This is a genomic window from Streptomyces ambofaciens ATCC 23877 (genome assembly GCF_001267885.1).
In the GTDB taxonomy this organism is placed as follows: Bacteria; Actinomycetota; Actinomycetes; order Streptomycetales; family Streptomycetaceae; genus Streptomyces; species Streptomyces ambofaciens.
Genome location: NZ_CP012382.1, coordinates 1,135,450 through 1,190,796 on the forward strand (window position 1 = coordinate 1,135,450; position 55,347 = coordinate 1,190,796).

Below are 55,347 nucleotides of genomic sequence, written 5' to 3' on the forward strand. Positions count from 1 at the left end.
GATGAGATCGGCGTCCGGTCGCAGGCGCCGTACCGCGGCGGTGGCCGCCAGCAGACCGATTCCGGAGTCCATGAGCGCGATCTTCACCCGGCCACCATAGACGATGGTCCGCTCCGGGCCCCTGTCGTGGGGCAGACTGCGCACGTGAGCGCCGATGTGTGGACCTCCGCCGTGACCGTCGTTCCCGCCCTCTCCCTCGCCGTCTGGCTGTGGCTGCTGTTCGCCCGGGGCTTCTTCTGGCGTACGGACGTCAGACTGCCTGAGCTGCGCGAGCCCGCCGACTGGCCCGCGGTGTGCGTCGTCGTCCCGGCGCGCGACGAGGCGGCCGTACTGGGTGCGGGCCTGCCGTCGCTGCTCGGCCAGGACTACCCCGGGCGGGCGGAGGTCTTCCTGATCGACGACGGCAGCACGGACGGGACGGGCGGGCTGGCGTGCGAGCTGGCCCGCGGGCACGGAGGGCTGCCGCTCACGGTGGCCTCGCCGGGGGAACCGCCGGCCGGCTGGACGGGCAAGCTGTGGGCGGTGCGGCACGGCATCGGCCTGGCCCGTGGGCGCGAGCCCGAGTACCTGCTGTTGACGGACGCCGACATCGCGCACGCCCCGGACAGTCTGCGTCGGCTGGTGGCGGCGGCCCGCACGGGCGGCTTCGACGTCGTCTCGCAGATGGCCCGGCTGCGCGTGGACAGCGGGTGGGAGCGGCTCGTGGTGCCGGCCTTCGTGTACTTCTTCGCGCAGCTGTACCCGTTCCGGTGGATCTCCAGGGAGCGCGCGCAGCGGGGCGGGAGGGCGGGCGGGGAGAAGAGCGGCGGGAGGCGGGGAACGGGGACGGCCGCCGCGGCGGGCGGCTGCGTGCTGCTGCGCGCCGAGGCGGCCGAGCGGGCGCGGATCCCGGACGCCATCCGGCACGCCGTGATCGACGACGTGGCCCTCGCCCGGGCCGTCAAGGGCTGCGGCGGCCGCGTCTGGCTGGGGCTGGCGGACCGGGTGGACAGCGTGCGCCCCTATCCGCGCCTGCACGACCTGTGGCGGATGGTCTCGCGCAGCGCGTACGCGCAACTGCGGCACAGCCCGCCGCTCCTGGCCGGGACGGTGGCCGGCCTGGCGCTCGTGTACCTGGTGCCGCCCGTGTCCGTGGTGGTGGGCGCGGTGACGGGGGCCGCGGCGGGGGTCCTCCTCGGCGCCGCGGCGTGGCTGGTGATGGCGGGCACCTACGTACCGATGCTGCGCTACTACCGGCAGCCCGGGTGGCTCGCTCCCCTGCTGCCGTTCACGGCGCTCCTGTACCTGCTGATGACGGTCGACTCGGCGGTGCAGCACTACAGGGGGCGCGGCGCGGCCTGGAAGGGCCGCACCTACGCACGTCCTGAGGCCGTGCCGGACGAGGGCTGACACGCCGCGGGCCGCGGCTCACTTCCGGCCGGGGGTCCAGTTCATGCCCCACCCGTAGGCGTGGTCGACCGTGCGTTGCGGGCTCACGCCGCGTTCGGGCACCAGGTAGCGGGCCTCGCGCTGGACGACCAGGTCGCTGCCGGTGCTGGTGATCAGGGCGAGGGCGCAGACGGTCGAGGGGACCGTGCACTCGTCGAGCGAGAAGTCGATCGGGGCGCCGTACTGCGGCTGGAGGGTGACCGTGGCATGCAGGTCCGCGAAGGAGCGGGCCCCCTCGTAGATGGTCACGAAGACGAGGACGCGCCGGAAGTACTGCTTGTGGTCGAGGTTGACCGTGAGGTTCTCGCCGCTCGCCACGGCGCCGGTGCGGTCGTCGCCGTCGAGGTGGATGAACGGCGGCTGGTGCAGGGCGCCGAAGGCGTTGCCGAGGGCCTGCACGACGCCCTTGCTGCCGTCGGTGAGTTCGTACAGGCAGCACAGGTCGAGGTCGAGGTCGTCGTGGAGGGCGACCGGGCGGCCCAGTTTGCGGGCCCAGCCGGAGAACTGCTTGCGCACCTGCCAGTTGAGGTTGACCCGCAGGGCGCCGGAGGTGCCGCCCTGCTTGGTCAGGGAGACGGAGGGTGCCGCCTTGGTGAGTGTGACCTTGGTCAGCCGGACCGGCTCGGCGGGGGGTGCGGCCGGCGGGGACGGCGGGGCGGCGGCCGGCCGCGCCACGGGAGGGGCCGGGGGTGCCGGGGGCGGCGCGGTGACCGCCGGGGCCGGCGGGGCGGCCGGCGGTGCCTGCTGCGGTTCGTCCACCGAGATGCCGTAGTCCGTGGCCAGGCCCTCCAGCCCGCTGTCGTACCCCTGGCCGACGGCCCGGAACTTCCAGGCGCCCTGGCGCCGGTAGAACTCGCCGAGCACGAAGGCGGTCTCCACGGTCGCGCCCGGGTTGTCGAAGCGGGCCGCCACGGTGTTCCGCGTGGCGTCGCGGACCTCGATGTACAGCTCGGGGACCCGCCCGAACGATCCGCCGTCGGAGGAGGCCGCGAGGATGACGGTCTCGATCGCGGGCTCCACGCGCGCGAGGTCGACGAGCAGGCTGTCGGTCACCTTGCCGCCGGCCTCCCGCTTGCCCTCGTGACGGACCGCGCCGGAGGAGTGCGACGGCTGGTTGTAGAAGACGAAGTCCGCGTCGGAGCGGACCTTCCCGCCCACCAGGAGCAGGGCCGAGGCGTCCGCGTCGGGTACTCCGGGGCCGGATCGCCAGCCCAGCTCCACCCGCAGCGCCGTCGTCGGCACCGGGGTGTTCGATCCCTTCGGCATGGACATGTCCGCCCCCATCACGTTCCACCGAGCCGGGCCGTATCCCGGCGGGTCCGCCAGTTTTCCGCGTCAACCCGCTCCCCCGCCACCCACCCCTCGCGAGGAGTGTGCGAAGACGTGGGGACAACCGCCGGTAACCCGCCCGGAACTCGGCCTTTACCCCTGGAACGCGTGGCGTGACGCCCCTTTTCGGCGAGTTCGCTCGCATTGGGGGTACCGGGGCACCGCGGACACGGAAAACAACCCTCTTATCGGTCTCCCCAACCAGCACATCGTGGGCTTAACTTATGTGCCATGACCTCCCCCCGCTCCACTTATGGCGGCGGCTATTACTCCGCCTCCTTCCCGGACACCCCGATCTACGACTCCCTCGTCGCCGAGCGGGGCACCCCGCAGATCGCCCCGATCCGGGTGCCCGCCGCGTACGACGCGCCGGGCAGCCACCTGCCGGCCCTCCCGTCGGCCCTGCCCGCCCTCCCGGCGGCCCCGTCGCAACCCTCCTACGGCTACCCCCAGCAGGCCCCGCAGCCCGCCCCGCTGCAGCAGGCCCCCGCCGCCTACATCCCGCAGCAGGCGACCGCGCCCCGCGGGTACCCCGGCCCCCAGTACCAGCAGCAGCCCCGGCCGGCCGCGCCCGGCCCGGCGGGGTACGAGGCGATGCGTCCCGCGGCACCCCGGCCCGCGCCGGCGCCGTACCAGGACCCGTACAACCAGCAGCAGTACCGGGGCTACTGAGCCGTCCCCGGGGTTGTCGGTGCCACCTGGCACGATGGCGTCATGGGGAACGCGCGACTGCACTCGATCCACGTCCATCCGGTCAAGTCGTCCCGGAGCCTGTCGCTCCGGGAGGCCGCCGTGGAGCCCTGGGGGCTGGCCGGAGACCGCCGCTGGATGCTGATCGACGACGGGGGAAAGGTCGTCACGCAACGCCAGCAGCCGCGCCTCGCCCTGGCCGCCGCCGAGCTTCTGCCCGGCGGCGGCGTCCGGCTGTCCGCACCCGGCCGGGAACCACTGACGGTGCCGGTCCCGCGTGCCACCACCACCGTCGTCACCCAGGTCTTCCGCGACAAGGTCGAGGCGGTTCCCGCCGAGGACGAGTCCGCGCACGCCTGGTACAGCGCCTTCCTCCGCACCGACGTGCGCCTGGTGTACCTGGACGATCCCGCCGCGCGCCGGCCCGTGGACCCGCAGTTCGGTCTCCCGGGGGAGACCGTCACCTTCGCCGACGGGTATCCGCTGCTCCTGACGACGACGGCCTCCCTGGACGCCCTCAACTCCCTGATCGCCGCGGGGGAGCACGCGGACGAGGGTCCGCTGCCCATGGAGCGCTTCCGGCCGAACGTGGTCGTCTCCGGCACCGCCGCCTGGGCCGAGGACGAGTGGTCCCTCGTCACCGTCGGAGAGGTCGCCTTCCGGGTCGCCAAGCCGTGCGGGCGGTGCGTCGTCACCACCACCGACCAGGGCACCGCCGGGCGCGGCAGGGAGCCCCTGCACAGCCTCGGCCGGCACCGCCGCGTCGACGGCAAGCTGGTTTTCGGGCAGAACCTGGTCCCGGTCGGCCGCGGCACGGTCCGGGTCGGCGACCCGGTGCGGATCGTCGAATGACCCGCCGCTTCCCCACGGGCGGATTCCGGTCACGGGCCGAAGCGCGGGAACCCGCTCCACGGCTCCGGGCGTTGGGGTTCGTGAGAGATTCATGAGAAGCGCGGTGGGGGGACCGTCCGAGGAGGACGGCGCCCACCCTGACGGCCCGCGTGTGCGCGGCTCGACCGGAGGCGAGCGGGAAGGGGGAGCTGATCGTGCGGGCGATCGGAGGGCTCTGGCGCTGGCGACACAATCCGCTGTGCCGCGGGACCGACCTGGCCGAGGCCTGGGTGGCCCTGGCCGGACTGCTGTCGGTCCTTCTCGTGGCGCCCCTGGTCGGCGTGGTCGTGGGCGGCGCGGCACAGGACGCCCTGCTGCGTTCGGTGCGTGAACAGCACGCGTCCCGGCACCGGGTGACGGCCACCGTGATACGCACCCTCGAGCGTCCGCCGCTGACCCTCGACCCGGAAGGCGCCGCCGGCGGGGACCTGCGCAGCCGTGTCCTCGCCCGCTGGACCGCGCCGGACGGCTCGCGGCACGAGGGCTCCGTCACGGCCGGCCTGGACGACCCCGGCACCGGCGACCGCTTCGCGCTGTGGACGGACGGGCAGGGCAGAACGGTGGCCCGGCCGCTCGACTCCGCGACCGCGGCGACGCACGCCGCGCTCGCCGGGCTCGGCGCCGCCGTGGGGACCGCGGCCCTGGTCGAGGCCGGTCGGCGGTTCGTCGTCTGGCGCATGGTCCGCCGCCGGTACGCGCGCTGGGACCAGGAGTGGGAACGGGCGGGCCCGGACTGGGGCAGGACCGGCACGGGCAGCTGACGGGCTCCTGCCTCCGGTCAACTCACCACCTGCGCGCACGCTACGGTGGACCGGCCGAACCGAATCGGCGACGACCCGCGTACGACGAGGTGGGGGCACAGCAACGCCATGGCACAGGGCACGGTCCAGGTGACGCACACCGGCACCTCGCGGTGGCGGCGCCGCACAGGTGAGTACGCATCGCTCGCCGCCGCCCTGGAGGCCGCGGCCGACGGGGACGTCCTCACCGTCGCCCCCGGGACCTACCGGGAGAACCTCGTCGTCCAGCGGGCGGTGACCCTGCGCGGGCCCGAGGGCGGACAGGGCTCGGTGCGGATCGCGCCCGTCGACGGTGTCCCGCTGACCGTGCGGGCCGCGGCGGTGATCCAGGACCTGCACGTGGAGGGCCAGGACGCGGCGGCGCCCGCGGTCCTCGTCGAGGACGGTACGCCGGAGCTGCTGGGCCTGAGGGTGGTCGCGCGGTCGGCCTCCGGGATAGAGGTGCGCGGAGGCGCGCGTCCCACGGTGCGCCGCTGCACCGTCGACAACCCGGCCGGCGTCGGCATCGCCGTCCTCGACGGCGGGGGCGGCGTCTTCGAGGAGTGCGAGGTCGTCTCGGCCGGTCAGGCGGGCGTCGCGGTGCGCTCCGGCGCACACCCCCGGCTGGAGCGCTGCCGGATCCATCACGCGGCGGGCTCGGGCCTCACGGCGACGGGCGAGGGTTCCGCGCTGGAGGCCGTGGGCTGCGAGATCTACGAAGTACGGGGCAGCGGCGTTCAGGTCACCGGCCGGGCCACCGCGCACCTGACCGACTGCGACGTGCACCGCACCACCGGCGACGGCGTCACGCTCGACACGGACGCGGTGCTCACCCTCGCCGACTGCCGTATCCACGACATCCCGGAGAACGCGGTCGACCTGCGTTCCCGCTCCGTCCTCACCCTGACCCGCACCACCGTCCGCCAGTTCGGCCGCAACGGCCTGTCGGTGTGGGACCCGGGCACGCGGGTGGACGCCAACCAGTGCGAGATCTTCGACAGCACCGGCGACTATCCGGCGGTCTGGGTGAGCGACGGCGCCACCGCGGTGCTCGACTCCTGCCGGGTGCACGACGTGCCGGACGCGCTGTTCGTCCTGGACCGCGGTTCCCGCGTGGACGTCGTCGACAGCGACCTGTCCCAGGTCCGCAACACCGCCGTGTCGGTGAGCGACGGCGCCATCGCGCAGCTCGACGACTGCCGCATCCGGGACGCGGCGACCGGCGCCTGGTTCCGCGACCACGGCAGCGGCGGCACCCTCAGCAACTGCACCCTGGACGGCAACCGCACCGGCGTGATCGTCACCAAGGGCGCCGACCCGACCATCGAGCGCTGCACGGTCGACTCCCCTTCCGAGGCGGGTGTCTACGTGTCGGCCGGGGGCCGCGGCAGCTTCCTCGGCTGCCGCGTCACCGGCAGCGCCGGCTACGGCTTCCACGTGATCGACGGCTGCCGTACGACGCTGCGCAAGTGCCGCACGGAGCGGTGCACGCGCGGCGGGTACGAGTTCGCGGACGCCGGACCGGACGCGGCGTCCGACTCGGGTCCGCTGGTCGAGGACTGCACCAGCGACGAGAGCGGCGGTCCGGCGGCTCCCCCGGCACCGGAGCCGGCCGTGCAGACCACGGGCCCGTCCACCGGGCTCCTCGGCTCGATCCCGGGGCAGCGCAGCACCGAGCAGGAGTCCCTGATCGCGGACGCCGGGCCGCAGGAGCCGGCGCGCACGTCGAAGGCCGTCCTGGGTGAGCTGGACGCGCTGGTGGGACTGGACAGCGTCAAGCGCGAGGTGCGGGCCCTGACCGACATGATCGAGGTGGGCCGGCGCCGGCAGCAGGCAGGCCTGAAGGCCGCGTCGGTCAAGCGCCACCTGGTCTTCACCGGTTCCCCGGGCACCGGCAAGACCACCGTCGCCCGGCTGTACGGCGAGATCCTCGCCTCCCTCGGCGTCCTGGACAAGGGGCACCTCGTCGAGGTGTCGCGGGTGGACCTGGTCGGCGAGCACATCGGCTCCACGGCGATCCGCACCCAGGAGGCGTTCCAGCGGGCGCACGGAGGCGTGCTGTTCATCGACGAGGCGTACGCGCTCTCCCCCGAGGACGCGGGCCGCGACTTCGGCAAGGAGGCCATCGACACGCTGGTGAAGCTGATGGAGGACCAACGGGACGCGGTCGTCGTGATCGTCGCGGGGTACACGGCGGAGATGGAGCGGTTCCTGTCCGTCAACCCGGGTGTGGCGTCCCGTTTCTCACGGACCATCACCTTCGGCGACTACGGGCCCGAGGAGCTGCTGCGGATCGTGCAGCAGCAGGCCGACGAGCACGAGTACCGGCTGGCTCCGGGTACGGCCGAGGCGCTGACGAAGTACTTCACGGCGATCCCGAAGGGCCCCGCCTTCGGCAACGGCCGCACCGCACGCCAGACCTTCGAGGCGATGGTGGAACGGCACGCGAGCCGGGTCGCCCAGCTGACCGACCCCAGCACGGACGACCTGACGCTGCTCTACGCCGAGGACTTGCCCGAGCTGCCCTAGAGCGCCGGCGGTCACCGCGACGCCGGGCGCCTCAGCAGGATCCGGGCCCGTCGTCCGCCGCCGGGACGGATTCCGGCCGGCCGGTGTGGCGCGGAGCGGGCACCTCCGGGCGCAGCCGGGCCAGCAGGCGCCGTCGTTCCTCGGCGAAGGCCGGATCGGCCTGGTAGTCGGAGTGGCCGAGGATCGGTGCCGGCAGCGGGTGCAGTTCGGTACGGCCGTAGGTGAGCGGGTCCTGGAGGGGGGCGCGGTCCACCGCGGGGCCCGAGTCGCCGGGCAGCCGCATCGGGCCGCCGATCGGGTCGGTGCGCCGGTAGAGGTTGCGCCAGCAGTCGACCTCCTCGTGCAGGGAGCCGAGCGCGGCCGGTCCGAAGTGGGCGGGGAACCAGCGGCCGTACAGCCGCTCCAGCGGGGAACCGTACGTGAGCAGGGCGACCCGTCTGCGGGCGGACGGCTCCAGCTGCCAGGCCGCCGAGGCGGCGAGGACGCTGCCCTGGGAGTGCCCCGAGATGACCAGTCGTCCGCCGGTCGCCCGGGTCCAGGTCGCCATCCGCCAGGTCAGGTCGGGCACCGCGCGCTCGGCGTAGCAGGGCGGAGCGAAGGGGTGGGCGGCGCGCGGCCAGAAGGTGCCGACGTCCCACAGGATGCCGATCGTGCGCCGCGCGGAGGCGTCCTTGTAGGCGCGCCTGCCCCAGGTGACGAAGAGTATGAAGCCGAGGCCGATGAGCCAGGAGCCCAGGGCCTGCGCGGTCTGGGCGGCGCCGTGCACGGCGGCGTGCGTCCCCCGCGCGGCGTCGGCGGGCGCACGGTCGGTCGTCATCGCGCCGACCAGGGCCCCGGCGCCCAGCAGCAGGGTGGCGGCGGAGGTGATGGCGACGAGGAGGGGCGCCCGGTCGGTGAGGCCGGCCGTGGCGCGGGCGAACGCGATGCGCCGGGTGCGTCCCGGGTCTCCGGGCTCGCCGGCGTGGTCGTCCTCCACGGCGGCCCGCTCCGTGCGGACGCGTCGCCAGGTGTGGCGGGCGAGGACGGCGCACATCAGCAGCACGACGACGAGCAGCGGCGGGATGACGGACGCCTGCCAGGTCAGCAGGACGGGCGGACCGTCGAGGGAGGTGCCGGTGCCGTCCAGCCAGTCCGACACGCGCTGGGAGACCCCGCCGGACATCACGCCGCCCAGCGCGCAGGCCAGCATGGCGACGGCGGGGCCGCCGAGGCCGCGGATCGCGGCGCGGGCGTCGGGGAGGCTGCGGTGCAGCAGGTGCGCGACCACGGCGAGCGCGATGACCAGCAGGCCCTGCGCCAGGGCGAGCCCGCCGAAGGTCATGTCGCCCGGCAGCCGCCCCGCCGACGTCCACCCCGGGCGGGCCCAGCCGCCGTACAGCAGGGCGCCGACGAACAGGAGAAGGGCCGCGAGCGGCAGGCGCCGTACGAGGCGCTCGTCGAGTGCCCGGTCGAGGCGCCCCTCGCTGCGGCCCCGGCGGCAGACCACCGCGACCACGGCGACCGCCCCGGCGGCCAGCGCGGCCGTCAGGATCCGGCCCAGCGTGTCGAGCGGCACGGATCCGCCGGCCCGGCGGTCGAACCGGGCCGCCGGTGCGCCGACCGCCGCGGCGACCGTGAGCAGGGCGGCGGCGGTGTGCGCGGCACGCAGCCGGGCCACCAGGCGGCGCCCGTACCAGAACCCGGGCCTGCTCAGGGCGTTGCGGGCGGGGTCCTCCTCGGGACCGTCCGCGCGGTCGATCGGCTGCTGGGACTCGTACGCCCGCCAGGTGCGCAGCGACAGGTACCACAGCAGGCCGGTGAGCGCGGCGGGCACCGCGGCGGCGAGGGCGAGTCTGCGGCCGGGCGCGCTCCACCAGCCGCCGTCCGACATCACCGGCGACAGGAAACCCAGCCAGGAGTGCCGCTCGGCGCAGGCGTGCGTGCCCGCGCACTGCCAGGCGACGAGGTCGAGCGCGACCTCGCAGGCCGCGGCGACCAGCAGCACCGTCAGGGTCAGTCCCGTGAGCCGCACCAGCAGCCCGTACAGGCGGACCGTCCTCGTCCTGCCCTCGGCGGTGGGCCGCATCCAGTGGGCGAGGTTGACCACCATGAAGGGAAGGAGCAGCAGCCACAGGGCGCGGGTGCCGTTCCCGGAGGTGAGGTTGCACCAGACGTAGGCCTCGGGCACCGGCCTGCCCCGGTAGTCCTCCGGCCGGGACTCGGCGTCGGCGTCCTCGCTGCGCCGGAAGACGGCCGCGATGTCGTCGCCCGTGACGCGTACGGTCCGCGGGTCGTCCAGCATGTCCGCCGGGGTCGTGCCGCCCACTCCGTGGACCAGGAGTTCCAGGGCGGTGCCGCTTCTCCCGTCTCCCCCGGCACGCGGCCCGGGAGCGTCCGGCGTACCCGTCCCGTCCCGTTCCTGCGCCTGTTCCACTGTCCGCACTCCCCCGTGACGCGCCGTCGGCTCTGTCCGTGCGGGCACAAGGATCTCCGCTGCGGGGACGCCCCGCACCCCTCGGCACGGAATCTCCCCGAACCGTGTGACAGGTGACACCGGAACGGGACAGAAATGACATGTGCGCGGCAGGCGGGCGGTGGCGCGGCCCGTGGCACGGCGTGCGAGGATGGGACGTCCGCGCACCGGAGCGGGGAGAACTCCTCGTCGGAGCCCGTGCGCCGGGCGTGTCGGACGGTTTGCGGCGAAAGGACCGAGGCGTACGTGAGTGAGAATCCGAACCTCCTCGCGGAGCAGCGGCGCGCCCTGATCCTCGACGAGGTGCGCCGCCGGGGCGGGGTCCGTGTCAACGAGCTGACCCGCAAGCTCGGCGTGTCGGACATGACGGTCCGCCGCGACCTCGACTCACTGGCCCGGCAGGGCGTGCTGGAGAAGGTGCACGGCGGTGCGGTCCCGGTGGTCGAGGCCAGCACGCACGAGCCGGGGTTCGAGGCGAAGTCGGGTCTGGAGCCGACCGCCAAGGAGGACATCGCGCGGGCCGCGGCGGAGCTGGTCGCGCCGGGCGCGGCCATCGCCCTGTCGGGCGGTACGACGACGTACGCGCTGGCGCACCGGCTGGTGGACGTGCCGGATCTGACGGTGGTCACCAACTCCGTGCGGGTGGCCGACGTGTTCCACGTGGCGCAGCGCACCTCGGGGGCGAGGCAGGGTGCGGCCACGGTGGTGCTCACGGGCGGTGTACGCACTCCCTCCGACTCCCTGGTGGGGCCGGTCGCGGACCAGGCGATCGCGACGCTCCACTTCGACGTGCTGTTCCTCGGTGTGCACGGGATATCGGCCGAGGCCGGTCTGTCGACGCCGAACCTGGCGGAGGCCGAGACCAACCGGCGGCTGGTGCAGTCCGCGCGGCGTGTCGTGGTGGTCGCCGACCACACCAAGTGGGGTGTCGTGGGCCTGAGTTCCTTCGCGGGCCTGGACCAGATGGACACGCTGGTGACCGACGCCGGGCTGCCGTCGGACGCCCGCGCGGAGATCTCGGAGCACCTGGGCCTGGTCGTGGCCGGGGAGGACGCGGCCGGCGCACCGGAGACGGCCGGCTGAAGCCGGCCCGGTCCGGACCGGCCCCGCTGACACCGGGCGTGTCCACGGCTATCGTGACGCCACCCGTCCGGTCGCCGCGTCCGCGGCTCTGCTCAAGGGGGTTGCGCCCATGGCTCGCCGTCTGCGTCCGGTGGGTCTCGACTTCGTCGGGACGGCTCCGGTACGCCTGGTCTTCGCCAGGGACGTCTCCGCCGCTCCGGACGCGGTCTTCCGGGCGCTCGCCGAGGACGTGCCGGGCTGGCCCGCCTGGTTCTCGGCGGTGACGCTGGCCCGGCCCATCGGCGACGGCGCGGGGCGCGAGGTCCGGCTCAGGGGCGGGGCGCGCTTCGTGGAGACCGTCCTGGCGGCCCGGCGGCCCGAGGTGTACGCCTACCGCGTCGACGTCACCAACACGCCCGGCGCCCGGGCCATGGCCGAGGAGTGGCGGCTGACGCCGGCCGGGACCGGCACGCGGGTGCGGTGGACGTTCGCCGCGGACGGTACGGCTCCGTTCCGTTTCGTCCTCGACCGCGCGCGACCGGGACTGGGACGGGCTTTCCGGGACGCGGTCACCTCCCTGGACCGGCGGCTCTCCCACCCGTAGCGCGCTGTCCGGGCCCCTGCGGCGGGGTCAGAGCGGCCAGTCGCCGGTGCGCAGCAGGGACTCGATCGCCGCCGTGTACGGCCCGATCTCGAGGCCCTGGCCGGCGAGCCAGGCGTCCGAGTAGTACTTGTCGAGGTACCGGTCCCCCGGGTCGCAGAGCAGCGTCACCACGCTGCCCCGGCGCCCCTCGGCCACCATCTCGGCGACGATCTTCAGCGCGCTCCACAGTCCGGTGCCCGTGGAACCGCCCGCCTTGCGGCCGATGGCCTGTTCCAGGGCCCGGACGGCGGCCACGCTCGCCGCGTCCGGCACCTTCATCATGCGGTCGACGGCGCCGGGCACGAAGCTCGGCTCCATCCGGGGTCGGCCGATGCCCTCGATGCGGGAACCGCAGTCGCAGGTGACGTCCGGATCGCCGGTCGTCCAGCCCTCGAAGAAGCAGGAGTTCTCGGGATCGGCGACGCAGATGCGGGTGTCGTACTGCATGTAGTGCACGTAGCGCGCGAGGGTCGCCGAGGTGCCGCCGGTGCCGGCCGTGGCGACGATCCACGCGGGCTCGGGGAACCGTTCGAGCCGCAGCTGCCGGAAGATCGACTCGGCGATGTTGTTGTTGCCGCGCCAGTCCGTGGCGCGTTCGGCGTAGGTGAACTGGTCCATGTAGTGGCCGCCGGTCTCGGCCGCGAGGCGGGCGGACTCCTCGTACATCCGCCGGGAGTCGTCCACGAAGTGGCACCGCCCGCCGTGGAACTCGATCAGGCGGATCTTCTCGGCGCTGGTCGTGCGCGGCATGACGGCGATGAAGGGCACGCCGATCAGGTTCGCGAAGTACGCCTCGGAGACGGCCGTCGAACCGCTGGACGCCTCGATCACCGGGCGGTCGGGCCGGATCCAGCCGTTGCACAGGCCGTAGAGGAAGAGCGAGCGGGCGAGCCGGTGCTTGAGACTGCCGGTGGGGTGGGTCGACTCGTCCTTCAGGTACAGGTCGATGCCCCACCGCTCGGGCAGCGGGAAGAGAAGCAGGTGGGTGTCGGCCGAGCGGTTGGCATCGGCCTGGACCTTGCGCACGGCTTCCTTCAGCCAGGCACGGTAGGCGGTGTCGCTGCGGTCGACGTCGAGGGTGGCGCCGGTGCGGGTGTGCTGGGGGGTGCTCACGTCGAGGCTCCTTACGCTGCGCGCCGACGGCGCCTCGCGCGGCCGACCCCTCGATCATAGGCACCTTCCGCACGCTTCTCACCTGCATAAACACACCTTTGACGGCCCCAAAGGCACGCCTGGGGCGTCAGGCCCGGCCCGGTGGGGGCGCATTCGCGCGAATGCTCCGGCCGCCTTCGGAAAGGGCTGGTGCGTACTGGTGCTCGGCGCGTGGTGCGGGCAGACTGCCAGCGGGCGGGGCCGGGTTCCGCCGCGGACGCACAAGGGAGCACGACACGAGCCGGCCGGTACCTGGCCCAGCGGGGTACGCGGTCCGGCGATCGAGGGGCGAGGGGGCGACGTCATGGCGGAGCCGGAGTTCAGGGCCACGGGGGTGCGGATCGGCAAGCGGCTGCGCTCACTCACCCGGGCCGGGACGGTCCGGATCAGCGGTGGCAGGGTGGAGTTGCTCACCAGCTACGGCAGTGAGATCGACAGCGCTCCGGTGCAGGCCGTGCGCGCCTCCCGGCCCTGGTTCGCCCCGGAGGACCGGGCCTTCGCCGACCTCGACGGCAAGCGCTACCTGCTGACCCTCGGTGAGCGGGACCCCGCGCCGGGTGAGCCGGGTCCGCCCGCGGCTCACCGTTTCATCGAAGCGGTGCGCAGGGCGGGCGGGCATCGCGGTTGAGATGTCCGTAAGTTGCGGTGCCTCAGCCCTTGCGTCACGCTGGTCTCACGTCACTCTGGGTTTACCGGCGATAACGCTGCGAACCAGCCCGCCGGCCACGACAGCAGGCGGCGGCGTGCCGCGTGCGCCCTGCTGGATCCGAACTCCGTGTTCTTCCGGACCTCTATGTCGGGGAGTCGCAGCCGTGATCAGTCACCCAAGCAGACACTGCACGGTGGAGCTCCAAGCCCTGCCGTCGCGGATCGGCCAGGTCCGCAGAATCGTATCTGCGCAATTGCGCTACTGGCATATGGATTCCCTGATCGACCGGGCCGCGCTCGGCGTGACGGAGTTGTTGACCAACGTCCATCTGCACGCCCAGCCCGACAAGACGTGCACCGTGGAGATAGAGCTGCTGTTGGACCGGCTCACCGTCTCCGTGCGCGACCACGATCCACGCCTGCCCGTGGTGGACGACGCCGCGCCGCTCGCGACGTGCGGGCGCGGGTTGTCCATGGTGGCCTCGCTGAGCGAGAGCTGGGGTGCCCGGCCGGACGGCGAGTCCGGCAAGGTCGTCTGGTTCACGCTCCCGACGGCCACCGGCGCGCCGGTCACCGCGCCACCCGTCTCCGCCCGCCCGCCGCGGCGCCTGGTCGAGGAGGTGCCGGCCGCCGCCTTCGCTGCGGAGGTCGAGCACTCGGTCGACCTCCGCGGGTCCCAACCCGCTCCCGCCCGGTCGGCCGTTGCAGGCTGACCGGGCGGTGACCCCCCGCTGCCGCGGGCCGTGCGGTGGGTTTCCGGCGGATGGCGTGCCGACCGCAAGCGGTCCAGGTCCGGCGCCGTGCGCTGAGCGGCTGTGCGGCTGAGCGGCTGAGCGGCTGTGCGGCTGAGCGGCTGTGCGGCTGTGCGGCTGTGCGCTGAGCATCTGTGCGCCGCGTGCGGTGCCGGGTGCCAGGTGCCGGGTGCCGGCAAGGGGTCGGGCGGCGCGCCGACGGCCCGGGCGGTCGCGTCGACGTGGACGGCCGGGGTCGCCGGGTCAGGCGGCGCCGCCCTTCCCCGCCCGACCGAACTGCTCGTCCAGCACGGACAGGCGGCGCCAGTACTCGTCCTCGTCGATCTCGCCGGAGGCGAAGCGGTGACCGAGTACGGTGACGGGCGAGTTGTCCTCGACGGTGGACGGCCGCCCGGGCCCGCGGCGCCCGCGCCACACGGTGCGTCGCAGCAGGGCGACGCCGCCGACGACGACCAGCGCCCAGATCACCGGGAAGAGCAGGATCCACGGGCCGGGCCCGCCGTCGGCGAAGTGTGCCAGGGTCTGCATGTCGTCCAACTCCTCGGTGGCGATGTCCTACGTGTCGCTTCCGAGCGTCCCTCCGCCGGGGGTCCCGGTCGTCGTACGGCCGGCGTCAGTGCGCGTACCTCGCGGGGAGTACTCCACCCCCGGTTCTCCTGCTTCCCGCGCCTCGCCGGCCCTGAGCGGGTCCTGCGGGGCAACGCCGTAGGCTCGGGCGCATGTTGAGACTCGGTATCCCTGTCATCGGTGTCACGGACGTGCCCCGCGCCGTGGAGTTCTGGACCGCTGCGCTGGACCTGGTCGTCTCGGAGGAGTGGACGAGCGAGACCTGGCGGACGCTCGATCACGCCGACGGCTCGGGACGCGCTCTCGGTCTGATGCGCAGCGCCTCGCCGGCCGAGCCGCGTCCCCGCCTCCATCTGGACCTTTTCACGGACACGGAGGAGGAACAGCGGGCGGAGGTGCGGCGGCTGATCGGTCTCGGTGCCCGGACCGTCGACTGGGACCTGTACCCGCCCGACCCCGACTTCGTCGTCCTCGCCGATCCGGACGACAACATCTTCTGCGTCGTCGACCTGAGCCGCGCCCCCAGCGGCGGCAGCCGGCCGACGCCCTGACCGGACGGTCCGTCCCGCTCCCGGTCCCGGACGCCACCCGCTAGGCCGACGCGCCCAGCGGGTCGTCCAGGACCGGCTGCCAGGCCAGTTCGGCCGCGCCGACCAGGCTGTTGTGGTCCAGGCCGCAGGGCAGGATGGGCACTCCGCCGCTCTGCCCCCACAGGCTGCGGTCGGCGACGACGGCCCGCAGGCGCTCGGCGTCGGCGTCGAGCAGTGAGCGGTGGAGCCCGCCGAGGATGATGCGGTCCGGGTTGAGGATGTTCACCAGACCGGCGAGGCCCAGACCGAGGCGGTCGATGAGGGTCTCGGTGGCGGTGCGGACGGCCGGGTCGGTGTAGTGGTCGCGGATCAGGTCGTTGGACTGCTGGAGGAGGGACACCTCGGGTCCCGGCTCCCGGCCGGCCGCGGTCAGGAAGGCCAGGGGGTCGGTCTCCACGTCCAGACAGCCCCGGCTGCCGCAGTGGCAGGGGCCGCCCTCGGGGTTGACGGTGAGGTGTCCGACCTCCAGGGCGAGACCGGAACTGCCGCTGTGCAGACGGCCGTCGAGGACGAGCGCACCGCCGACGCCCCGGTGGCCGGTGGCCACGCACAGCAGGTCGCGCGCGCCGCGACCGGCACCGTGCCGGTGCTCGGCGAGTGCCGCGAGATTGACGTCGTTCGCGGCGAACGCCGGTCCCTCGATGCCGGCGGCGCGCACCTGCTCGGCGAAGATCCGCCGCACGGGTGCGCCGGCCGGCCAGGCCAGGTGGAGCGGGTTCAGGGCCAGGCCCTCCGGCTCCGCGACGGCGGACGGTACGGCGAGTCCGGCACCGACGCAGCGCCGTCCGGTCTCCCGGAGGAGTTCCGCACCCGTCTCGACGACGGAACCGAGCACCTTCGCCGGATCGGCGTCGACGACCTCGCAGCCGGGCGCGGTGGCGACGATACGGCCCCCGAGGCCGACCAGGGCGGCGCGGAACCCGTCGGAGTGGACCTGGGCGGCGAGGGCGACGGGGCCGTCCTCGGCGACCGTGAGACGGTGCGAGGGGCGGCCCTGCGAACCGGCCGCCGCGCCGGGCCTGGCGTCGACCCGGATCAGGCCCAGTGCCTCCAGTTCGGCGGCGACCGCGCCGGCGGTGGCGCGGGTGACGCCGAGTTCCGCGGTGAGGACGGCCCGGGTGGGGGCGCGTCCGGTGTGCACGAGCTCCAGCGCGGGACCGAGCGCGCCGCGCCCCCGGTCCAACCGCGTCCTGGAGGTGGTCCCTTCCCCCGCCCGGGGGTCCGCCTTGCCGGTCATGGGGGCGAGTCTAGGCTTTGGAAGCCGCTGACCCGCAGCGTGAGGTTCAGACGCCCGGTGAGTCCCAACGCGGGCGGTGCGGTGCCCGCGTGCACCCGCGGCACCCCGTGGTACGCCTGCCGGGACGGCCCGCCGAAGACGAACAGGTCGCCGCTGCGCAGTTCGACGTCGGTGTAGGGGCGGGTCCGGGTCTCGGGGTTGCCGAAGCGGAACACGCAGGTGTCGCCGAGGCTCAGGGAGACCACCGGCGCGTCGGACCTCTCGTCGGCGTCGCGGTGCATGCCCATGCGGGCGTCGGCGTCGTAGAAGTTGATCAGCGCGATGTCGTAGGGCGCCTCCGCCACCGCGTCGGCGCCCAGTGCGTCCGTCACCGCCCGGCGGCCCAGCTCGCCCAGCCGGTCGGGGAAGGGCTTCACGGGCGCGCCGTCGCCGTCGACGACGGTGCGCGCGTAGGCGTACGGGTACCAGTGCCAGCCGAGGCACACCTGCCGGGCGGTCATGGTGCCGCCGCCGGGAGTGCGGACCGTGCGCAGTCCGGCCGGTGGGCGGGCCCACTCGCGGCAGGCGCGCAGCAGGTCGCGCTGCCGCCCGGGGTCCAGCCAGTCGGGCAGGTGGACGGCGCCGGGCGCGATCTCGGTACGGGCCCTGGGGAACAGCTCGGCGTCCATGCCTCCCATCCTGCCCGGCCCGGCCCCGCTCCGCCCGACCCGGCCTGAGCTGCGGCTCGGCTAGCCTGGACGCACGATGAACGACCGCAGCGACCGTATGACGACACCGTGGGGCGAGTTCGCGCTCGCTCGTTTCCCCGAGGACCCGCGTGACCGGCTCCGCGCCTGGGACGCCTCCGACGCGTACCTGCTCCGGCACCTCGCGGAGCGGGAGGTCCCGCTGTCCGGCACCGTCGTGGTGGTCGGCGACCGCTGGGGCGCGCTGGTGACGGCGCTGGCGGCACACCGGCCGGTGCAGGTCACCGACTCCCACCTCACGCGGGAGGCCACCCGCGCCAACCTGGAGCGGGCCGGCGTCGAGCCGGGTGCCGTGCGCCTGCTGACCACGCAGGACCCGCCGCCGGACCGCGTCGACGTGCTGCTGGTGCGGGTGCCGAAGAGTCTGGCGCTGCTGGAGGACCAGTTGCTGCGGCTGGCGCCCGCCCTGCACGAGGGCACGGTCGTCGTCGGCACCGGGATGGTCAAGGAGATCCACACCTCGACGCTCAGGCTCTTCGAGCGGATCGTCGGGCCGACCCGGACCTCGCTGGCCGAGAAGAAGGCCCGGCTCGTCTTCTGCACGCCCGACCTCTCGCTGAAGCGGCCCGCCAACCCCTGGCCGCTCACCCACCGGCTCCCCGACGACGTCGGTCCGCTCTCCGGCCTGGAGGTCGTCAACCACGCGGGTGTCTTCTGCGCCGACCGCCTCGACATCGGCACCCGCTTCTTCCTCGGGCACCTGCCGGACGCCGGCGCCCGGCACGTGGTGGACCTGGGCTGTGGCAACGGTGTGGTGGGTACGGCGGTGGCGCTGGCCGACCCCGGGGCCGAGGTGCTGTTCACCGACGAGTCCTTCCAGGCCGTGGCCTCGGCGCGGGCGACGTACCGGGCGAGCGGGGCCGCGGGGAAGGCCGAGTTCCGGGTCGGCGACGGGCTGGAGGGGGTGCCGGACGGCAGTGTCGACCTGGTGCTCAACAACCCGCCCTTCCACTCCCACCAGGCGACGACCGACGCCACCGCCCGGCGGATGTTCGCCGGGGCGCGGCGGGCGCTGCGCCCCGGCGGTGAGCTGTGGGTGGTCGGCAACCGTCACCTGGGCTACCACGTCACGTTGCGGCGGCTGTTCGGCAACAGCCACCTGGTGGCGAGCGACCCGAAGTTCGTGGTGCTGAAGGCCGTCAGGAAGTAGCCGGGGCGACCACCCGGATGATCGAGGCCACCGTCCGCACCATGGCCTCCCGGCCCGCCGTGAGATAGCCGCGCGAGTCGGCCGCGTCGGGGCGGGCGGCCAGGTACTCCCTGATCGCGCCGGTCATGGCGAGGTTGAGGGCGGTGCCGACGTTGACCTTGGCGATGCCGCCCTCGACCGCCGCCGTGAGCTCGTCGTCCGGGACCCCGGAGGAGCCGTGCAGGACGAGCGGCACCTCCAGCGTGCCGGAGAGTTCCTTGAGCAGGTCGTGGTCGAGGGCGGCGGTGCGGGTCGTCATGGCGTGGGAGCTGCCGATGGCGACGGCCAGGGCGTCCACGGAGGAGTCGGCGACGAAGGCCCGCGCGTCGGCGGGCCGGGTGCGGGCCCCCGGCGCGTGGGCGTCGAGCGGCGGTGCACCGTTCTTGCCGCCGACCTCCCCCAACTCGGCCTCGATCCACAGTCCCTGGGCGTGTGCCCAGTCGGCGGCGGCGCGGGTCGCCGCGAGGTTCTCGGCGTACGGCAGCCCGGAGGCGTCGTACATCACGGAACTGAACCCGGCGTCCGGGGCCTGGCGCAGCAGCCCGTCGCTCTGGACGTGGTCGAGGTGCAGGGCGACGGGCACGGCGGCGCCCTCGGCGGCGGCGACGGCCGCGCGGGCCAGCGGCAGCAGGCGGCCGTAGCGGTACTTCACGGCGTTCTCGCTGACCTGGAGCACGACGGGGCTGTGCACGGACTCGGCGCCGGCCACGACTGCCTCGATGTGCTCCAGGGTGATGACGTTGAAGGCGGTGACGGCGGAGCGCGCGGTGGCGGCGCGGCCGACCAGGTCGCCGGTGGTGGCGAGGGGCACGGTCTCTCCCTTCCCGGGCGTCGGGGCGCGGGTGTCGGGGCGGGCGTCAGGGGGCGAGGATCACCGAGCGGGTGAGGTGCCGGGGCCGGTCCGGGTCGAGACCCCGGGCGGCGGCGACGGCCACGGCGAGCCGCTGGGCGCGGACCAGTTCGGCGAGCGGGTCGAGGTCGCCGGGCACCCACAGCGCGCCGGTGTCCCGGACCTGGCCGGCCAGCCCCTCCGGCGCCTCGCCGAGCATCCAGGTCGCCGTGCCGGCGGTACTGATGCTGATGGGGCCGTGTCGGTACTCCATCGCCGGGTATGCCTCGGTCCAGGACAGAGAGGCCTCCCGCATCTTCAGGCCGGCCTCGTTGGCCAGTCCGACGGTCCAGCCCCGGCCGAGGAAGGTGAACTGGGTGCACTCGACGAGCCCTTCGGGCAGCTCGGCAGCGAGGGCGGTGCGGGCGTCGGTGACGACCGCGTCGGTGTGCAGCCCCAGGTGGGCCCGGAGCAGGGTGAGGGCGGTGGTCGCGAACCGGGTCTGCACGACCGAGCGTTCGTCCGCGAAGTCGAGGACCACCACGTCGTCGGCGGCTGTCATGACGGGGGTGTCCGGGTCCGCGGTGAGCGCGACGGTGCGGGTGCGGCCCCGGAGCGCGGAGAGCAGCTCCAGCACTTCGGTGGTGGTGCCGGAGCGGGTCAGGGCCACGACACGGTCGTACGCGCGGCCCCGCGGGAACTCGGAGGCGGCGAAGGCGTCCGTCTCGCCCGCCCCCGCGGCCTCGCGCAGCGCGGCGACCGACTGCGCCATGAAGTACGAGGTGCCGCAGCCGACGACCGCCACCCGCTCCCCCGCCGCGGGGAGCACCGCCGTGTGCCGTGCCGCCTGTTCGGCGGCGCGTGTCCAGCACTCGGGCTGGCTGTTGAGCTCGTCCTCGACAAACGTCATGCCGCACACTCCCCATCGGGCAGGCTGATTGTTCCTGCAAGATATAGCGGTTTTTCAAGCACAATCAAGCATTCTGGGGGAAGAGTGCGGTGCGCTAGGGTCGCGGGAGATCGAGGAACGGAGGCGCGGATGTCGCGCGACGCCCGCTGGAAGGCGCTGCTGGAGCTGCTCGTCGAGCGCGGCCGGCTGGACGTCGAGGAGGCGGCGACCGAGCTGGAGGTCTCGGCCGCGACCATCCGCCGCGACTTCGACCGGCTGGCCGAGCAGCAGATGCTGGTGCGCACGCGCGGGGGCGCGGTCGTGCACGGGGTGTCGTACGAACTGCCGCTGCGCTACAAGACCGCCCGCCGGGTCTCGGAGAAGCAGCGCGTCGCGCAGGCGGTCGCCGCCCTGGTGGCACCCGGCGAAGCGGTCGGGCTCACCGGGGGCACGACCACCACCGAGGTGGCGCGCGCCCTGGCCGTGCGCGCCGACCTGGCCTCCGGTACGCCCGCGTTGACCGTGGTCACCAACGCGCTCAACATCGCCAACGAGCTCGCCGTCCGGCCCCAGTTCAAGATCGTGGTGACCGGCGGGGTGGCCCGGGCGCAGTCGTACGAGCTGATCGGGCCGCTGGCGGACGGGGTGCTGGGGCAGATCACCGTCGACGTGGCGATCCTCGGCGTCGTCGCCTTCGACGTGGCCCACGGCGCCGCGGCCCACGACGAGGCGGAGGCGGCGATCAACCGGCTGCTGTGCGAGCGCGCCGAGCGCGTGGTCGTGGCCGCCGACTCCAGCAAGCTGGGCCGGCGGGCCTTCGCCAGGATCTGCGCGGCCGAGTCGGTGGACACGCTGGTCACGGACGATGCGGCCGACCGGGACCTGGTGCGGGACTTCGAGGAGGCGGGGGTCCGGGTCGTCCTGGCCTAGGGGCGTGTGCCCCTGGTCCCTCACGGCCGCGCGGCGCGTACCCCCGGTCCGTCACGGCCGCGGCGTGCACCCCTGGTCCGTCACCGCCGCGCGGTCGTGACGGGCCGTCACCCTCCGGGCGGCTCCAGGGAGCGCCGGGCCGTCCCGGGGGCCGGACGGTGCCGACGTCCGCCGGCGTCAGTGCCCGTGCTCCTCGGAGTGCTCCGTCGGAGCGGACGGGGCGGGATCCTGCGCGCCCGGTGCCGTGCCGGCCCGCACGGTGAAGGCCGCGGTGTGGACCCTGCCCTGGTGCTGGAAGTCCAGGAAGAGGCGGTAGGTGCCGGGACTGGGCGCGGTGGCCGTGAAGGAGATCTCCGGGCCGGGCTTCGTGGTGCCGTCGCCGGGCTCGCCGTTCGGGTGGACGTGGAGGTACGCGAGGTCGCCGGAACGCAGGGCGACCAGGTGGCCGTAGGCACCGAGGTAGGGCTGCAGGTCGGTGACGGGCTCACCGTCGCGGGACACCTTCAGCTTCAGCTCGCTCGCCCTGCCGGGGCGCAGTGATCCGTCGAGCCGGACCTGGTAGTCGCCGGTCCGGACCGTGCGGTTCGGGGCCGGCACGCGCGCGGGGTCGTACCGGCCGGAGGCGGCGAGGTCGGCGCCGAGGGTGAGGCCTTCGGCACCCTTCCCCGCCGGGGTGAAGTCGGCGAAGACACGGTAGCCGCCCGCCCGGGGCAGGTCGACGGGGGTGCTCCAGGTGCCGTCGGCGGCGCGGGTGGGGTGCAGGTGGCGGTAGGTGACCAGGTCGCGCGAGGCGAGGATGAGGTGCAGCTCCTTGTCGTGCTCGCGCTGGTAGGCGGTGACCGCCTTGCCGCTGCCGTCCCGGACGGTGAAGCGCAGCTCGGTGCGCTGACCGGCGGTGACGCGCGCAGTCGCGAGGTCGAGGGTGTAGCCGTTCTCCGAGATCTGCAGTCCGCCGGGCGGGGTGCTCTCGTGCCCGTCGTGGCCGCCGCCCTCCTCCCGTCCGGGCTGTTCCGCCGAGGGCCGGCCGTGCGTCTCGTGGGGTGCGGACGCGTTGTCGGCGACGAGCGGGTCCACCCCCTTGCCGACGCCGTAGGCGGTGCCGAAGGTGGCGGCCAGCGCGGCGGCGAACGCGGTGATCCTCAGTCCGGTGTGCATGGCGGTCGTCTCCCTCTGATGCCGGGCCTGGCGCTCGCACGAGGCCTCTTCATGCACTTCACCATACCCCTGGGGGGTAATGAGTCAAGCGACTCGGAAGACTTGCCCTAGGTACCCCCTAGGGGTATACATGAAGGCGGCCGGGGATACCCCCCGGCCGTACCCGCACCGCCTCACGGAGGAAGTCATGACCTCGACCGTCACCACCCCGGTCACCCCGCCCGTCAGCGCCACCTACGCCGTCGCCGGTATGAGCTGCGGTCACTGCGAGGCCACGCTCACCCGGGTGATCGGCGCGCTGGACGGCGTCACCGGTGTCGACGTCCGGCTCGCCACCGGCCACGTCACCGTCACCGGCACGGCCGAGCCGGACGACGCCGCGATCGCCGAGGTCGTCGACGCCGCCGGCTACGAACTGACCGGCCGCGTCTGACCGGCCCGCCCTCCCCCGCCGCACCGCCGGGAACCGCCCACCGGGTCCCGGCCGACGCCCCCGCATCAGGAGCAGCCATGACCACCAGTACGACCAGCGCACCGGCCGAGGTGGAACTCGCCATCGGCGGCATGACCTGCGCCTCGTGCGCGGCCCGGATCGAGAAGAAGCTCAACCGGATGGACGGGGTCACCGCCACCGTCAACTACGCGACCGAGAAGGCCAAGGTCAGCTACGGCGGTGACGTGTCCGTACGGGAGTTGATCGCGACGGTCGAGGCGACCGGCTACACGGCCCGGGAGCCCGAACCGGCGTCCACCGGGCCCGGGTCCGGCGGCGCGGAGCAGCCGGCTGCCGCCGACCCCCTGCGGCCGCTCAGGGACCGGCTGGTCACGGCCGTGCTGCTGGCCGTGCCGGTGATCGCCATGGCGATGGTGCCGGCGCTGCAGTTCGAGTACTGGCAGTGGCTGTCGCTGACCTTGGCGGCGCCCGTGGTGACGTATGCCGCGTGGCCCTTCCACAAGGCCGCCGTCACCAACGCCCGACACGGGGCGGCGACCATGGACACCCTGATCTCGGTCGGTACGGCGGCGGCGTTCCTGTGGTCGTTGTGGGCCCTGTTCCTCGGCACCGCCGGCACTCCCGGCATGACCCATCCCTTCGAGCTGACCATCGCCCGCACCGACGGCGCCGGGAACATCTACCTGGAGGCCGCCGCCGGAGTGACCGCCTTCCTCCTGGCCGGCCGCTACTTCGAGGCCCGTTCCAAGCGCAAGGCCGGTGCCGCACTGAAGGCGCTGCTGGAGCTGGGCGCGAAGGACGTCACCGTGCTGCGAGGTGACCGGGAGGAGCAGATCCCGGTCGGTGAGCTGAAGGCAGGTGAACGCTTCGTGGTCCGGCCCGGCGAGAAGATCGCCGCCGACGGCACCGTCGTCGAGGGCACCTCGGCCGTCGACGCGTCGATGCTCACCGGGGAGTCCGTCCCGGTCGAGGTGGGCGCCGGGGACGCGGTCACCGGGGCGACCGTGAACGCGGGTGGCCGTCTGGTGGTCGAGGCGACCCGCGTCGGCGCGGACACCCGGCTGGCGCGGATGGCGAAACTGGTCGAGGACGCGCAGAACGGCAAGGCGCGGGCGCAGCGGCTCGCCGACCGCGTCTCCGGGTTCTTCGTCCCCGTCGTGATCACCCTGGCGCTGGCCACGCTCGGCTTCTGGCTCGGCAACGGCTCCGGGCCGACCGCGGCGTTCACGGCCGCCGTCGCCGTCCTGATCATCGCCTGCCCCTGCGCCCTGGGCCTCGCCACGCCGACCGCGCTGATGGCCGGGACCGGACGCGGTGCCCAGCTCGGCATCCTCATCAAGGGTCCCGAAGTGCTGGAGTCCACCCGCCGGATCGACACCGTCGTCCTCGACAAGACCGGCACCGTCACCACCGGCCGCATGACCCTGCTCGCCGTGCACACCGCGGGCGGCGCGCGCGAGGACGAAGTACTGCGACTGGCCGGCGCGCTGGAGCACGCCTCCGAGCACCCGATCGCCCGGGCCGTCGCCGACGGAGCACGGGAGCGGGTGGGTACGCTGCCCGCCCCCGAGGACTTCGCCAACGTGCCGGGGCTCGGCGTGCAGGGCGTCGTCGACGGCCACGCCGTCCTCGTGGGGCGCGAACGGCTGCTCGCAAAGTGGGCCATGGAGCTTCCGGCGGCCCTGGCCCGGGCCAGGGCCGAGGCCGAGAGCGCCGGCCGGACCGCGATCGCGGTCGCCTGGGACGGCGAGGCACGAGCGGTGCTGGAGGTCGCCGACGCGGTGAAGGAGACCAGTCCCGAGGCGATCGCCGGGCTGCGTGCCCTCGGTCTGACCCCGGTGCTGCTGACCGGTGACAACCGCGCCGTGGCCCTCTCCGTCGCCCGCGAGGTCGGCATCGACGCCGAGCACGTGATCGCCGAGGTCATGCCGCAGGACAAGGTCGACGTCGTCGAGCGACTTCAGGGCGAGGGCCGTTCGGTGGCGATGGTCGGCGACGGGGTCAACGACGCCGCCGCGCTCGCCCGGGCCGACCTGGGGCTGGCCATGGGCACCGGCACCGACGCCGCCATCGAGGCCGGTGACCTCACCCTCGTCCGGGGCGACCTGCGGGCCGCCGTCGACGCCATCCGGCTGGCCCGCAGGACCCTCGGCACCATCAAATCCAACCTGTTCTGGGCCTTCGCCTACAACATCGCCGCCCTGCCGCTCGCCGCGGCCGGACTGCTCAACCCGATGATCGCCGGAGCCGCGATGGCGTTCTCCTCGGTCTTCGTCGTGGGCAACAGCCTGCGTCTGCGGAGCTTCAAGGCCGCGCACTGACCGCCCCTCCCCCGGCCACCCGAGCGGGCCGGGCGGTCGGAGCCACCCGGCCACCGGCCGGCCCTCACCGGGTCGGCCGGTGGCGCACTCCGGTCGGGGCGGCTCACGCCGGTCGACAGCGGCGCACGGGCCCCTCGGCACGCACCGTGGGGCGCGGGCGGCCGACGATGTCCGCCCGCGTCGAGGGCCGGTACGACGGCCCTCCCGGCGCGTGGCGACCGTCCCCCGGACGGCCCCCGTCGACGCGCCGTGCGCCCCCGGACGGGCCAGGCTGGTGCGCCGACGGGCCCACGGCCCGCTCGGGCGTGACGCAGGCCCCTCGACCCGCGGAGCAGGAGCCCATGAGCGACCCGACCGACTCCGACACCGACGATGACGCCGGCACGAGCGGCTCGCTCGCGCCGGCCCCCGGACCGCGTCGTTCCCTTCGGCGGACCCTCGCCGCCGTGCTCGGCGAGCTGCGGGCCGTGGACGGCGCGCTGTACGCGGCGGTGGCCGCCACGTCGACGCCCGCGCTCGACCGTTGGCTGCGCCGGCTGTCCCACGCCGCGGACCATTCCAAGGTGTCGCTCGGGATCGCGGGCGCGCTCGCCCTGGGCGGGGCGCGGCAGCGCCGGGCTGCCCTCGTCGGGGTGGGGGCCGTCACCGTGGCGTCGGCCTGCGCGAACCTGCTGGGCAAGCGACTGGTGCGCAGGGCACGACCGGACCGGGAGGCGGCGCGGGTGACGGTGGACCGGTATGTGCCCATGCCCGCGTCGGCGTCGTTCCCGTCGGGGCACACGGCGTCGGCGGTCGCGTTCGCCACGGCGGTCGGCGTGGTCCTGCCCGAGGCCGCCGTCCCCCTCGGAGTGCTGGCGGGTGCCGTCGGCTACTCCCGGGTCCACACCGGTGTGCACTATCCCGGAGATGTGGCCGCGGGCGCCGTCGTGGGCATCGCCGGTGCGGCCGCCGCGCTCGCGGTGGCGGCGGCCGCCGGGGTGCCGGACCCGCGGCCCCTCCGCCCGGCGGCGCCGACCCGGTCCTCTCCCGGAGCCCGGTCCTCCCTCGGGAACTGACGTGACGGTTCGTCAGCCAAAGGCCCTCACGGCCTGGTAGTACGTCCATGCCGTGCTGTTGCAGGCGGTCTTGGTGGCACCGCCGTATCCGGCGCAGACGCGCTTGAGATCCTCGTAGAAGGCGCTGTCGAGTCGGGACTTGTTGGCGCTGAAGGTGCCCGCGGCCTTGTAGTTGCGGTATCCGAAGTCGTGCCGCGCGCAGGAGGTGCTGAAGGGGAAGCCGAACGGGTTGTCCGGAGAGGACGAGCAGTAGTCGGTGGTCCAGTCGAACCCGTAGGCGGCCCAGGCGGACTGGTTCGCCCGCGCGGTGGTCCAGGTGTTGTAGCTCGACGCGCTGGTCTGCGTCCAGCTCGCGAGGACCTGCGGTTTGTCGGCGGGAGCGGCTTCGGCGGTCGCGGCGGTGGCGAAGACGGTGGTCACGGCCATGGCCGAGGCGGCGAGTCCGGTGGCGAGTCTGCGGTGCATCCCACACCTCCATGAGGCTGCGACCCGCCCCTCGGGTCGCAGGTTCATGTCAAGATGATGCGCACTTCACCCACCCCTTCACACCTCCGCCGCCCTAATGATCCGTTAACTCTGAGGCCCGGCACGGAATCCGGACGTGAACGTTCGCCGCCCCGCCTCCCGTCCGCTACTCCTCCCGGTACGGCGAGGTGGCCCCCGGTACCGCGTACTCGTCCCGGCGTCCGCACATGCCGTAGCCGCCGCGCAGGGTGGGCGCGGCCTCGTACGCGGTGGCGTCGGCGAGGTGGGCCGGGTCGGCGTCGGCGAGTGCGTCGAGCTGTTCGCCGGTGCGCTCGGCGGCGGCCAGCGCACCGGCCCGCCACCGCTCCCGCCAGGCGGGCACCTTCTCGCGCACCAGGCGGGCGGCGGTCCGCTGGAACTCCCGGTACGGGCCGTCGTTCCCGGCGACGAGGGCCTCGCGCAGCGGCAGGTAGCCCTCGACGGCGAGGTCCCTGCGGCGCCGGGCCGCGGCCTCCGTCGCCTGCCCGGTGCCCGGCGGCAGCGCGGCGGCAGCGGCGTACGCCTCCGGCTCGGCCAGCACCTCGGGCGGGAAGGTGAAGACGGAGTCCCCCGCCTCGGGCAGCCCGCCGTTCTGCATCAGCACCGTGACGCGCAGATCGCCGCCCTGCACCATCCGGTGCACGGTGCCCGGTGTGAACCAGACGAGGGAGCCGGGCCGCAGCGGGATCTCCCGGTAGCCGCCGGGGCTCAGCGTCTGCACCGCGCCGCGCCCCGCGGTGACGACGTACGCCTCCGTGCACACCAGGTGCAGGTGCGGGCTGCCGCCGCACACGCCGTCGGCCGACTCCCAGTCGTAGGCGCTCAGGTGGGACAGGCCGACCGCGCCGGGCAGGGGGTGGGGAAGTGGGGGCCGGCCGCTCACCACGGCAGCCCTTCCAGATACGCCCCGACCCGGTCCCGGCCCCAGGCGCCGTCGGCGACCACGATGCGGTACCGGTAGGCGAAGGACTCGCCCGCCGGCAGCTCGAACTCCTCGAAGAAGGCCCAGGAGAACGCCACGGACGGGATCGGCTCGGCGCGCACGAACCAGTGCGAGGGGTGGGCGGCCCGCTTCTCGTCGAGATTCTCGGGCGCGTGCGCGAAGACGACGGTGGAGTGCGCGTCGACGTCGTCGTGCTCGGCGGTGAAGGCCAGCCAGGGGCTCCGGGTCCCCATCAGCTCGGCGGCGCCCGCTTCGGTGCCGGGGGCGAAGGCGGTGCCGCCGGTGAAGTCGCGGGGACCGCGCCACTGGAGTCCGGTGTAACCGGCCATCTCGCGGCCCGCCGTGGTCGGAGAGCCGAACACCAGCGGCTCGGCACGGGTGTTGGTGAGCCGGATCGACCAGTCCAGGACCCAGGCGCCGGCCGTCTCGTCGACCGAGTGGAGGGTCAGGCCGCGCTCCTCGCGGGCCCATTCGGCGCCGCCGTTCTCGATCCAGGTGAGGTGCTCGGTCAGGGCGAACCGGTCGTCCTCCACGGTGAGACCGGGGAAGCCGTCGTGTCGCATCGAGCCGATCCGCTCGGGCAGCGGCAGGTAACCCTCGCCGTGCACGTAGGAGTTGCCGCCCCAGAAGTTCTGGCCGGAGAGGTGACTGGCCGTCATCTGAAGCCCCTTGTGCCAGCGGTGGTCGCTGGGGCGGTACCCGGTGACCGTGCGTCCGGCGAGGGTGCGCACCGGGTGCGCGTAGGGCTTGCGGGACTCGAAGGCCTCCGGGTCGGGGCGGTAGACGTAGCGGAGGATCTCGGTGCCGTTCGCCGCGGTGACCGCGACGTGGTCGCCGTGGGTGTGGGTGACGCTCAGGGTGCTCACGCGCTCTCCCGGGGTGCCCAGTCGGGGTGGCCGCCGTGCATGGCGGCGTGGAAGGGGTCGCCGGGGACGATCTCCCCCGCGAGGACCGGTTTCCCGGTGAACGCCGCCTTGTAGAGGGCCGCGGCGAACTCCAGCGTGGCGCGGGCGTCGCGGCCGCTGCCGGGCGGTCTCGCTCCCGCGTCCCGGGCGTCGAGCACGGCACCGAGCTGCTCGGTGTGCGAGCTGGGCACGTCCGCCGGCGGCGTGCGCCAGGCGGCGGCGCGTCCGGGGTCGACGTGCCGGGCGGGGGTGTACCTCCAGTCGTCGTTGCGGTGGCCGTACAGGTGGGTCAACTCGACCGTCGCGTCGGCGCAGTCGATACGGACCCGGCTCACCTCGTCGGGCGAGAGCACGCTGTTGACGACGGTCGCCAGGGCGCCGTTCGCGAAGCGCACCAGCGCCGTGGACACGTCCTCGCTCTCGGTGTCGTGGACCAGGCGCGAGGCCATGGCCCGCACCTCCGCCCAGGGGCCGAGGAGGTGCAGCAACAGGTCGTACTGGTGGATGCCGTGGCCCATCGTCGGACCGCCGCCCTCGGTGGCCCAGCGTCCGCGCCACGGTGCGGCGTAGTAGGCGGCGTCGCGGTGCCAGGTCGTCTGGCAGTGCGCGACCAGCGGGGCGCCCAGCTCGCCGCGCGCGATCAGGTCACGGGCGTGCGCGGCGCCGGAGCCGTACCGGTGCTGGAAGACGACGGAGGCGTACGCGCCGGACGCCTCCTCGGCCGCCGCGATGTCGTCGTACTCGGCGAGCGAGAGGCACAGCGGCTTCTCGCACAGCACCCAGGCGCCCGCCTTGAGAGCCGCCACCGTCTGCTCCCGGTGCAGGGACGGCGGCGTGCCGACGAGGACGAGGTCGGGGCGTACGGCGTCCAGCATGGCGCCCATCGAGGTGTGCCCGGCGACGTCCCCGCCCGCCCGGTCCCGGAAGGCGTCGAGCCGGGCCCGGTCCACGTCCACGGCGGCCACCAGTTCCGTGCGGTCGGCGTGGACGCGCAGGGCGGGCAGGTGGCCGCCGGTGACGATGGCACCGGTGCCGACCACGGCGACTCGGCGGCGGGCGGGGCGTGGGGCCATGCGGTCCTCCTCGGACGCCGGCGCACGACAGTCACGCACCCGGCTAGAAAGCGCTTTCTCCACGACAGACCCTAGGCGGAGGGCGAACGGACGGACAACCCCCCAGCGTTTGCGGGCCCGGCGCGCGGCTGGTCGACTGGCGCGGGGGGACCGGCACCGGCCGTACCGCGCCGGCGCACTCTTCCGCCCGCGAAGGAGCTCAGGCGTGAGCAACCCCGAGTCGTCGTCCGTGGATCACCGGTCCGACGGCAGCCAGCCCTGGCTGCACCAGAAGGGCCGGGTCATCCAGGAGTTCGGCACCGTCAAGCAGTTCCCGGTGGCGCTGAGCATGGAGACCCGCCTCTACTCCTGCCAGCGGCTCAACAGGGTCCTGGCGGACTCCCGGATCCTGCACGACCTGTACAAGAAGTACCACTGGCTCATGCGCGGGGCGACGTTCTACCCACTGCACCTGCTGCTGGACAAGCACGCGGGCGAGCAGCTGGAGCTGATCGACACGATCGCCGAACGCGTCCAGACGCTCGGCGGTGTCGCGATCGGCGACCCCCGGCACGTCGCCGAGATCACCGCCGTGCCGCGTCCGCCGGACGGGGTGGAGGAGGTACCGGCGATGCTCTCGCGGCTGCTCGAGGCGCACGAGCTGATCCTGACCGACTGCCACGACGCCGCGGCGCGCACCCAGGAGTACGGCGACGACGGCACCAACGACGTCCTCGTCTCCGACGTCGTGCGCACCAACGAGCTCCAGGCGTGGTTCGTGGCGGAGCACCTGGTGGACACCCCGCTGGTGCGCGCCTGACGCGGTCCCCCACGCCCCCCGGCGGGCCCGCCGGGGGAAGCCGTCACGCTCCGTGCTCCCCCGGGCGCGGGCGCTCTTGATGCCCTTTCACCGAGGCTGTGGAAACGTCCGGGGCATGCCCCACATGTCCCACGGCGCCCATGCCCAGCCTCCGACGCGCGGGCAGCGGTGGTCCACGTTCCGGCAGTCGCCGTTCTGGCCGGCCACCGTGCTGGTGCTCATCCTCGCCGCCGCGGCGGGGCTCTTCGCGGGTTCGTACACGTACTCGATGGCGGATCCGACGCCGCGTTCGATCCCCACGGCCGTGGTCGGCTCCTACGAGGAGGCCCGGGGACGGGCCTTCCTGGACGGCCTGGAGAAGGCGCTCAACGCCTCGGTCAAGGTGCGCGCCTACGACAGCACGGCCGAGGCCCGGGAGGCGATCCAGGACCAGGAGGTCTTCGGGCTCTTCGAGTTCCGCGGCGACGGCCGCACCGCCGTGCTGGACCTGTCCAGCGCGTCGGGTGCCTCGGTCGCCGAGGTGCTCGCCCAGACGGCACCGGCGGTGGGGCGCGAGACGGGCGTGCGGGTCACCGTCCGGGAGGTCAACCCGCTGCAGGAGGGCGACCCGCGCGGGCTGGCTATCTTCTACATCTCCCTGGCCGCCGTGATCATCGGCTTCGTCGGGGCGATCCAGCTCAGCGTGCACGCGCGCTCGCTGACCCCGTTCGAACGCATCCTGTTCACGGTGGCCTACGCGCTGCTCGGCGGGTTCGCCATCGCCGCGACGGTGGACTGGCTGCTGGACGCGCTCGACCTGCCGTTCGTCGAGTCGTGGCTGATCCTGGCGCTCACCCTGTTCGCGTCCGGCATGGTCTTCACCATGTTCAACACCCTCTTCGGGCGCTGGGCGATGCTGCCGACGTGGGGGCTGATGGTGCTGCTCGGCAACCCCTCGTCCGGCGGCGCGGTGTCCTGGCCGCTGCTGCCGTCCCCGCTGGGGGCGATCGGCCAGTGGCTTCCGCCCGGGGCCTCGGTCAACGCCCAGCACACGGCGGTGTACTTCCAGGGCCACCAGCACGCCTTCCCCTTCCTGGTGCTGGGCGGATGGGCGTTGCTGTCCTGCGCGGTCTTCTGGACCTGGCGGCACCGTCATCCCGGCGGCCGGGACAAGGAACCGCCGGAGCCGGCGTCGGAGGCCGCCGCGGCCTGAGGGCCCCCGGAGAGGGTCCAGGGGCACGGCACGCCGTCCGGAGAGAGCGGGCCGGGGGCGGGGGGCGGACGTGCCGGCGCTGCGGCGCGGTCGTGCTGCCGATGCGCGGCGCGGTCCGGCCGGCGTCACGTCAGGTCCGGGCGGGCGGGCGGGCGCGGACCGTGCCGGCCACCGAGGGCCCGTCCGACCCTGTCGTCGGCCCGACGTGGCTGCGATCATGTGGCCGGAGTCGCGGGCGCGGCTCGGGGTCCGGCCCGGCCGTACGGCGTACCCGCCGTCCCGGCCGGAGAACCGCGTCGCCCGCCCCTCCTCCTCCGTCCGTCCGGCCCCCATGTCCCTGGAGTTGAGCCATGGCCCTTGACGTCGCCGCGATCCGCGCGCGCGTGCCCGCCCTGAATTCCGGTACCGCACGGTTCGACGCGCCCGGCGGCACGCAGACGCCGCAGCCGGTGATCGACGCGATCGCCGCGGCGCTGACCGTCCCGCTCGCCAACCGGGGACGCAACACCGAGGGCGAACGCAACGCGGACCGGATCGTCACCGAGGCCCGCTCCGCCCTGGCCGACCTCCTCGGCACCACGCCGGGGACGGTGGTCTTCGGGCGCAGCGCCACCCAGCTCGTCTACGACCTGTCCCGGACGCTGGCCAAGGACTGGGGGCCGGGCGACGAGGTGGTGGTCACCCGGCTCGACCACGACTCCAACATCCGGCCCTGGGTGCAGGCGGCGGAGTCGGTGGGGGCGACCGTGCGGTGGGCGGACTTCGACCCGGCCACGGGCGAGCTGCTGCCCGAGCACGTCGAGGCGGTGCTCGGCGCGCGGACCAGGCTGGTCGCGGTGACCGCCGCGTCCAACCTGATCGGGACCATGCCCGGCCTGCCGGCCCTCGCCTCCCTCGCGCACGCGGCCGGGGCGCTCTTCCACGTCGACGCGGTGCACTACGCCTCGCACGCCGTGGTGGACCTGGCGGCGATCGGCGCGGACACCCTGGTCTGCTCGCCGTACAAGTTCCTCGGGCCGCATCTGGGTGTGCTCACCGGCCGGGCGGAGCTGCTGGAGTCGCTGCGCCCGGACAAGCTGCTGCCGTCCGCCGACACCGTGCCCGAACGGTTCGAGCTGGGCACGCTGCCCTACGAGTCGCTGGCCGGGGCGCGGGCGGCGGTGGACTTCCTCGCGGAGCTCGACCCGCAGGCCCGTGGCTCCCGCCGGGACCGCCTGGTCGCCTCCTTCGCGGCACTTCAGGCCCACGAGGACGCCCTGCGCGAGCGGATCGAACGCGGGCTGGCGGACCTCGGCCGGATCACCGTGTTCTCGCGGGCCGCCCGGCGCACGCCGACCCTGCTGTTCACCGTGGCGGGGCTGCGCCCGGCCGAGGTGTACCGGCGACTGGCCGAGGCGGGGGTCGACGCGCCCGCCGGCTCCTTCTACGCGGTGGAGGCCGCACGCCACCTGGGACTCGGTGACGAGGGCGGCGTACGGGTCGGGCTCGCGCCGTACAGCAGCGAAGACGACGTGGACCGGCTCCTGACGGCGCTGGGCGCCCTGGAACGCTGACGTGGGCGCGGGGCGCGGCGGCACGCCGTCCGCGTGCCGCCGCGCCACCCGGTCTCACGCCAGCGGTACGGCGACCTCCCCGCTGCCCTGCGCGCTCGCACCGCCCGCGACGCGCACGGTGAACGGCCGGTCGGTGCCGTTCGCGGTGACCCGCAGGGTGTCGCCGTCACGCCGCACCCGGAAGGTCGCGGCCGGTGTGCCCAGCAGGTCGGGCACGGTGACCTCGGCCGTGTAGCCGGACGAGGCGGGCGGGTGGACCAGCAGGGTCGGGGCGTCCAGCCAGTCGCCGTCGGGGCGCCGGTCGTCGGAGGCCAGCGGCAGGGCGGCGCCCTCGCGGACGTACAGCGGCAGACTGTCGTAGCCGTGGCGTTCGGTGCGCCAGGCCGGCCCGGTGACGCGCTCGCCGGACAGCAGGTGCGTCCAGGTCCCCTCGGGGAGGTAGACCTCGACCTCCCCGTCCTCGGTGAAGACCGGGGCGACCAGGAGGTCGGGGCCGAGCATGTACTGGCGGTCCAGCGTCCGGCAGCCCGGGTCGTGCGGGTACTCCAGGACCATCGGCCGCATCATCGGCACGCCGGTGCGGTGGGCCTCGGCGGCGACGCCGTACAGGTAGGGCATCAGGCGGTGCTTGAGGAGGGTGAAGCGGCGGGCGACGTCGACCGCCTCCTCGCCGAACTCCCACGGCACCCGGTAGGACGAGGAACCGTGCAGCCGGCTGTGTGAGGAGAGCAGGCCGAAGGCGAGCCAGCGCTTGAAGACCGCCGGGTCGGGCGTGCCCTCGAAGCCGCCGATGTCATGGCTCCAGAAGCCGAAGCCGCTCAGCGACAGGGACAGGCCGCCCCTGAGCGACTCGGACATCGCCTCGAAGGAGGACCAGCAGTCGCCGCCCCAGTGGACCGGGTACTGCTGGCCGCCCGCGGTCGCGGAGCGGGCGAAGAGCACGGCCTCGCCCTGTCCGCGTTCCTTCTCCAGGAGTTCGAAGACGGTGCGGTTGAAGAGGTGGGTGTAGTAGTTGTGCATCCGCTCGGGGTCGGAGCCGTCGTGCCAGACGACGTCGGTGGGGATGCGCTCGCCGAAGTCGGTCTTGAAGCAGTCCACACCCTGGTCGAGCAGCGGCTTGAGCTTCCCGGCGAACCAGTCCCGGGCCGCGGGGCTGGTGAAGTCGACCAGCCCCATCCCGGCCTGCCACAGGTCCCACTGCCAGACGTCGCCGTCCGGCCGGCGCACCAGGTGTCCGAGGGCGGCGGCCTCGTCGAAGAGGGGGGACTTCTGGGCGATGTACGGGTTGATCCAGACGCTGACCTTCAGGCCCTTGGCCTTGAGCCGGGCGAGCATGCCGTCCGGGTCGGGGAAGACGTCCGGGTCCCACCGGAAGTCGCACCACTGGTACTCGCGCATCCAGAAACAGTCGAAGTGGAAGACGGTCAGCGGGATGCCCCGCTCGGCCATGCCGTCGACGAACCGGGTCACCGTCTCCTCGTCGTAGGAGGTGGTGAAGGACGTGGTGAGCCAGAGGCCGAAGGACCAGGCGGGCGGCAGGGCGGGGCGTCCGGTGAGGGCGGTGTAGCGGGCGAGGACGTCCTTCGGGGTGGGGCCGGCGACGACGTAGTACTCCAGCGTCTGGTCCTCGACGCTGAACTGCACCTGGCCGACGGACTCGGAGCCGATCTCGAAGGAGACGGCGCCGGGGTGGTTGACGAAGACGCCGTAGCCCCGAGAGGAGAGGTAGAACGGGATGTTCTTGTAGGCCTGCTCGCTGCTGGTACCGCCGTCGGCCTGCCACATGTCGACGACCTGGCCGTTCTTCACGAACGGGGTGAAGCGCTCGCCCAGGCCGTAGATCTGCTCGCCGACGCCGAGCGAGAGCCGGCTCAGCATGTGGTGGGCGCCGTCGCCGGTGGTGGCGAACGCGGTGCCCTTGGCGTTCGCGCGGGTCAGCTCGCGCCCGTCCGCGTCGAGGAAGGCGAGGCCGAAGGGCCCCTCGCGGTCCAGGCGGAGGGTCAGCGGGCCGCTGGTCAGCTCGGTGACCGTGTCGTCCTCGCGCACCGTCCCGGTACCGTCCGCCGCGCCGGCCAGGGCGAAGTCGGGGCCGGGCCGGCGCTTTCCGGCGTGGTGGGTGACGCGGACGCCGATGACGCCCTCGGCGGGAGAGAAACACTCGACCGTGAGGAGCGGCGCGTTGAGCGTGTCCCCCCTCCGCGTCACCTTCTTCACGGCGGCATGCGCGGTGAAGCGCTTCGATTCGGGGCGCACATCGCGTACCTCGGTCGCGTACGAGAGATGCACGCCCTCACGGATGAGCCAGAAGCCGTCGGTGAACTTCATGATCTTCCTCGGGTGCGGCGGGAGCTGTCGGATGGGGAGCACGGGGGCCGTCTCACAGCATTTTGATCGTACACAAAACAAAACCGCAGGCCGAGCCCTTCGCACCGACCTCACCGCTTTGAACAGGGAGTATCACCGACAAGAACAGGCCCCTCACCCCCCGGAGCGAAGAGAGGGGGGCCACTTTCCTCTAGCGCGACAGCACGTCCTTGACGTATTAGTCATCCCATCAAACAAAACGGTCCGGCAGGGAAGCCGGACGGTACGACAGCAAGGGCCGCACCATGTCGAAGCGCTTCACTTCGCTCGCCTTGACAGCACACCCTCCTGCCGCCAGGCACCGCGAGCGAGGACCCTCACGCCGCGTCGTCGCCCCGTTCGCCGCCGTCACCGTGCTGGTCGCCGGGGTGGCGCTCACCGGCTGCGGCCAACAGCGCGACGCCGATGTGTACACCGTGCTGAACTCCTCGACCGACGAGTCCTACCACCGCTGGGACGCGGAGGCGATGGCCCGGTGCGGTGAGCGGCTGGGCGTCACCATCGAGCAGCAGAGCGTGCCGGCCGCCCAGGTGATGACCAAGGCACTGCGGATGGCGTCGTCCAAGTCGCTCCCCGACGTCGTGCAGTTCGACGCGTCCGAGATGCCGACGTTCGCCGACGCGGGCGGCCTGGTCGACCTCAGGTCCCTCGGCCTGAGCACCGACGACATCCCCGAGGGCATCGTCGACTTCGGCTCGTACGAGGGCACCTACTACGGCGCGGCCCGGTCGGTGAACACCCTGGCGCTGTTCTACAACAAGGACGTCCTCGACGAGGCGGGCGTCGAGGTCCCCACCACGTGGGCCGAGCTGCGGGAGACCGCGAAGGAGCTCACCCGGGGCAAGCAGTACGGCCTGGCGCTGAGCGCGGGCGGCGCGGAGGACGGGGTCTTCCAGTTCACGCCGTTCATGTGGTCCAACGGCGGCGACGAGACCGACCTCGACAGCCCGCAGGTCGTCGAGGCCCTGGACTACTGGAAGGGCCTGCTGAAGGACCGTTCCCTGTCGAAGTCGACGGTCAACTGGACGCAGGCGGACGTCAACGACCAGTTCATGGCCGGCAACGCCGCGATGATGATCAACGGACCGTGGCAGGTGGAGACCCTCAACGCCGAGGAGTCGCTGCACTGGGGCATCGCCCCCATCCCCGTGCCCGAGGCCGGCGAGGACTCGGTGGGCCCGCTGGGCGGCGCCGTGCTCACCGTGCCGAACACCGGTGACGAGGCGCGGGAGAAGACCGCCGGGAAGATCGTCGCCTGTCTGTCCAGCGAGAAGGAGCAGCTGACCTACGCGCTCAACAGCTGGATGGTCCCGGCCAACGCCGAGGCCGCGGAGGTCTGGCGCGAGCGGGTGCCGGAACTGGGCTCCCTCGCCGACCAGGTGGCCGTCGCCCGCTCCCGGACGGCGCAGCTCGGCGCCGGCTGGTCGAGCGTGTCGCTCGCCCTGCAGAGCGCCTTCCAGTCCGCCCTGACCGGCCAGTCCAGTGAGACCGCCCTGAAGCGCGCCCAGCAGCGGGCCACGAGCGGGAACTGAGGTACGCGCCCATGACCACGTCCACCGTCACCGCACAGACGCCCGCGAAGGCGTCCGCGCCGGCCGCCGCGCCGGACCCCGCCCGGGCCGCGCGCCGGCGCCGGCTCACCCAGTGGGGGTTCGTCGCCCCCGCCGTCGTCTTCATGCTGCTGTTCTTCGGCTACCCGCTCGTCCGCAACGTCGTGATGAGCTTCCAGCACTACACGCCGAAGACCTTCTTCACCGGTGAGGCGCCCTTCAACGGCACCGACAACTGGTCCAACGTGTTCCAGGACGCCCTGTTCGGCAAGGCGCTGTGGCACACCCTCGTGTTCACCGCGGGCTCGCTGGTCGGGCAGTTCTGCATCGGGATGGCGCTCGCGGTGTTCTTCAGCCGCCGGTTCCCGCTGAACGGCGTGCTGCGCTCGCTGATCCTGCTGCCCTGGCTGGTGCCCATGGTGGTGTCCGGCATCGTCTGGCGGCGCATCCTCGACCAGGACACGGGCGTGCTCAACTCCTTCCTGGACACCCTCGGCGTCGGCGGCGGCACGCCCTGGCTGACCAGCCCCGAGATGGCGCTGCTGTCGGTGATCCTGGTCAACATCTGGATCGGCATCCCGTTCAACATGGTCATCCTGTACGGCGGCCTGCAGGAGATACCGAAGGAACTGCACGAGGCGGCCGCGCTGGACGGCGCCTCGGCGTGGCGGACCTTCCGCTCGGTCACGCTGCCGGTGCTCAAGCCCGTCATCACGGTCGTGCTCGTGCTCGGCTTCATGTCGACGGTGAAGATCCTCGACCTGATCCTCGCCCTCACCGACGGCGGTCCGGCCGACGCCACCCAGACGCTGGGCACGCTCACGTACCAGAACTCGTTCGTGCAGCTCGACTTCGGCGCGGGCGCCGTGGTCGGCAACGTACTCATCCTGATCTCCGCCGTGTTCGCGGTGTTCTACCTGCGGGCCAACCGCACCGAGGGGAAGTGACGTCCATGGCCGCCCACCCGCCCACCGCCTCCCGGCGCCGCTGGGGTTCCACCGTCGCCGGCGTTCTCGTCCTCGGCGTGATGCTGTTCCCGCTGTACTGGATGCTCAACACCGCGCTCCAGCCCGAGTCGGGGCTGCTCCAGGTCGACCCGGTGCCGGGCAGCCTGGACCTGTCCGGTTTCTCCAAGGCCATCAGCGACCAGGGAGGGCACCTGCTGACCTCCCTGGCCGTCTCGCTCGGCGCGGTCGCCATCTGCCTGGCGATCTCGGCGCCGGCGGCGTACGGGCTGGCGCGGTTCGGGCTGCGCGGCTCGCGCACGATCGTGTTCGGCACGCTGATCACCCAGATGGTGCCGGGCATCGTCATCGCCAACGCGCTCTACAACTCCTACGTCGACCTGGGCCTGGTCAACTCCTACTTCGGTCTGATGCTGGCGGACGCCTCGCTGGGCATCCCGTTCTCCATCGTGCTGATGCGGTCCTTCATGGTGTCGATCCCGGGCGAGGTGATCGAGGCCGCGCAGATCGACGGCGCCGGGCCGGTGCGGACGTTCACCCGGGTCGTGCTGCCGATGAGCCGCAACTCGCTGATCACGTCCGGGTTGTTCGCCTTCCTGTTCTCGTGGAGCGACTTCATGTTCGCGCTCACCCTGAACACGACCGACGAGGTGAAGCCCATCACGCTGGGCATCTACCAGTACATCGGCGCGCACGTCGGGGACTGGGGTTCGGTGATGGCCGCGTCCGTGCTCTCCGCGGTGCCCGCGGCGGTCCTGCTCGTCCTCGCCCAGAAGTACATCGCCGCCGGGATCACCGGCGGTTCCGTCAAGTGACCCTCGTACACCCCGTTCACATGGAGATGAGCCCCACAGCATGAGTGAGTACCCCAGCTTCCCGCCCGGCTTCGTGCTCGGCGCCGCGACCGCCTCGTACCAGATCGAGGGCGCGGCGCGGGAGGACGGCCGCGGTCCGTCGATCTGGGACACCTACAGCCACACCCCCGGTCTGGTGGCGAACGGCGACACCGGCGACGTGGCCTGCGACCACTACCACCGCTACCGGGAGGACGTGGCGCTGCTGCGCGACCTGGGCGTGGACTCCTACCGCTTCTCGATCGCCTGGCCGCGCATCGTGCCGGAGGGCTCCGGCGCGGTGAACCCGAAGGGCCTGGACTTCTACTCCCGCCTGGTCGACGAGCTGCTCGCGGCGGGCATCGAGCCGGCCGCCACCCTGTACCACTGGGACCTGCCGCAGGCCCTGGAGGACCGGGGCGGCTGGCGGGTGCGGGAGACGGCGGAGCGGTTCGCCGAGTACACGGCCGTGGTCGCGGAGCACCTGGGCGACCGGGTGCCGCGCTGGATCACCCTCAACGAGCCGTGGTGCAGCTCCTTCCTCGGCTACTCCATCGGCCGGCACGCCCCCGGCGCCAAGGAGGGCCGGGGGGCCTTGGCCGCCGCGCACCACCTGCTGGTCGGACACGGGCTGGCCGTGGGGGCGCTGCGCGCGGCCGGGGTGCGCGAGGTCGGCATCACGCTCAACCTGGACCGCAACCTGCCGGCCACCGACTCCCCCGCCGACCTGGCGGCCGTGGTCCGCGCCGACACGCAGCACAACCTGGTGTGGACCGAGCCGATCCTCGCGGGCCGCTACCCGGCCACCGAGGAGGAGACCTGGGGCGAGCTGATCACCGGCGCGGACTTCCGGCTCGACGGCGACCTGGAGCTGATCTCCCGGCCGCTGGACTTCCTCGGCGTCAACTACTACCGGCCGATCGTGGTCGCCGGCGCCCCGCACCGCGAGAGCGACCCGGCGCGGCGGGTGGCGACCGACAACCGCTACGAGGAGGTACGGCTGCCCGGCGTCCGGGAGACGGCGATGGGCTGGCCGGTCGTCCCCGACAGCTTCACCGAGCTGCTGGTACGGCTGAAGAAGCAGTACGGTGACGCGCTGCCGCCGATCCACATCACGGAGAACGGCTCGGCGGAGGACGACGCGCCCGCGGCCGACGGCGCGGTGCACGACGCCGACCGCGTCGCCTACCTGCGCGACCACCTCCGCGCGCTGCGGGCGGCGATGGACGCGGGCGTGGACGTACGCGGCTACTACGTGTGGTCGCTGCTGGACAACTTCGAGTGGGCGTACGGCTACGACAAGCGTTTCGGCATCGTCCGGGTCGACTACGACACCCAGGAGCGCACGCCCAAGGACAGCTACCGCTGGTACCGGGAGATGATCGCCGCGAACCGCGGGTGACGTACCGCGCGGGGGCCGCCGGGCGGCCCCCGCGACGGTTCGCCGCGCGCCCGCGTACGCCGCCGCGTCAGCCCGCCTCACGCTCCGCGTACGCCGCCGGGTCGGCCAGCACCTCACGCACGATCACGCCGGCCGCGCCCCGGGCCGCGTCGCCCAGGGACGAGGAGGCGCGCAGCCGCTTCCCGTCCTCGCTCCACAGCCCGGACACGACGCGCAGGGCGAGTTCACGGTCGACGGCGGGCGCGAGCCAGTCCATCAGCTCTCGGTAGACGCCTCCGAGCATCACCGCGTCGGGGTCGAAGAGGTTCACCGCGCCCGACACCACGACGCCCAGTCGCCGCCCGGCCTCCTCGATCGCCGACAGCGCGGCCGCGTCGCCCCGCCGGGCGCGGCGTTCGAGTTCGGCGACGCCCTGCACGCCCGCGTCGGCGTCGAGGCCCGCGGCCCTCAGCAGCGCGCCCTGTCCGGCGTACTGCTCCAGACAGCCGCGCGCCCCGCACCGGCACAGCGGCCCGTCCGGGTCGACGACCATGTGCCCGATCTCTCCGGCGAAGCCGTGCGCACCGCGCAGCAGCTCGCCCCGGAGCACCAGCGCGCCGCCGACGCCGATCTCGCCGGTCAGGTACAGGAAACTGCGGACGCCCTCGGTGCCGGCGCCGAACCACAGTTCGGCGAGGGCGGCGGCGTTGGCCTCGTTGTCGGAGCTGACCGGCAGGGGCCGGTGGGCGGGGCGCAGCGCGAGCAGGGCGTGGGCGAAGAGGCCCTCCACGGCGACCCGCTGCCAGCCGAGGTTGGGGGCCTGGCGCACGGTGCCGCCCGTGACCAGGCCGGGCAGCGCGACGTGGGCGCCGGCCGGCACCAGGTCCTGCTCGGCCGCCGAGCCGATGGCGCGCGCCGCCAGCCGGGCCGCGCGGGCCAGTACGTCGGCCGGCTGCGCCCCGCGGTTGTCGAAGTGCTCCACGAGCCGCACCCGGTCGGTGCCGGCCAGGTCCACGACGCAGACGGCGATGTAGTCGATGTTGACCTCGACACCGAGACCCGCGGGACCCGACCGGGACACCTTCAGGACGGTGCCGGGCCGGCCCGCCTGACCGCTGCTGGTCTTGCCCCACTCGGAGACGAAACCGAACTCCAGCAACTGCTCGACCAGGGAGGACACCGCCGCACGGGTGAGTCCGACATGCGTGGCGACCCCGGCCCGGGTCGCCTCCCCCGCGTCGTGCACGGCTCTCAGGACCAGGCTGAGGTTGTGCCGTCTGACCGAGGCCTTGTCGGCCTTCGGGCCCAGGGGGGTGAGGTTGTTCTTCATGGTGGTGTCGAGCGTATGCGACGCCCGGTGCGGGGCCGCGCCCCTGCCCGTAGGGCCGATGAAACCCCTTGCCGTCTCACCGATGAAACCCCTTGCCGTCTCCCCGTCCCCGCCCCTAGCCTCACTTTGTGCCGCAAATAAACAAACCCCGATCGCACAACGCCGTGCCGGGCTCCCGCAACGACCTCACCCGCCTCCGCATCGCCCTGACCGCCTTCTTCGCCCTCGACGGCTTCGTCTTCGCCGGCTGGGTCGTACGGATTCCCACCATCAAGGAGCAGACCGGAGCCTCGGCCAGCGCCCTGGGGCTGGCGCTGCTCGGCGTCTCCGCGGGTGCCGTCGTCACCATGACCCTCACCGGGCGGCTGTGCCGCCGCTACGGCAGCCATCCCGTCACCGTCGTCTGCGCGGTCCTGCTCTGCCTCAGCGTCGCCCTGCCCCCGCTCACCCACTCCGCCCTCGCCCTCGGCGCCGTACTGCTGGTGTTCGGCAGCGCCTACGGCGGTATCAACGTCGCCTTCAACAGCGCCGCCGTCGACCTGGTGACGGTGCTGCGGCGCCCGATCATGCCGAGCTTCCACGCTGCCTTCAGCCTCGGCGGCATGGTCGGCGCGGGGCTCGGCGGGCTCGTCGCCGGGTCGCTGTCGCCGCTGCGGCACCTGCTCGGCCTCACCCTGATCGGCCTGGTCGTCACCCTGTTCGCGGGCCGCGCCCTACTGCGCTGCGAGCCCGCCGCGCCACCGGACCGCGGGGCCGAGGACGACGGCGCCCCGCGCCGGCTGGACGGCCGTACCCGCCGCCTCGTCATCACGTTCGGGCTGATCGCCCTGTGCACGGCGTACGGCGAGGGCGCCATGGCCGACTGGGGGGCCCTGCACCTGGAGCAGGACCTCGACGCGTCGCCGGGCATGGCGGCGGCCGGCTACTCCTGCTTCGCGCTCGCCATGACCGTGGGCCGGCTGACCGGTACGACGCTGCTGGAGCGACTCGGCCGCACCACCACGGTCGTGGCGGGCGGTACGACCGCCGTGGCCGGGATGCTGCTCGGCTCGCTCGCCCCCTCCGTGTGGGCCGCGCTGTTCGGCTTCGCGGTCACCGGCCTCGGTCTCGCCAACATCTTCCCCGTCGCGGTGGAACGGGCGGGCGCGCTGGGCGGACCCAGCGGCGTCGCGACCGCGTCCACCCTGGGTTACGGCGGCATGCTGCTCGGGCCGCCCGCCATCGGTTTCATGGCCGACTGGTTCTCCCTGCCGGCCGCGCTCACCAGCGTGGCGGCGCTCGCGGCGGTGGCGGTGCTCGTGGCCGTCGCCACCCGGCACGCGGCGGTCCCGGACTGAGCCGGGGAGTCCGTGCCCGGGCGTTCCCGCCCACCCGCTCCGTCCGTCTCCCTTCGAGGGCGCTCCATCCGGCACACTCGCTGCCATGGAGACCACCGCGTTCGTCGAAGCCCTGCACCGTGAGGGCGACTTGCTGGCCACGGCCGCCGAGCTCGCCGGCACCGACGCCAAGGTGCCGACCTGCCCCGGCTGGCAGGTGCGGGACCTGCTCCGGCACACGGGCATGGTGCACCGCTGGGCGGCGGCGTTCGTCGCCGAGGGCCACACCGGTCCCCGGCCGGACGGCGGCCTGCCCGACCTCGACGGCAGCGCCCTTGTCGCCTGGTTCCGGGAGGGGCACGGGCGGCTCGTCGACACCCTCGCCGGCGCGGCGCCCGACGTGCGCTGCTGGCACTTCCTGCCCGCACCGTCACCGCTGGCGTTCTGGGCCCGGCGCCAGGCGCACGAGACGACCGTGCACCGCATCGACGCCGAATCGGCCAGGGGCGGCGAACCCACCCCCGTCGGCGTCGACCTGGCGGTGGACGGCATCGACGAGTTGCTGTGCGCCTTCCACGCCCGTCCGAAGAGCGCCGTGCGCACCGAGACACCCCGCACGCTGCGGGTGCGGGCGACGGACTCGCCCGGCGCCGTGTGGACCGTCCGGCTGTCGACGCAGGCACCGGTGACGGAGCGCGGGGACGCCGGGGACGCCGGGGACGCCGGGGACGCCGACTGCGAACTGGCCGGGCCCGCCGCACGGCTCTACCCCGCCCTCTGGAACCGCTCCCCGTTCCCGGAGGTGACCGGCGACGCCTCCCTCGCCGCGTTGTGGCGCGAGAAGTCGTGTGTCACCTGGAATTGAGCCCGGCCGGTGAAGACGCGCGCACCGGGGAGACTGTCCGTATGGACATCCCCGGGGGACGACGTACGCAGGGCGAACGGGACGCGATCACGATCGAGATCGGATACGCGCTGTGCAGCGCGGTCTTCGCGGCGGCCGTGCTGTTCGGGGCCGTGGCGGGACCGGCGTACCTCTTCGGTCCGCCCCCGGGTGTCCGGAGCCTGCTCATCGGCTCGGGCACCGTGCTGGCCGTCGTGGTGTTCCTCGCCCGCGTGGTGAGCGTGCTGGTGCGGTTCGACCGAGGGGATCAGCCCAGCCAGCCCGGCCGCACCAACCCCGACTCGTAGGCCAGGACGACCAGTTGGGCCCGGTCCCGGGCGCCCAGTTTGACCATCGTGCGGCTGACGTGGGTCTTGGCGGTGAGCGGGCTGACGACCAGGCGCCGGGCGATCTCCTCGTTCGACAGGCCGATGCCGACCAGGGCCATCACCTCCCGCTCCCGCTCGGTCAGCCGGGCCAGCTCGCCGGCTGCCGCGGGTTCCTTGGAACGGGCCGCGAACTCGGCGATCAGGCGGCGCGTCACACTCGGCGAGAGCAGCGCGTCTCCGGCGACCACCGCCCGTACGGCACGCAGCAGTTCCTCCGGCTCGGTGTCCTTGACCAGGAAGCCGGAGGCGCCGGAGCGGATCGCCTCGAAGACGTACTCGTCCAGTTCGAAGGTGGTGAGCATGACGACCTTCACGTCCCGCAGCCCGGCGTCCCCGGTGATCCGTCGGGTCGCCGCCAGGCCGTCGAGCAGGGGCATGCGGATGTCCATCAGGACGACATCGGGACGCAGTTGCCGGATCGCGCGCACCGCCGCCTCACCGTCGGACGCCTCTCCGACCACCTCGATGTCCGGCTGCGCGTCCAGCAACGCCCGGAACCCGGCCCGTACCAGTGACTGGTCGTCGGCGAGCAGTACACGGATCACCGGTCCTCCTCCTTGGCGTTCTCGACGGGGGTGTCCTCTTCGGGGGCGTCCTCTTCGGGGGCGTCTTCTTCGGGGGCGTCCTCGACGCGCTTCACGTGAGGGGGGTGGGGCGCGTCGTGGACGGGGGGTGTGTCGTGGGCGCGGGCCGGCTCATGGGCGGGGAGGGCGTCGTGAGCGCGGACCGCGTCGTGAGGGGGCGTGACGTCTTCGGCGGGGGGCGTTTCATGGGCGGGCCTCGTCTCGTCGGCGGGCCTCACCTCCTCGGCAGGCTTCCTCTCGTGAGCGAGGGTCGCGTCACCGGCGGGCCTCACGTCGATCGGCAGGGTCGCGCGTACCCGGAAGCCGCCGTCGGGGCGCGGGCCCGCCTCGATGGTGCCGCCCAGCGCCGCCGCCCGCTCCCGCATCCCGGCCAGCCCGTTGCCGCTGCCGCCCGCCTCCGCGCCGGTGGCGGGCCCGTCGTCGTCGACGCGCAGCCGCAGCGTGCCGCCGTCCCGCCCGAGACACACCCGCGCCCGACGTGAACCCGAGTGCCGTACGACGTTGGTGAGGGCCTCCTGGACGATGCGGAACGCGGCCAGATCGGTGCCCGGCGACAACCGCGGCGGCTTCCCCTCGACCTCGACGGTGAGGCCGGCACCCGCCGCCTGCTCGACCAGCTCCGACAGCCGGTCGAGGCCCGGGGCCGGCGCGCGCGGCGCGTCTCCGGGGGCGCGGAGGGTGTCCAGGACCTGACGCACCTCGCCGAGCGCCTCCTTGCTCTGGGCCTTGATGGTGGTGAGCGCGGTGCGCGCCTGTTCGGGGTCGGCGTCGAGCAGGGCCAGCCCGACGCCCGCCTGCACGTTGATCACGGAGATGCTGTGGGCGAGGACGTCGTGCAGTTCCCGGGCGATCCGCAGCCGCTCCTCGTCCGCGCGCCGCTCGGCGGCCCTGGCCCGCTCCGCCCGCTCCCGCGCCCATTGCTCGCGCCGGGCCCGGGCCAGCTCCGACAGTGCCACGATCGCCACCACCCAGGTGGCGATCACGATCTCCTGCCCCCAGGACGCGGCCGCGTCCCCGGGCGGCGGCAGCCATCGGTAGAGCCAGTGCGACAGCAGGGCCGACGCCGCCCACATGGCCGCCATCGCCGCCCATGCCTCCCGGCGCCGCCCGGCGACGACCGCGCTGAAGCAGGCCACCGCGACGGCCACGAACACCGGCCCGTACGGGTAACCGGCGCACAGGTAGACCAGGGTGGCGCCCACCGTGCCGAACACGACGGGCACCGGGTACCGCTGCCGCCACAGCAGAGCCGCTCCCGTCAGGAGCAGCAGCACGCGCGCCGGGGGGTCCAGCGCGACCCGCTCCCCCTCTTGGCCATGGGCGGCGAAAGTGGACCCGACCAGCATGAACGCCGTGAGCAGCACGGTGGAACGCCAGGGCCACCGCGGGCGGGGCTCCGCAGCACCCCGGCGGTCCCACCACGGAGGCCCGTACCGCCACCACCGCGGCGACCCCGCCCCGCGCCCACGCCGTACGTCCATGTCCGCCACGCTAGACGCCGCGCGCCGGGGTCGGCGTCACCCGCCCGTGGTGGTCACGCGTACTCCCGGCGAAGTACGCCTCGCCCCCGCGTGTCCGTCTTCCCCGTCCATGCGGTGCGCCGCCGGTGTCGGCACACGGAGCCTGCCTCAGCCCGAAGGGAAGACCAGGCCCACCGCGTGGGCGAGCCGCTCCGCCGCATGGCGGAAGAACGCCTCCCGGTCCTCCACGACCCGGTTGAACTGTCCGAACACCTCGAAGCCGACCAGTCCGAACAGCTCGGCCCAGGCCGCCACGAACGCCGTCACCGTCTCCGGCGGCAGATCGGGGGCGAGATCCGCGGCCATCCGGTGGGCCTCGGGACGCAGTTCGGCGGGCAGCGGGGGCTTGGCCAGACCCGGTCCCCGATGGGCGTCGCGCACGATGCCCAGGAACACGTAGGCCACCCGGGCGGCGGCGGGGATGGTGTCCGCCGGTGCGCTGTAGCCGGGCACCGGCGATCCGTAGATCAGCGCGTACTCGTGGGGGTGCGCCAGCGCCCAGGTGCGCACCGCCTCGCACACCGCGGTCCAGCGGCGGATGGGCCCGGTGCCGGCCGCCGCCTCGTGCGCGGTCTCGGCGGCCTCGCCCAGCGAGTTGTAGGCGTCGATGATGAGGGCGGTCAGGAGGTCGTCGCGACTGGGGAAGTAGCGGTAGAGGGCGGACGATGCCATGCCCAGTTCGCGGGCCACTGCCCGCAGCGAGAGCTTGGCGGCGCCCTCGGCCGCGAGCTGTGCGCGCGCCTCGTCCTTGATGGCGGCGGTGACCTCGATCCGGGCGCGGGCGCGGGCGCCGTGTGCGGTGCTGCTCATGCGGTCCAGTGTTCCACGCCTCCGGAGCAGTGCACACAAACGAGAGCGCCGCGCGCTTTAGAGAGCGCTGCACGCCTTGGAGAGCGCCGCGCGCGTTGGAGAGCAGCGCACGCCAGAGAGAGCAGTGCTCTTGCTTTTCCCTGCCGACCACATGCACACTGGAGACACGAGCGAGAGCAGTGCTCACAAAAGAGATCGCCGCTCACGCAAGAGAGCGCCGATCTCGGCGTCATGGCGACCATGGCGCCTCACCGACCTGGGGGTCACCGATGTCGTCAGCGACGTACTACCGCAAAGGCAGCAAGGCCAACGTCCGGCTCAACAGCGTCATCGGCTGGCTGGCCCGGCACGGTCTCAGCCTCGCCGGCGCCGCGGAGATGTCCGTCCGCGGCCGCAAGAGCGGACAGATGCAGCGCATCCCGGTGAACCCGCACACCCACGGCGACGGGCAGTACCTCGTCTCGGCCCGCGGCCACTCCCAGTGGGTGCGCAACATGCGCGTCGCCGGGGGCGGGGAACTGCGCGTCGGGCGCCGGATCCGCTCCTTCACCGCGGTGGAGCTTCCCGACGAGGAGAAGCTCCCGATCCTGCGGACCTACCTGGAGAAGTGGGGCTGGGAAGTGAACCAGTACTTCCAGGGCGTCACCGCCACGTCCTCCGACGAGGAGATCGTCGCGGCCGCCGAGGACCACCCGGTCTTCCGGATCGAGGTCAGGGACTGACCTCGTCGCCCGCGGTGCCCGCGGCGTCCGGACCACGGCTCGGAGCACCCGCGCCGCCCGCGGAGCCGGCGGCACCAGCGCCACCACCGGACTCCTCCGTACCCGCGGAACGCCGGTCTATCGCCGCCAGCGCCCGCTGCGCCAGCGGGTGGCCGCGGACCAGCTCACCCAGCGAGGTCGAGCCCTGCGTGATGTCCCTGAAGGCCTTCCAGGCCGGACGGAACCCGGTCAGGGCGGCGTGGAAGAGCCCGGGCCTGCGTTCGAACACCGTCAGCATCCGCTTGCCGACGCTCATCTCGACGCCGAGTCCGGCCTTGATCGCGAAGGCGTAGTTCAAGGCCTGCTTGCGGGCGTCCACGGCGTCGTGCGCCTCGGAGATGCGCACCGCCCACTCCCCCGCGAGCCGCCCCGAGCGCAACGCGAAGGAGATGCCCTCCCGCGTCCACGGCTCCAGCAGCCCCGCCGCGTCCCCGCAGACCAGGACCCGGCCGCGGGACAGCGGCGAGTCGTCGGCACGGCAGCGCGTCAGATGGCCGGAGGAGATGCTCGGTTCGAAGCCGGCGAGGCCGAGCCGGCCGACGAAGTCCTCCAGGTACCGCTTGGTCGCCGCGCCCTCACCGCGCGCCGAGATGACACCGACCGTCAGCGTGTCGCCCTTGGGGAAGACCCAGCCGTAACTGCCGGGCATCGGACCCCAGTCGATGAGCACCCGCCCCTTCCAGTCCTCGGCGACGGTCTCCGGCACCGGGATCTCCGCCTCCAGGCCGAGGTCGACCTGGTCGAGCTTCACCCCGACGTGCGCCCCTATCCGGCTGGCGCTGCCGTCGGCGCCGACGACCGCCCTCGCGAGCACCGTCTCGCCGCCCTGCAGGACGACGGCGACCGTGCGCCGGTCCGGCACCGCCGACCCGTGCTGCTCCACCCGGGTCACCGTCGCCCCGGTGCGCAGCTCGGCGCCCGCCTTCTGGGCGTGCTCGACGAGCTGCTGGTCGAACTCGGGCCGGTTGATCAGCCCGAACAGCATCTGCCGGGAGCGCCGGGTCCGGGTGAACCGCCCGTTGTTCGAGAAGGTCACCGCGTGCACGCGGTCCCGGAAGGGCAGTTCGAAGCCGGGCGGCAGGGTGTCGCGCGAGGGACCGATGATGCCGCCGCCGCACGTCTTGTAGCGGGGCAGCTCCGCCTTCTCCAGCAACAGCACGCGCCGCCCCGCGACCGCCGCCGCGTAGGCGGCCGAGGCCCCCGCGGGTCCCGCGCCCACCACGACGACGTCCCAGACCTGACGCGCGTCGTCCGCCGAAGAGTTCTCGCTGCTCACGATGGTCTACTGCTCCGATCAAACCGCATGCCGCACCTGACCCCCGCATCCTACGGCGGGCATCGCCGCAGGCCACTGTGGGAGGATCGGGCCCGTCATTCCAAGTACTCCTTGGTACAACGTCGCACCCACAAGGAGCGTGCCCATGTCGTCGAACACGGTCGCCGAGACCGTCTCCTCCCTGATGCCGAGGGCGAAGGAGGAGCTCGCCGCGCTGGTGGCCTTCGCATCGGTGGCGGACTTCGACCAGTTCCCGCGCAGCGAGAGCGTGGGCGCCGCCGAGTGGATAGCCACCGCGCTGCGCGCCGAGGGCTTCCAGGACGTGGACCTGCTCGACACGCCGGACGGCACGCAGTCGGTCTACGGATACCTGCCCGGACCCGAGGGCGCGAGGACGGTGCTGCTCTACGCGCACTACGACGTGCAGCCGCCCCTGGACGAGGCCGGCTGGGACTCCCCGCCGTTCGAGCTGACGGAGCGCGACGGCCGCTGGTACGGGCGCGGTGCGGCCGACTGCAAGGGCGGCGTGCTGATGCATCTGCTCGCGCTGCGCGCTCTGAAGGCCGACGGCGGTGTGCCGGTACACGTCAAGGTGATCGCCGAGGGTTCGGAGGAGCAGGGCACGGGCGGCCTGGAGCGGTACGCCGAGCAGCACCCCGAGTTGCTCGCCGCGGACACCATCGTCATCGGCGACGCGGGCAACTTCCGGGTCGGGCTGCCGACGGTCACCTCGACGCTGCGCGGCATGACCCTGGTCTGCGTGAAGGTCGACACGCTCGAAGGCAACCTGCACTCGGGCCAGTTCGGTGGCGCGGCCCCCGACGCGCTGGCCGCCCTGATCCGCGTCCTGGACTCGCTGCGCGCCGAGGACGGTTCGACCACCGTCGACGGTCTGGCGGCGGACAGCCGCTGGGAGGGCCTGGAGTACGACGAGGAGCAGTTCCGTCGCGACGCCCGGGTGCTCGACGGCGTGGAACTGATCGGCTCCGGCCCCGTCGCCGACCGGCTCTGGGCGCGCCCTGCCGTCACGGTGCTCGGCATCGACTGCCCGCCGGTCGTCGGCGCCACCCCCTCGGTGCACGCGAGCGCCCGCGCGCTGGTGAGTCTGAGGGTGCCGCCGGGCGTGGACGCCGCCGAGGCCACCAAGCTGCTCCAGGCCCACCTGGAGGCGCGTACGCCGTGGGGCGCCCGGGTCGGTGTCGAACAGGTCGGTCAGGGCCAGCCGTTCCGCGCCGACACCACCAGCCCCGCCTACCAGGCCATGGCGGACGCGATGGCGGTGGCGTACCCGGGACAGGAGATGCAGTACGCCGGTCAGGGCGGCTCCATCCCGCTGTGCAACACCCTGGCCGCGCTGTACCCGCAGGCGGAGATCCTGCTGATCGGGCTGAGCGAGCCGGAGGCGCAGATCCACGCGGTGAACGAGAGCGTGTCCCCCGAGGAACTGGAGCGGTTGTCGGTGGCGGAAGCCCTGTTCCTGCGCAACTACGCGGCGAGCTGAGCCCGCCCCGGTCGCGGTCGGGACGGCGTGCTGTTCACGGGGGACGCGATCGCCGCGTCACCGGTCGACGGCAGGGTGATGCTCGGCGTGTTCCACGTCGACCGGGACCGCGTCGTCGCCTCCTTCGGGCGGTTGGCGGGCCTCGAAGCGGAGGTGGCCTGTTTCGGTCACGGCGACGCCGTGACCGCCGGGGCCGGCGACGCGCTGCGGGCCTCGGGCCGGACGTACGGGGCGGTCGGCTGACGTCAGCCGACCGGGGTGCCCGCCTCCAGGTACAGCGCCGCTCCGCGTTCCCGGGCCCGCAGGGCCCAGCGCAGCCGCTGGTAGCGGACCGGGGGGAGGAGACCGGCCGCCTCGTCCTCGGTGACGAAGCGCCAGGCGCGCAGTTCGGGGCCGGGCAGCAGCACCCGCGCCGCGTCGGCGGGGTCGAGCCGGCCGCCGTCGAAGAGCAGGCGCAGACCGCCGTAGCCGGGGGGTACGGGCGCCTCCCAGTCGACGACCAGCAGGGCGGGTACGTCGTCGAGGCGTATCCCGGTCTCCTCGGCGACCTCGCGCATCCCGGCGCGGGCGGGCGCCTCTCCGGGTTCGACGACGCCGCCGGGGAACTCCCAGCCGGGTTTGTACGTCGGGTCGACGAGCAGCACCCGGTCCCGCTCGTCGAAGAGGAGCACACCGGCGGCGGTGGTCTCGGCGGTGGGCTCGGGTGTCTGCACGATGTCGCAGGCCGGCACGGAGCCGGTGCCGACGGCCTCGGCGATCCGGGCGGCGGCCTCGTACGGTGTGAGGGCGCCGGTGTCGATCGGGTGGGCGTCGGTGGTCAGCCAGGAGGCGAGGGCGGTCCGGTACGGCTCTATGTGATCGTACGAGCACCGCCGTACGCGTATCTCGCCGTCGAGTGCGCCCTCGGGTGTCTCGCGGCCCGCTGTCCGCTCCCGCAGGATCGTTTCCGCCGGAGCCAGCAGGATGTGCCGGACCGCGATCCGGCGGGCGGCGAGGCCGCCGAAGATCTCGTCCCGGTACTCCTGGCGCAGCAGGGTCATGGGCACCACGAGCGTCCCGCCGAGCTCGGCGAGCATCGCGGCCGCCGTGTCGATCACCAGGCGGCGCCAGATCGGCAGATCCTGGAAGTCTCCGGTTTCCGCGAGGCGTTTGGGCGGCAGCAGATGCGCGAGTGCGCCGCCGATCACCTCGGGGTCGAAGAGTGTGCTGTTCGGGATCAGTTCGATCAGTTCCCGTGCGGTGGTGGTCTTCCCCGCACCGAACGCGCCGTTGATCCAGACGACGGTCACAGGTCCCCCTCTTCTGTTGGCCCCCTGTGGCTTGCCCGCTCCACCCTGCCACGGAAACCAGGCCCAGTTGAGGGCGTACGACAGCGGCGCCGGCGCCCCCTGGGGAGGCACCGGCGCCGTGCGGTACGACGTGGCCCGCCGCGTCAGCCCAGCTGCTCGAGGGTGTCCTCGTCCACGCTCAGGCTCTCGACGGCGACGGTGTCCTGGACGGTGCTGACGGTGTCCTCGACGTCGAGGCCGAGCGGGAGCCCGCCCGGGGCGGAGTGGGACGGGCTGACGGCCGCGACGACGAAACCGGTGGCCAGGGAGGCGATGGCGAGCATGCTGCGCTTCTTCATGCCTGCTTCAACTGCGCCGCGGCGCCCAGGTCACGGGCCGATGCGCCGGAGCCGGTGAATCGATCATCCGCCCGCCGTACCGGGCGCCGGAAGACGCCGCCGCCGTCCCGGCAGGCTCCGGGCGCGGTCGGCCGCTGGGCGACGGGCTCCGGCGCGATGGAACTCCCGCCCCCCTGTGTTCGGCCCGCACGCCTCGCGCTCGGCTCAGACCCCCGCCGGGGTCACCCCGGCCGTCCTCTGGAGCGCCGCGGCCGCGGCGCCCACCAGCCCCGCGTCCGTCCCCATCTGGGCCGGCACCACCGCCAGGCGCTGGACGAAGGACAGCGTCGCGTAGTCGGTCAGGGCCTTGCGCAGGGGGGCGAAGAGGACGTCCCCCGCCTTGCCCACACCCCCGCCGACCACCGCGATGTCGATCTCGACGAGGGTCGCGGTGGCCGCGATACCGGCGGCCAGAGCCTGCGCGGCCCGTTCGAAGGACGCCACGGCGACAGGGTCGCCCCGCCGGGCCGAGGCGGCGACCGCGGCGGCGGAGGTGTCGCCGTCCGGGCCGGGACGCCAGCCGGCGTCCCGGGCGCGCCGCGCGATGTTGGGGCCGCTCGCTATGCGTTCCACGCAGCCGCGCGCCCCGCACGGGCAGGGGTCACCGTCCAGGTCCACGCTGATGTGGCCGATGTGCCCGGCGTTGCCCGTCGGGCCCGGATGGAGCCGTCCGTCCAGGACCAGGCCGCCGCCGACGCCCGTCGAGACCACCATGCACAACGCGTTGTCGTGCCCGCGGGCGGCGCCCTGCCAGTGTTCGGCCGCCGTGATGGCCACCCCGTCGCCGATCAGCTCGACGGGCAGGCCACCGGCGGCGGCGCGGACCCGCCGGACCAGCGGGTAGTCGCGCCAGCCGGGCACGTTCACCGGGCTCACGGTGCCGGCGGAGGCGTCCACCGGGCCGGCGCTGCCGATGCCCACGGCCGTGGCCCGCCCCCACAGCGATGACGCCGCCAGCTCCCCGATGACGGCCTCGACGGCCCGCATCACGGTGTCGCCGTCCTCCCGGGCGGGCGTCGCACGCTGCGCGCGGGCCTGGATGCGGCCGTGGCCGTCCACCAGCGCCCCGGCGATCTTGGTGCCGCCGATGTCCAGCGCTGCCACGAGATCGGTGTGCATCAGAGTCGGATCTCCCCGTCGGACCGAAAAAGAAAAAGGACGAACCACGAGCACGCAGCAGACCGGCCCCCGGGTGGGGGACGAGGACCGGAGAGTGCGATGAACAGTGTCTCCCGCATCTGACAACGTTGTCCAGGCTCTATGCTCGACGCCACATCCTCATACAAACGCACGGCCGACACATCCCCTCGGACGACACCGTGGACGACAGGAGCCGACGCATTCCCGTGGACGACAGGACAGGACACCGCATCGTGCCCCACACGCCCCGCCGCGCAGACCGCCTCCCCGGGAACCGTTACGGCAATCGCCCGACCATGAAGGACGTCGCCGCCCGGGCGGGGGTCGGTCTCAAGACCGTCTCCCGGGTGGTCAACGGGGAGCCGGGAGTCACCCCGGAGACCGAGCGCCGCGTCCAAGAGGCCATCGACGCGCTCGGCTTCCGCCGCAACGACAGCGCGCGGGTGCTGCGCAAGGGCCGTACGGCCAGCATCGGTCTGGTCCTGGAGGATCTGGCCGACCCCTTCTACGGGCCGCTCAGCCGCGCCGTGGAGGAGGTGGCCCGGGCCCACGGAGCCCTGTTGATCAACGGGTCCAGCGCGGAGGACCCGGACCGCGAGCAGGAACTGGTGCTGGCGCTGTGCGCCCGGCGCGTGGACGGACTGGTGGTGATCCCCGCCGGGGACGACCACCGGTACCTGGAGCCCGAACTCAAGGCGGGCGTCGCCACGGTGTTCGTCGACCGTCCGGCAGGGCGGATCGACGCGGACGTGGTGGTCTCCGACAACTTCGGCGGCGCCCGGGACGGCGTCACCCACCTCATCGCGCACGGGCACCGCAGGATCGGTTTCATCGGTGACATGCCCCGCATCCACACCGCCGCCGAGCGGCTGCGCGGTTACCGGGCCGCCATGGAGGACGCGGGCATACCGGTGAAGGACTCCTGGATGTCCCTGGGCGTCACGGACCCCGAGCGGGTGCGCAGGGCGGCCGAGGAGATGCTGGCCGATCCGCACCCGGTCACCGCGATCTTCACCGGCAACAACCGGGTGACGGTCACCGTGATCCGCGTCCTCGCCGAGCACGCCCGCGCCGTCGCCCTCGTCGGCTTCGACGACATCGAGCTGGCCGACCTCCTCCAGCCGGGCGTCACCGTGGTGGCCCAGGACGCGGCGGCCCTCGGCCGGACCGCCGCCGAGCGGCTCTTCCAGCAGCTGGACGGCACCCTGCTCACGCCCGACCGCATCGAACTGCCGACCAGGCTGGTCACCCGGGGTTCGGGCGAGCTGCCGCCGGCGGACTGAGCGGCCCCGTGACGGACGACCCCACGGACGGGCGGACGGCGGGCACGCGTCCGCGGGACCCGGCGCGTACCGCACCGGACGGCACGGACCGGACGCTGCGGAGCCTCGGGCTGGACGGAGTGCCGCGTGAGGAGCCGCTGCTGTACCCCGGCGCGTGGCCGCGGGAGTCGGGGCTGCTCGACGGGGACCGGCTGCTGCCCCTGGACCGGCTGACGTACGAGGACCGCGTCCCGGTGCTGGCCATCGGCTCCAACGCCTCACCGGGCCAGCTCCGGCACAAGATGGCGGAGTTCGGGGTCGACGCCCCGCTCCCCATGGTCCGCTCCCGGGTCACCGGCGTCGACATCGGCGTCTCCGCCCATGTGAGCCGCATGGGCTACCTGTCCGCCTCACCGGTGAGCGCCCCCGGCACCGTACGGGAGCTCTTCGTCCTCTGGCTCGACGCCGAGCAGCTCGCGGTGATCGACGCGAGCGAGGGCGTGCCGATGGCCGGGGGCAACTTCGACCGG

The 55,347-nt window shown here is 73.6% G+C and carries 51 protein-coding genes and 2 pseudogenes (2 of these 53 cut by a window edge); 30 read left to right on the top strand and 23 right to left on the bottom strand.

Annotation, left to right across the window (positions count from 1 at the left end; all coding sequences use genetic code 11):
- On the bottom strand, positions 1-87 hold the 5' end (the start) of the coding sequence (locus SAM23877_RS05005) for a glutamate racemase (protein ID WP_174532193.1). 699 nt of this gene lie to the left of the window's left edge; 87 of the gene's 786 nt are visible here — the first part of the coding sequence; the start codon lies at positions 85-87; the stop codon falls past the left edge of the window.
- A gap of 57 nt (positions 88-144) precedes the next feature.
- On the opposite strand from SAM23877_RS05005, the gene SAM23877_RS05010 reads away from it, so the two are divergent.
- On the top strand, positions 145-1,389 hold the full coding sequence (locus SAM23877_RS05010) for a glycosyltransferase (RefSeq protein WP_079030638.1): 1,245 nt from the start codon (positions 145-147) through the stop codon (positions 1,387-1,389).
- 18 nt (positions 1,390-1,407) lie between these two features.
- On the opposite strand, the gene SAM23877_RS05015 is transcribed toward SAM23877_RS05010, so the two are convergent.
- Positions 1,408-2,694 (bottom strand): TerD family protein, encoded by a 1,287-nt coding sequence (locus tag SAM23877_RS05015; protein ID WP_053142174.1) that lies wholly within the window; start codon positions 2,692-2,694, stop codon positions 1,408-1,410.
- 294 nt (positions 2,695-2,988) lie between these two features.
- On the opposite strand from SAM23877_RS05015, the gene SAM23877_RS05020 reads away from it, so the two are divergent.
- From SAM23877_RS05020 to SAM23877_RS05035, 4 genes are all read left to right on the top strand, one after another.
- Positions 2,989-3,429: a DUF6643 family protein gene (locus SAM23877_RS05020; RefSeq protein ID WP_053127276.1), complete on the top strand. Its 441-nt coding sequence runs from the start codon at positions 2,989-2,991 to the stop codon at positions 3,427-3,429.
- A gap of 42 nt (positions 3,430-3,471) precedes the next feature.
- Entirely contained in the window at positions 3,472-4,299 is an 828-nt protein-coding gene (locus tag SAM23877_RS05025; protein WP_053127278.1) for an MOSC domain-containing protein, read from the top strand.
- Between the two features lie 194 nt (positions 4,300-4,493).
- Positions 4,494-5,099, top strand: a complete 606-nt coding sequence (locus SAM23877_RS05030) for an Rv1733c family protein (RefSeq protein ID WP_053142176.1) — start codon at positions 4,494-4,496, stop codon at positions 5,097-5,099.
- 108 nt (positions 5,100-5,207) lie between these two features.
- Positions 5,208-7,646 carry a right-handed parallel beta-helix repeat-containing protein gene (locus SAM23877_RS05035; RefSeq protein ID WP_053127280.1) on the top strand — a complete coding sequence of 813 codons (2,439 nt, stop codon included), beginning with the start codon at positions 5,208-5,210 and terminating at the stop codon, positions 7,644-7,646.
- Between the two features lie 31 nt (positions 7,647-7,677).
- Here SAM23877_RS05035 and SAM23877_RS05040 read toward each other — a convergent pair whose 3' ends face one another.
- Positions 7,678-10,059 (bottom strand): hypothetical protein, encoded by a 2,382-nt coding sequence (locus SAM23877_RS05040; RefSeq protein ID WP_053127282.1) that lies wholly within the window; start codon positions 10,057-10,059, stop codon positions 7,678-7,680.
- Positions 10,060-10,344: 285 nt separating this feature from the next.
- Between SAM23877_RS05040 and SAM23877_RS05045 the strand changes: the two genes are divergently transcribed.
- Both SAM23877_RS05045 and SAM23877_RS05050 read left to right on the top strand, forming a co-directional pair.
- Positions 10,345-11,181 carry a DeoR/GlpR family DNA-binding transcription regulator gene (locus tag SAM23877_RS05045; RefSeq protein ID WP_053127284.1) on the top strand — a complete coding sequence of 279 codons (837 nt, stop codon included), beginning with the start codon at positions 10,345-10,347 and terminating at the stop codon, positions 11,179-11,181.
- Between the two features lie 109 nt (positions 11,182-11,290).
- A complete protein-coding gene (locus tag SAM23877_RS05050) occupies positions 11,291-11,764 on the top strand; it encodes an SRPBCC family protein (RefSeq protein ID WP_053127286.1) in 474 nt (157 codons plus the stop codon).
- A 27-nt stretch (positions 11,765-11,791) separates the two neighbouring features.
- Here SAM23877_RS05050 and cds1 read toward each other — a convergent pair whose 3' ends face one another.
- Positions 11,792-12,916: an L-cysteine desulfhydrase Cds1 gene (gene cds1 / locus SAM23877_RS05055; protein ID WP_053127288.1), complete on the bottom strand. Its 1,125-nt coding sequence runs from the start codon at positions 12,914-12,916 to the stop codon at positions 11,792-11,794.
- Between the two features lie 343 nt (positions 12,917-13,259).
- Between cds1 and SAM23877_RS05060 the strand changes: the two genes are divergently transcribed.
- Both SAM23877_RS05060 and SAM23877_RS05065 read left to right on the top strand, forming a co-directional pair.
- Positions 13,260-13,583, top strand: a complete 324-nt coding sequence (locus SAM23877_RS05060; protein WP_053127290.1) for a hypothetical protein — start codon at positions 13,260-13,262, stop codon at positions 13,581-13,583.
- A gap of 184 nt (positions 13,584-13,767) precedes the next feature.
- Positions 13,768-14,316 carry an ATP-binding protein gene (locus tag SAM23877_RS05065; RefSeq protein ID WP_174532194.1) on the top strand — a complete coding sequence of 183 codons (549 nt, stop codon included), beginning with the start codon at positions 13,768-13,770 and terminating at the stop codon, positions 14,314-14,316.
- Between the two features lie 282 nt (positions 14,317-14,598).
- On the opposite strand, the gene SAM23877_RS05070 is transcribed toward SAM23877_RS05065, so the two are convergent.
- Positions 14,599-14,883, bottom strand: coding sequence for an SHOCT domain-containing protein (locus SAM23877_RS05070; protein WP_053127292.1), 285 nt, complete (start codon positions 14,881-14,883; stop codon positions 14,599-14,601).
- Between the two features lie 191 nt (positions 14,884-15,074).
- On the opposite strand from SAM23877_RS05070, the gene SAM23877_RS05075 reads away from it, so the two are divergent.
- Positions 15,075-15,473 (top strand): VOC family protein, encoded by a 399-nt coding sequence (locus SAM23877_RS05075; protein WP_053127294.1) that lies wholly within the window; start codon positions 15,075-15,077, stop codon positions 15,471-15,473.
- A gap of 40 nt (positions 15,474-15,513) precedes the next feature.
- On the opposite strand, the gene SAM23877_RS05080 is transcribed toward SAM23877_RS05075, so the two are convergent.
- Together SAM23877_RS05080 and SAM23877_RS05085 are read right to left on the bottom strand one after the other, a co-directional pair.
- Positions 15,514-16,749, bottom strand: a complete 1,236-nt coding sequence (locus SAM23877_RS05080; protein WP_053127296.1) for an ROK family protein — start codon at positions 16,747-16,749, stop codon at positions 15,514-15,516.
- Complete coding sequence (locus SAM23877_RS05085) at positions 16,746-17,417, bottom strand: alpha-ketoglutarate-dependent dioxygenase AlkB family protein (protein WP_053127298.1); 672 nt, start codon at positions 17,415-17,417, stop codon at positions 16,746-16,748. The genes SAM23877_RS05080 and SAM23877_RS05085 overlap by 4 nt, the downstream gene beginning before the upstream one ends.
- A gap of 76 nt (positions 17,418-17,493) precedes the next feature.
- Between SAM23877_RS05085 and SAM23877_RS05090 the strand changes: the two genes are divergently transcribed.
- Positions 17,494-18,645 (top strand): methyltransferase, encoded by a 1,152-nt coding sequence (locus SAM23877_RS05090; RefSeq protein WP_244902920.1) that lies wholly within the window; start codon positions 17,494-17,496, stop codon positions 18,643-18,645.
- Here SAM23877_RS05090 and SAM23877_RS05095 read toward each other — a convergent pair.
- Entirely contained in the window at positions 18,635-19,495 is an 861-nt protein-coding gene (locus SAM23877_RS05095) for a class II fructose-bisphosphate aldolase (protein ID WP_053127300.1), read from the bottom strand. The two genes, SAM23877_RS05090 and SAM23877_RS05095, sit on opposite strands and share 11 nt — an antisense overlap.
- Before the next feature lie 46 nt (positions 19,496-19,541).
- Complete coding sequence (locus SAM23877_RS05100; protein WP_053127302.1) at positions 19,542-20,423, bottom strand: SIS domain-containing protein; 882 nt, start codon at positions 20,421-20,423, stop codon at positions 19,542-19,544.
- 129 nt (positions 20,424-20,552) lie between these two features.
- On the opposite strand from SAM23877_RS05100, the gene SAM23877_RS05105 reads away from it, so the two are divergent.
- Positions 20,553-21,332: a DeoR/GlpR family DNA-binding transcription regulator gene (locus SAM23877_RS05105; protein WP_053127303.1), complete on the top strand. Its 780-nt coding sequence runs from the start codon at positions 20,553-20,555 to the stop codon at positions 21,330-21,332.
- 177 nt (positions 21,333-21,509) lie between these two features.
- On the opposite strand, the gene SAM23877_RS05110 is transcribed toward SAM23877_RS05105, so the two are convergent.
- Positions 21,510-22,487 (bottom strand): hypothetical protein, encoded by a 978-nt coding sequence (locus tag SAM23877_RS05110; RefSeq protein WP_053127304.1) that lies wholly within the window; start codon positions 22,485-22,487, stop codon positions 21,510-21,512.
- Between the two features lie 187 nt (positions 22,488-22,674).
- Here SAM23877_RS05110 and SAM23877_RS05115 point away from each other — a divergent pair, with 187 nt between their 5' ends.
- From SAM23877_RS05115 to SAM23877_RS05125, 3 genes are all read left to right on the top strand, one after another.
- Positions 22,675-22,920 carry a heavy-metal-associated domain-containing protein gene (locus SAM23877_RS05115; protein ID WP_053127306.1) on the top strand — a complete coding sequence of 82 codons (246 nt, stop codon included), beginning with the start codon at positions 22,675-22,677 and terminating at the stop codon, positions 22,918-22,920.
- Between the two features lie 77 nt (positions 22,921-22,997).
- Complete coding sequence (locus SAM23877_RS05120) at positions 22,998-25,262, top strand: heavy metal translocating P-type ATPase (RefSeq protein WP_053127308.1); 2,265 nt, start codon at positions 22,998-23,000, stop codon at positions 25,260-25,262.
- A gap of 341 nt (positions 25,263-25,603) precedes the next feature.
- Complete coding sequence (locus tag SAM23877_RS05125) at positions 25,604-26,317, top strand: phosphatase PAP2 family protein (RefSeq protein WP_053127310.1); 714 nt, start codon at positions 25,604-25,606, stop codon at positions 26,315-26,317.
- 12 nt (positions 26,318-26,329) lie between these two features.
- On the opposite strand, the gene SAM23877_RS05130 is transcribed toward SAM23877_RS05125, so the two are convergent.
- The 4 genes from SAM23877_RS05130 to SAM23877_RS05145 form a co-directional block, all read right to left on the bottom strand.
- Positions 26,330-26,782, bottom strand: a complete 453-nt coding sequence (locus SAM23877_RS05130; RefSeq protein WP_053127312.1) for a phospholipase — start codon at positions 26,780-26,782, stop codon at positions 26,330-26,332.
- 166 nt (positions 26,783-26,948) lie between these two features.
- The gene (locus tag SAM23877_RS05135; RefSeq protein WP_053127314.1) at positions 26,949-27,707 is read right to left on the bottom strand and encodes a cupin domain-containing protein; all 759 of its coding nucleotides are present in this window, start codon (positions 27,705-27,707) and stop codon (positions 26,949-26,951) included.
- Entirely contained in the window at positions 27,701-28,630 is a 930-nt protein-coding gene (locus SAM23877_RS05140) for a DUF6807 domain-containing protein (protein ID WP_053127316.1), read from the bottom strand. The genes SAM23877_RS05135 and SAM23877_RS05140 overlap by 7 nt, the downstream gene beginning before the upstream one ends.
- Positions 28,627-29,742, bottom strand: a complete 1,116-nt coding sequence (locus SAM23877_RS05145) for a Gfo/Idh/MocA family protein (RefSeq protein WP_053127318.1) — start codon at positions 29,740-29,742, stop codon at positions 28,627-28,629. The genes SAM23877_RS05140 and SAM23877_RS05145 overlap by 4 nt, the downstream gene beginning before the upstream one ends.
- A 205-nt stretch (positions 29,743-29,947) precedes the next feature.
- On the opposite strand from SAM23877_RS05145, the gene SAM23877_RS05150 reads away from it, so the two are divergent.
- The 3 genes from SAM23877_RS05150 (at position 29,948) to SAM23877_RS05160 (ending at position 33,286) form a co-directional block, all read left to right on the top strand.
- Positions 29,948-30,541, top strand: coding sequence for a Dps family protein (locus SAM23877_RS05150; RefSeq protein ID WP_053127320.1), 594 nt, complete (start codon positions 29,948-29,950; stop codon positions 30,539-30,541).
- A 124-nt stretch (positions 30,542-30,665) separates the two neighbouring features.
- Positions 30,666-31,733: an ABC-2 transporter permease gene (locus SAM23877_RS05155; RefSeq protein ID WP_053142182.1), complete on the top strand. Its 1,068-nt coding sequence runs from the start codon at positions 30,666-30,668 to the stop codon at positions 31,731-31,733.
- A 350-nt stretch (positions 31,734-32,083) separates the two neighbouring features.
- Positions 32,084-33,286, top strand: coding sequence for a cysteine desulfurase-like protein (locus SAM23877_RS05160; RefSeq protein WP_053127322.1), 1,203 nt, complete (start codon positions 32,084-32,086; stop codon positions 33,284-33,286).
- 54 nt (positions 33,287-33,340) lie between these two features.
- On the opposite strand, the gene yicI is transcribed toward SAM23877_RS05160, so the two are convergent.
- Positions 33,341-35,611, bottom strand: a complete 2,271-nt coding sequence (gene yicI / locus SAM23877_RS05165; RefSeq protein ID WP_053127324.1) for an alpha-xylosidase — start codon at positions 35,609-35,611, stop codon at positions 33,341-33,343.
- Positions 35,612-35,895: 284 nt separating this feature from the next.
- Between yicI and SAM23877_RS05170 the strand changes: the two genes are divergently transcribed.
- Genes SAM23877_RS05170 through SAM23877_RS05185 form a run of 4 tightly spaced genes read left to right on the top strand, consistent with a single transcriptional unit; the run spans position 35,896 to position 40,400 of the window.
- Entirely contained in the window at positions 35,896-37,182 is a 1,287-nt protein-coding gene (locus SAM23877_RS05170; protein ID WP_053127326.1) for an ABC transporter substrate-binding protein, read from the top strand.
- Between the two features lie 11 nt (positions 37,183-37,193).
- Complete coding sequence (locus SAM23877_RS05175) at positions 37,194-38,147, top strand: carbohydrate ABC transporter permease (RefSeq protein WP_053127328.1); 954 nt, start codon at positions 37,194-37,196, stop codon at positions 38,145-38,147.
- A gap of 5 nt (positions 38,148-38,152) precedes the next feature.
- A complete protein-coding gene (locus SAM23877_RS05180) occupies positions 38,153-38,980 on the top strand; it encodes a carbohydrate ABC transporter permease (RefSeq protein WP_053127330.1) in 828 nt (275 codons plus the stop codon).
- A gap of 40 nt (positions 38,981-39,020) precedes the next feature.
- On the top strand, positions 39,021-40,400 hold the full coding sequence (locus SAM23877_RS05185; protein ID WP_053127332.1) for a GH1 family beta-glucosidase: 1,380 nt from the start codon (positions 39,021-39,023) through the stop codon (positions 40,398-40,400).
- Positions 40,401-40,467: 67 nt separating this feature from the next.
- Here SAM23877_RS05185 and SAM23877_RS05190 read toward each other — a convergent pair whose 3' ends face one another.
- A complete protein-coding gene (locus SAM23877_RS05190; RefSeq protein ID WP_053127334.1) occupies positions 40,468-41,709 on the bottom strand; it encodes an ROK family protein in 1,242 nt (413 codons plus the stop codon).
- Between the two features lie 164 nt (positions 41,710-41,873).
- Here SAM23877_RS05190 and SAM23877_RS05195 point away from each other — a divergent pair, with 164 nt between their 5' ends.
- The 3 genes from SAM23877_RS05195 to SAM23877_RS05205 all read left to right on the top strand — a co-directional run bounded on the left by SAM23877_RS05195 (position 41,874) and on the right by SAM23877_RS05205 (position 44,216).
- Entirely contained in the window at positions 41,874-43,046 is a 1,173-nt protein-coding gene (locus tag SAM23877_RS05195; RefSeq protein ID WP_053127336.1) for an MFS transporter, read from the top strand.
- Between the two features lie 85 nt (positions 43,047-43,131).
- Positions 43,132-43,890 (top strand): maleylpyruvate isomerase family mycothiol-dependent enzyme, encoded by a 759-nt coding sequence (locus tag SAM23877_RS05200; RefSeq protein ID WP_053127338.1) that lies wholly within the window; start codon positions 43,132-43,134, stop codon positions 43,888-43,890.
- A gap of 41 nt (positions 43,891-43,931) precedes the next feature.
- Positions 43,932-44,216 (top strand): DUF6332 family protein, encoded by a 285-nt coding sequence (locus SAM23877_RS05205; RefSeq protein WP_053127340.1) that lies wholly within the window; start codon positions 43,932-43,934, stop codon positions 44,214-44,216.
- On the opposite strand, the gene SAM23877_RS05210 is transcribed toward SAM23877_RS05205, so the two are convergent.
- From SAM23877_RS05210 to SAM23877_RS05220, 3 genes and pseudogenes are all read right to left on the bottom strand, one after another.
- Entirely contained in the window at positions 44,177-44,842 is a 666-nt protein-coding gene (locus SAM23877_RS05210) for a response regulator (protein WP_053127342.1), read from the bottom strand. The two genes, SAM23877_RS05205 and SAM23877_RS05210, sit on opposite strands and share 40 nt — an antisense overlap.
- A 305-nt stretch (positions 44,843-45,147) precedes the next feature.
- Positions 45,148-46,362 (bottom strand): annotated as a pseudogene (locus SAM23877_RS05215) (sensor histidine kinase); the annotation flags it as partial.
- Positions 46,363-46,509: 147 nt separating this feature from the next.
- Complete coding sequence (locus tag SAM23877_RS05220) at positions 46,510-47,211, bottom strand: TetR/AcrR family transcriptional regulator (RefSeq protein WP_053127344.1); 702 nt, start codon at positions 47,209-47,211, stop codon at positions 46,510-46,512.
- 269 nt (positions 47,212-47,480) lie between these two features.
- On the opposite strand from SAM23877_RS05220, the gene SAM23877_RS05225 reads away from it, so the two are divergent.
- The gene (locus SAM23877_RS05225) at positions 47,481-47,933 is read left to right on the top strand and encodes a nitroreductase family deazaflavin-dependent oxidoreductase (protein ID WP_053127346.1); all 453 of its coding nucleotides are present in this window, start codon (positions 47,481-47,483) and stop codon (positions 47,931-47,933) included.
- Here SAM23877_RS05225 and SAM23877_RS05230 read toward each other — a convergent pair.
- Positions 47,923-49,248 carry a geranylgeranyl reductase family protein gene (locus SAM23877_RS05230; RefSeq protein WP_053127348.1) on the bottom strand — a complete coding sequence of 442 codons (1,326 nt, stop codon included), beginning with the start codon at positions 49,246-49,248 and terminating at the stop codon, positions 47,923-47,925. The genes SAM23877_RS05225 and SAM23877_RS05230 overlap by 11 nt on opposite strands.
- Positions 49,249-49,393: 145 nt before the next feature.
- Between SAM23877_RS05230 and SAM23877_RS05235 the strand changes: the two genes are divergently transcribed.
- Together SAM23877_RS05235 and SAM23877_RS05240 are read left to right on the top strand one after the other, a co-directional pair.
- Positions 49,394-50,749: a dipeptidase gene (locus tag SAM23877_RS05235; RefSeq protein ID WP_053127351.1), complete on the top strand. Its 1,356-nt coding sequence runs from the start codon at positions 49,394-49,396 to the stop codon at positions 50,747-50,749.
- A 24-nt stretch (positions 50,750-50,773) separates the two neighbouring features.
- Positions 50,774-50,992, top strand: a pseudogene (locus SAM23877_RS05240) (MBL fold metallo-hydrolase); the annotation flags it as partial.
- A 2-nt stretch (positions 50,993-50,994) separates the two neighbouring features.
- Here the strand turns inward: SAM23877_RS05240 and SAM23877_RS05245 are convergent.
- From SAM23877_RS05245 to SAM23877_RS05255, 3 genes are all read right to left on the bottom strand, one after another.
- Entirely contained in the window at positions 50,995-52,038 is a 1,044-nt protein-coding gene (locus tag SAM23877_RS05245; protein ID WP_053127355.1) for an NUDIX hydrolase, read from the bottom strand.
- Positions 52,039-52,181: 143 nt separating this feature from the next.
- Positions 52,182-52,376: a hypothetical protein gene (locus tag SAM23877_RS05250; RefSeq protein WP_053127357.1), complete on the bottom strand. Its 195-nt coding sequence runs from the start codon at positions 52,374-52,376 to the stop codon at positions 52,182-52,184.
- 204 nt (positions 52,377-52,580) lie between these two features.
- Positions 52,581-53,534: an ROK family protein gene (locus SAM23877_RS05255; protein WP_053127359.1), complete on the bottom strand. Its 954-nt coding sequence runs from the start codon at positions 53,532-53,534 to the stop codon at positions 52,581-52,583.
- Positions 53,535-53,761: 227 nt separating this feature from the next.
- Here SAM23877_RS05255 and SAM23877_RS05260 point away from each other — a divergent pair, with 227 nt between their 5' ends.
- Together SAM23877_RS05260 and SAM23877_RS05265 are read left to right on the top strand one after the other, a co-directional pair.
- Positions 53,762-54,838 (top strand): LacI family DNA-binding transcriptional regulator, encoded by a 1,077-nt coding sequence (locus tag SAM23877_RS05260; protein WP_162492087.1) that lies wholly within the window; start codon positions 53,762-53,764, stop codon positions 54,836-54,838.
- Positions 54,839-54,933: 95 nt separating this feature from the next.
- Positions 54,934-55,347 carry the 5' portion of a hypothetical protein gene (locus SAM23877_RS05265; RefSeq protein ID WP_053142186.1) on the top strand. Its footprint extends 384 nt past the window's final position, so 414 of the gene's 798 nt are visible here — the first part of the coding sequence; the start codon lies at positions 54,934-54,936; the stop codon falls past the right edge of the window.

What these genes read in the sequence shown, in the direction of transcription:
- SAM23877_RS05015 (WP_053142174.1), bottom strand. Translation starts at nt 2,694, where the DNA reads ATGCCGAAGGGATCGAACACCCCGGTGCCGACGACGGCGCTGCGGGTG.
- SAM23877_RS05020 (WP_053127276.1), top strand. Translation starts at nt 2,989, where the DNA reads ATGACCTCCCCCCGCTCCACTTATGGCGGCGGCTATTACTCCGCCTCC.
- SAM23877_RS05025 (WP_053127278.1), top strand. Translation starts at nt 3,472, where the DNA reads ATGGGGAACGCGCGACTGCACTCGATCCACGTCCATCCGGTCAAGTCG.
- SAM23877_RS05035 (WP_053127280.1), top strand. Translation starts at nt 5,208, where the DNA reads ATGGCACAGGGCACGGTCCAGGTGACGCACACCGGCACCTCGCGGTGG.
- SAM23877_RS05050 (WP_053127286.1), top strand. Translation starts at nt 11,291, where the DNA reads ATGGCTCGCCGTCTGCGTCCGGTGGGTCTCGACTTCGTCGGGACGGCT.
- SAM23877_RS05060 (WP_053127290.1), top strand. Translation starts at nt 13,260, where the DNA reads ATGGCGGAGCCGGAGTTCAGGGCCACGGGGGTGCGGATCGGCAAGCGG.
- SAM23877_RS05070 (WP_053127292.1), bottom strand. Translation starts at nt 14,883, where the DNA reads ATGCAGACCCTGGCACACTTCGCCGACGGCGGGCCCGGCCCGTGGATC.
- SAM23877_RS05075 (WP_053127294.1), top strand. Translation starts at nt 15,075, where the DNA reads ATGTTGAGACTCGGTATCCCTGTCATCGGTGTCACGGACGTGCCCCGC.
- SAM23877_RS05080 (WP_053127296.1), bottom strand. Translation starts at nt 16,749, where the DNA reads ATGACCGGCAAGGCGGACCCCCGGGCGGGGGAAGGGACCACCTCCAGG.
- SAM23877_RS05085 (WP_053127298.1), bottom strand. Translation starts at nt 17,417, where the DNA reads ATGGACGCCGAGCTGTTCCCCAGGGCCCGTACCGAGATCGCGCCCGGC.
- SAM23877_RS05090 (WP_244902920.1), top strand. Translation starts at nt 17,494, where the DNA reads ATGAACGACCGCAGCGACCGTATGACGACACCGTGGGGCGAGTTCGCG.
- SAM23877_RS05100 (WP_053127302.1), bottom strand. Translation starts at nt 20,423, where the DNA reads ATGACGTTTGTCGAGGACGAGCTCAACAGCCAGCCCGAGTGCTGGACA.
- SAM23877_RS05105 (WP_053127303.1), top strand. Translation starts at nt 20,553, where the DNA reads ATGTCGCGCGACGCCCGCTGGAAGGCGCTGCTGGAGCTGCTCGTCGAG.
- SAM23877_RS05110 (WP_053127304.1), bottom strand. Translation starts at nt 22,487, where the DNA reads ATGCACACCGGACTGAGGATCACCGCGTTCGCCGCCGCGCTGGCCGCC.
- SAM23877_RS05115 (WP_053127306.1), top strand. Translation starts at nt 22,675, where the DNA reads ATGACCTCGACCGTCACCACCCCGGTCACCCCGCCCGTCAGCGCCACC.
- SAM23877_RS05120 (WP_053127308.1), top strand. Translation starts at nt 22,998, where the DNA reads ATGACCACCAGTACGACCAGCGCACCGGCCGAGGTGGAACTCGCCATC.
- SAM23877_RS05125 (WP_053127310.1), top strand. Translation starts at nt 25,604, where the DNA reads ATGAGCGACCCGACCGACTCCGACACCGACGATGACGCCGGCACGAGC.
- SAM23877_RS05130 (WP_053127312.1), bottom strand. Translation starts at nt 26,782, where the DNA reads ATGCACCGCAGACTCGCCACCGGACTCGCCGCCTCGGCCATGGCCGTG.
- SAM23877_RS05145 (WP_053127318.1), bottom strand. Translation starts at nt 29,742, where the DNA reads ATGGCCCCACGCCCCGCCCGCCGCCGAGTCGCCGTGGTCGGCACCGGT.
- SAM23877_RS05155 (WP_053142182.1), top strand. Translation starts at nt 30,666, where the DNA reads ATGTCCCACGGCGCCCATGCCCAGCCTCCGACGCGCGGGCAGCGGTGG.
- SAM23877_RS05160 (WP_053127322.1), top strand. Translation starts at nt 32,084, where the DNA reads ATGGCCCTTGACGTCGCCGCGATCCGCGCGCGCGTGCCCGCCCTGAAT.
- yicI (WP_053127324.1), bottom strand. Translation starts at nt 35,611, where the DNA reads ATGAAGTTCACCGACGGCTTCTGGCTCATCCGTGAGGGCGTGCATCTC.
- SAM23877_RS05170 (WP_053127326.1), top strand. Translation starts at nt 35,896, where the DNA reads ATGTCGAAGCGCTTCACTTCGCTCGCCTTGACAGCACACCCTCCTGCC.
- SAM23877_RS05175 (WP_053127328.1), top strand. Translation starts at nt 37,194, where the DNA reads ATGACCACGTCCACCGTCACCGCACAGACGCCCGCGAAGGCGTCCGCG.
- SAM23877_RS05180 (WP_053127330.1), top strand. Translation starts at nt 38,153, where the DNA reads ATGGCCGCCCACCCGCCCACCGCCTCCCGGCGCCGCTGGGGTTCCACC.
- SAM23877_RS05185 (WP_053127332.1), top strand. Translation starts at nt 39,021, where the DNA reads ATGAGTGAGTACCCCAGCTTCCCGCCCGGCTTCGTGCTCGGCGCCGCG.
- SAM23877_RS05190 (WP_053127334.1), bottom strand. Translation starts at nt 41,709, where the DNA reads ATGAAGAACAACCTCACCCCCCTGGGCCCGAAGGCCGACAAGGCCTCG.
- SAM23877_RS05200 (WP_053127338.1), top strand. Translation starts at nt 43,132, where the DNA reads ATGGAGACCACCGCGTTCGTCGAAGCCCTGCACCGTGAGGGCGACTTG.
- SAM23877_RS05205 (WP_053127340.1), top strand. Translation starts at nt 43,932, where the DNA reads ATGGACATCCCCGGGGGACGACGTACGCAGGGCGAACGGGACGCGATC.
- SAM23877_RS05220 (WP_053127344.1), bottom strand. Translation starts at nt 47,211, where the DNA reads ATGAGCAGCACCGCACACGGCGCCCGCGCCCGCGCCCGGATCGAGGTC.
- SAM23877_RS05225 (WP_053127346.1), top strand. Translation starts at nt 47,481, where the DNA reads ATGTCGTCAGCGACGTACTACCGCAAAGGCAGCAAGGCCAACGTCCGG.
- SAM23877_RS05235 (WP_053127351.1), top strand. Translation starts at nt 49,394, where the DNA reads ATGTCGTCGAACACGGTCGCCGAGACCGTCTCCTCCCTGATGCCGAGG.
- SAM23877_RS05250 (WP_053127357.1), bottom strand. Translation starts at nt 52,376, where the DNA reads ATGAAGAAGCGCAGCATGCTCGCCATCGCCTCCCTGGCCACCGGTTTC.
- SAM23877_RS05255 (WP_053127359.1), bottom strand. Translation starts at nt 53,534, where the DNA reads ATGCACACCGATCTCGTGGCAGCGCTGGACATCGGCGGCACCAAGATC.